Annotated in this window: 52 protein-coding genes, 1 tRNA gene and 2 pseudogenes (1 of these 55 only partly in view); 35 read left to right on the forward strand and 20 right to left on the reverse strand. The window is 65.2% G+C overall.

Features of this window, described 5'->3' with window-relative positions; genetic code table 11:
- Window positions 1-525: hypothetical protein (locus AC54T3_RS10910; protein WP_496624653.1), on the reverse strand; the 525-nt coding region annotated here is incomplete at its 3' end.
- Window positions 526-658: 133 nt separating this feature from the next.
- A tRNA-Lys gene (locus AC54T3_RS10915) sits at window positions 659-734 on the reverse strand.
- Between the two features lie 189 nt (window positions 735-923).
- Here AC54T3_RS10915 and AC54T3_RS10920 point away from each other — a divergent pair.
- The 6 genes from AC54T3_RS10920 (at window position 924) to AC54T3_RS10945 (ending at window position 6,937) form a co-directional block, all read left to right on the forward strand.
- Entirely contained in the window at window positions 924-1,313 is a 390-nt protein-coding gene (locus tag AC54T3_RS10920; protein ID WP_496624655.1) for a hydrogenase maturation nickel metallochaperone HypA/HybF, read from the forward strand.
- 132 nt (window positions 1,314-1,445) lie between these two features.
- A complete protein-coding gene (hypB, locus tag AC54T3_RS10925) occupies window positions 1,446-2,369 on the forward strand; it encodes a hydrogenase nickel incorporation protein HypB (protein WP_496624657.1) in 924 nt (307 codons plus the stop codon).
- A 148-nt stretch (window positions 2,370-2,517) separates the two neighbouring features.
- A complete protein-coding gene (locus tag AC54T3_RS10930; RefSeq protein WP_496624658.1) occupies window positions 2,518-3,021 on the forward strand; it encodes a hypothetical protein in 504 nt (167 codons plus the stop codon).
- A gap of 68 nt (window positions 3,022-3,089) precedes the next feature.
- Complete coding sequence (locus AC54T3_RS10935) at window positions 3,090-3,557, forward strand: DUF302 domain-containing protein (protein ID WP_496624660.1); 468 nt, start codon at window positions 3,090-3,092, stop codon at window positions 3,555-3,557.
- 614 nt (window positions 3,558-4,171) lie between these two features.
- Window positions 4,172-6,397, forward strand: a complete 2,226-nt coding sequence (locus AC54T3_RS10940; protein ID WP_496624662.1) for a pentapeptide repeat-containing protein — start codon at window positions 4,172-4,174, stop codon at window positions 6,395-6,397.
- Between the two features lie 186 nt (window positions 6,398-6,583).
- Window positions 6,584-6,937: a TusE/DsrC/DsvC family sulfur relay protein gene (locus AC54T3_RS10945; protein WP_496624664.1), complete on the forward strand. Its 354-nt coding sequence runs from the start codon at window positions 6,584-6,586 to the stop codon at window positions 6,935-6,937.
- Window positions 6,938-7,044: 107 nt separating this feature from the next.
- Here the strand turns inward: AC54T3_RS10945 and AC54T3_RS10950 are convergent, their stop codons facing one another.
- Window positions 7,045-7,698: an IS200/IS605 family accessory protein TnpB-related protein gene (locus AC54T3_RS10950; protein ID WP_496624666.1), complete on the reverse strand. Its 654-nt coding sequence runs from the start codon at window positions 7,696-7,698 to the stop codon at window positions 7,045-7,047.
- A gap of 515 nt (window positions 7,699-8,213) precedes the next feature.
- Window positions 8,214-8,645 (reverse strand): annotated as a pseudogene (locus AC54T3_RS10955) (IS607 family transposase); the annotation flags it as partial.
- A 126-nt stretch (window positions 8,646-8,771) separates the two neighbouring features.
- Between AC54T3_RS10955 and AC54T3_RS10960 the strand changes: the two are divergent.
- The 18 genes from AC54T3_RS10960 to AC54T3_RS11045 all read left to right on the forward strand — a co-directional run bounded on the left by AC54T3_RS10960 (window position 8,772) and on the right by AC54T3_RS11045 (window position 29,105).
- Complete coding sequence (locus tag AC54T3_RS10960; protein WP_496624668.1) at window positions 8,772-9,167, forward strand: DUF423 domain-containing protein; 396 nt, start codon at window positions 8,772-8,774, stop codon at window positions 9,165-9,167.
- 76 nt (window positions 9,168-9,243) lie between these two features.
- Entirely contained in the window at window positions 9,244-9,978 is a 735-nt protein-coding gene (locus AC54T3_RS10965; protein WP_496624670.1) for a 16S rRNA (uracil(1498)-N(3))-methyltransferase, read from the forward strand.
- Window positions 9,979-9,982: 4 nt separating this feature from the next.
- Entirely contained in the window at window positions 9,983-12,724 is a 2,742-nt protein-coding gene (polA, locus tag AC54T3_RS10970) for a DNA polymerase I (RefSeq protein WP_496624672.1), read from the forward strand.
- Window positions 12,725-12,826: 102 nt separating this feature from the next.
- The gene (locus tag AC54T3_RS10975) at window positions 12,827-13,909 is read left to right on the forward strand and encodes a TolC family protein (RefSeq protein ID WP_496624674.1); all 1,083 of its coding nucleotides are present in this window, start codon (window positions 12,827-12,829) and stop codon (window positions 13,907-13,909) included.
- Window positions 13,910-13,912: 3 nt separating this feature from the next.
- Window positions 13,913-14,788 (forward strand): efflux RND transporter periplasmic adaptor subunit, encoded by an 876-nt coding sequence (locus AC54T3_RS10980; RefSeq protein WP_496624676.1) that lies wholly within the window; start codon window positions 13,913-13,915, stop codon window positions 14,786-14,788.
- Between the two features lie 217 nt (window positions 14,789-15,005).
- A complete protein-coding gene (gene gshB / locus AC54T3_RS10985) occupies window positions 15,006-15,971 on the forward strand; it encodes a glutathione synthase (RefSeq protein ID WP_496624677.1) in 966 nt (321 codons plus the stop codon).
- Entirely contained in the window at window positions 15,961-17,028 is a 1,068-nt protein-coding gene (locus AC54T3_RS10990) for an FAD:protein FMN transferase (RefSeq protein ID WP_496624679.1), read from the forward strand. Before gshB ends, AC54T3_RS10990 begins: the two co-directional genes overlap by 11 nt.
- A gap of 151 nt (window positions 17,029-17,179) precedes the next feature.
- The gene (locus AC54T3_RS10995) at window positions 17,180-18,196 is read left to right on the forward strand and encodes an energy transducer TonB (RefSeq protein ID WP_496624680.1); all 1,017 of its coding nucleotides are present in this window, start codon (window positions 17,180-17,182) and stop codon (window positions 18,194-18,196) included.
- Window positions 18,197-18,279: 83 nt separating this feature from the next.
- Window positions 18,280-18,843 (forward strand): YqgE/AlgH family protein, encoded by a 564-nt coding sequence (locus AC54T3_RS11000; protein WP_496624682.1) that lies wholly within the window; start codon window positions 18,280-18,282, stop codon window positions 18,841-18,843.
- A gap of 37 nt (window positions 18,844-18,880) precedes the next feature.
- Window positions 18,881-19,327: a Holliday junction resolvase RuvX gene (gene ruvX, locus AC54T3_RS11005; protein WP_496624684.1), complete on the forward strand. Its 447-nt coding sequence runs from the start codon at window positions 18,881-18,883 to the stop codon at window positions 19,325-19,327.
- A 2-nt stretch (window positions 19,328-19,329) separates the two neighbouring features.
- Window positions 19,330-19,899 carry a bifunctional pyr operon transcriptional regulator/uracil phosphoribosyltransferase PyrR gene (pyrR, locus tag AC54T3_RS11010; protein ID WP_496624686.1) on the forward strand — a complete coding sequence of 190 codons (570 nt, stop codon included), beginning with the start codon at window positions 19,330-19,332 and terminating at the stop codon, window positions 19,897-19,899.
- Complete coding sequence (locus tag AC54T3_RS11015) at window positions 19,899-20,957, forward strand: aspartate carbamoyltransferase catalytic subunit (protein WP_496624688.1); 1,059 nt, start codon at window positions 19,899-19,901, stop codon at window positions 20,955-20,957. Before pyrR ends, AC54T3_RS11015 begins: the two co-directional genes overlap by 1 nt.
- The gene (locus AC54T3_RS11020) at window positions 20,950-22,248 is read left to right on the forward strand and encodes a dihydroorotase (protein ID WP_496624690.1); all 1,299 of its coding nucleotides are present in this window, start codon (window positions 20,950-20,952) and stop codon (window positions 22,246-22,248) included. The genes AC54T3_RS11015 and AC54T3_RS11020 overlap by 8 nt, the downstream gene beginning before the upstream one ends.
- A 79-nt stretch (window positions 22,249-22,327) precedes the next feature.
- Entirely contained in the window at window positions 22,328-22,918 is a 591-nt protein-coding gene (locus AC54T3_RS11025; protein WP_496624692.1) for an HdeD family acid-resistance protein, read from the forward strand.
- A gap of 149 nt (window positions 22,919-23,067) precedes the next feature.
- Window positions 23,068-24,579, forward strand: coding sequence for a glycerol kinase GlpK (glpK, locus tag AC54T3_RS11030; RefSeq protein WP_496624694.1), 1,512 nt, complete (start codon window positions 23,068-23,070; stop codon window positions 24,577-24,579).
- Window positions 24,580-24,673: 94 nt separating this feature from the next.
- Entirely contained in the window at window positions 24,674-26,455 is a 1,782-nt protein-coding gene (locus AC54T3_RS11035) for a glycerol-3-phosphate dehydrogenase/oxidase (protein WP_496624696.1), read from the forward strand.
- An 86-nt stretch (window positions 26,456-26,541) separates the two neighbouring features.
- On the forward strand, window positions 26,542-27,276 hold the full coding sequence (locus AC54T3_RS11040) for an MIP/aquaporin family protein (protein ID WP_496624698.1): 735 nt from the start codon (window positions 26,542-26,544) through the stop codon (window positions 27,274-27,276).
- The gene (locus AC54T3_RS11045) at window positions 27,273-29,105 is read left to right on the forward strand and encodes a carbohydrate ABC transporter substrate-binding protein (protein WP_496624700.1); all 1,833 of its coding nucleotides are present in this window, start codon (window positions 27,273-27,275) and stop codon (window positions 29,103-29,105) included. The genes AC54T3_RS11040 and AC54T3_RS11045 overlap by 4 nt, the downstream gene beginning before the upstream one ends.
- 16 nt (window positions 29,106-29,121) lie before the next feature.
- Here the strand turns inward: AC54T3_RS11045 and AC54T3_RS11050 are convergent.
- Window positions 29,122-29,250: pseudogene (locus AC54T3_RS11050) on the reverse strand (PD-(D/E)XK nuclease family transposase); the annotation flags it as partial.
- Window positions 29,251-29,364: 114 nt separating this feature from the next.
- Between AC54T3_RS11050 and AC54T3_RS11055 the strand changes: the two are divergent.
- A complete protein-coding gene (locus tag AC54T3_RS11055) occupies window positions 29,365-30,597 on the forward strand; it encodes an agmatine deiminase family protein (RefSeq protein WP_496624702.1) in 1,233 nt (410 codons plus the stop codon).
- A 107-nt stretch (window positions 30,598-30,704) separates the two neighbouring features.
- On the opposite strand, the gene AC54T3_RS11060 is transcribed toward AC54T3_RS11055, so the two are convergent.
- Genes AC54T3_RS11060 through AC54T3_RS11075 form a run of 4 tightly spaced genes read right to left on the reverse strand, consistent with a single transcriptional unit; the run spans window position 30,705 to window position 34,922 of the window.
- Window positions 30,705-32,156 (reverse strand): bifunctional 2-methylcitrate dehydratase/aconitate hydratase, encoded by a 1,452-nt coding sequence (locus AC54T3_RS11060; RefSeq protein WP_496624703.1) that lies wholly within the window; start codon window positions 32,154-32,156, stop codon window positions 30,705-30,707.
- Window positions 32,157-33,320 carry a bifunctional 2-methylcitrate synthase/citrate synthase gene (prpC, locus tag AC54T3_RS11065; protein WP_496624705.1) on the reverse strand — a complete coding sequence of 388 codons (1,164 nt, stop codon included), beginning with the start codon at window positions 33,318-33,320 and terminating at the stop codon, window positions 32,157-32,159.
- Window positions 33,321-33,325: 5 nt separating this feature from the next.
- Window positions 33,326-34,207 (reverse strand): methylisocitrate lyase, encoded by an 882-nt coding sequence (prpB, locus tag AC54T3_RS11070; protein WP_496624706.1) that lies wholly within the window; start codon window positions 34,205-34,207, stop codon window positions 33,326-33,328.
- 34 nt (window positions 34,208-34,241) lie between these two features.
- Window positions 34,242-34,922: a GntR family transcriptional regulator gene (locus AC54T3_RS11075; protein WP_496624708.1), complete on the reverse strand. Its 681-nt coding sequence runs from the start codon at window positions 34,920-34,922 to the stop codon at window positions 34,242-34,244.
- A gap of 186 nt (window positions 34,923-35,108) precedes the next feature.
- Here AC54T3_RS11075 and AC54T3_RS11080 point away from each other — a divergent pair, with 186 nt between their 5' ends.
- From AC54T3_RS11080 to AC54T3_RS11090, 3 genes are read left to right on the forward strand one after another with little or no spacing between them, the layout of a single operon-like run.
- Window positions 35,109-35,345 carry a ribbon-helix-helix domain-containing protein gene (locus AC54T3_RS11080; protein WP_496624710.1) on the forward strand — a complete coding sequence of 79 codons (237 nt, stop codon included), beginning with the start codon at window positions 35,109-35,111 and terminating at the stop codon, window positions 35,343-35,345.
- A complete protein-coding gene (locus AC54T3_RS11085) occupies window positions 35,342-35,749 on the forward strand; it encodes a type II toxin-antitoxin system VapC family toxin (protein ID WP_496624711.1) in 408 nt (135 codons plus the stop codon). The genes AC54T3_RS11080 and AC54T3_RS11085 overlap by 4 nt, the downstream gene beginning before the upstream one ends.
- Window positions 35,750-35,762: 13 nt before the next feature.
- The gene (locus tag AC54T3_RS11090; protein ID WP_496624713.1) at window positions 35,763-36,734 is read left to right on the forward strand and encodes an MBL fold metallo-hydrolase; all 972 of its coding nucleotides are present in this window, start codon (window positions 35,763-35,765) and stop codon (window positions 36,732-36,734) included.
- A 71-nt stretch (window positions 36,735-36,805) separates the two neighbouring features.
- Here the strand turns inward: AC54T3_RS11090 and AC54T3_RS11095 are convergent, their stop codons facing one another.
- From AC54T3_RS11095 to AC54T3_RS11105, 3 genes are read right to left on the reverse strand one after another with little or no spacing between them, the layout of a single operon-like run.
- Window positions 36,806-37,030 (reverse strand): DUF5615 family PIN-like protein, encoded by a 225-nt coding sequence (locus AC54T3_RS11095; protein ID WP_496624714.1) that lies wholly within the window; start codon window positions 37,028-37,030, stop codon window positions 36,806-36,808.
- The gene (locus AC54T3_RS11100; RefSeq protein WP_496624715.1) at window positions 37,014-37,337 is read right to left on the reverse strand and encodes a DUF433 domain-containing protein; all 324 of its coding nucleotides are present in this window, start codon (window positions 37,335-37,337) and stop codon (window positions 37,014-37,016) included. The genes AC54T3_RS11095 and AC54T3_RS11100 overlap by 17 nt, the downstream gene beginning before the upstream one ends.
- Window positions 37,338-37,382: 45 nt before the next feature.
- Entirely contained in the window at window positions 37,383-39,275 is a 1,893-nt protein-coding gene (locus tag AC54T3_RS11105) for a propionyl-CoA synthetase (protein WP_496624717.1), read from the reverse strand.
- Window positions 39,276-39,575: 300 nt separating this feature from the next.
- Between AC54T3_RS11105 and AC54T3_RS11110 the strand changes: the two genes are divergently transcribed.
- Window positions 39,576-39,959 carry a DUF805 domain-containing protein gene (locus AC54T3_RS11110; RefSeq protein WP_496624718.1) on the forward strand — a complete coding sequence of 128 codons (384 nt, stop codon included), beginning with the start codon at window positions 39,576-39,578 and terminating at the stop codon, window positions 39,957-39,959.
- 9 nt (window positions 39,960-39,968) lie between these two features.
- Here the strand turns inward: AC54T3_RS11110 and AC54T3_RS11115 are convergent, their stop codons facing one another.
- Window positions 39,969-40,679, reverse strand: a complete 711-nt coding sequence (locus AC54T3_RS11115) for a metal-dependent hydrolase (RefSeq protein WP_496624720.1) — start codon at window positions 40,677-40,679, stop codon at window positions 39,969-39,971.
- Window positions 40,679-41,938, reverse strand: coding sequence for a multifunctional CCA addition/repair protein (locus tag AC54T3_RS11120; RefSeq protein ID WP_496624722.1), 1,260 nt, complete (start codon window positions 41,936-41,938; stop codon window positions 40,679-40,681). Before AC54T3_RS11120 ends, AC54T3_RS11115 begins: the two co-directional genes overlap by 1 nt.
- Window positions 41,939-42,071: 133 nt before the next feature.
- On the opposite strand from AC54T3_RS11120, the gene AC54T3_RS11125 reads away from it, so the two are divergent.
- Both AC54T3_RS11125 and AC54T3_RS11130 read left to right on the forward strand, forming a co-directional pair.
- Entirely contained in the window at window positions 42,072-42,593 is a 522-nt protein-coding gene (locus AC54T3_RS11125) for a DUF2939 domain-containing protein (RefSeq protein ID WP_496624724.1), read from the forward strand.
- A 58-nt stretch (window positions 42,594-42,651) separates the two neighbouring features.
- Window positions 42,652-43,071 carry a phospholipase A2 family protein gene (locus tag AC54T3_RS11130; RefSeq protein ID WP_496624726.1) on the forward strand — a complete coding sequence of 140 codons (420 nt, stop codon included), beginning with the start codon at window positions 42,652-42,654 and terminating at the stop codon, window positions 43,069-43,071.
- 46 nt (window positions 43,072-43,117) lie between these two features.
- Here AC54T3_RS11130 and AC54T3_RS11135 read toward each other — a convergent pair whose 3' ends face one another.
- Genes AC54T3_RS11135 through AC54T3_RS11145 form a run of 3 tightly spaced genes read right to left on the reverse strand, consistent with a single transcriptional unit; the run spans window position 43,118 to window position 47,701 of the window.
- Window positions 43,118-44,422 carry an MFS transporter gene (locus AC54T3_RS11135; RefSeq protein WP_496624728.1) on the reverse strand — a complete coding sequence of 435 codons (1,305 nt, stop codon included), beginning with the start codon at window positions 44,420-44,422 and terminating at the stop codon, window positions 43,118-43,120.
- A gap of 7 nt (window positions 44,423-44,429) precedes the next feature.
- A complete protein-coding gene (locus tag AC54T3_RS11140) occupies window positions 44,430-45,044 on the reverse strand; it encodes a response regulator transcription factor (RefSeq protein WP_496624730.1) in 615 nt (204 codons plus the stop codon).
- On the reverse strand, window positions 45,041-47,701 hold the full coding sequence (locus AC54T3_RS11145) for a PAS domain-containing sensor histidine kinase (protein ID WP_496624731.1): 2,661 nt from the start codon (window positions 47,699-47,701) through the stop codon (window positions 45,041-45,043). The genes AC54T3_RS11140 and AC54T3_RS11145 overlap by 4 nt, the downstream gene beginning before the upstream one ends.
- A gap of 110 nt (window positions 47,702-47,811) precedes the next feature.
- Here AC54T3_RS11145 and AC54T3_RS11150 point away from each other — a divergent pair, with 110 nt between their 5' ends.
- The 3 genes from AC54T3_RS11150 to AC54T3_RS11160 all read left to right on the forward strand — a co-directional run bounded on the left by AC54T3_RS11150 (window position 47,812) and on the right by AC54T3_RS11160 (window position 52,117).
- Window positions 47,812-48,291: an RDD family protein gene (locus tag AC54T3_RS11150; protein ID WP_496624733.1), complete on the forward strand. Its 480-nt coding sequence runs from the start codon at window positions 47,812-47,814 to the stop codon at window positions 48,289-48,291.
- Window positions 48,291-48,935 (forward strand): MBL fold metallo-hydrolase, encoded by a 645-nt coding sequence (locus AC54T3_RS11155; RefSeq protein WP_496624734.1) that lies wholly within the window; start codon window positions 48,291-48,293, stop codon window positions 48,933-48,935. The genes AC54T3_RS11150 and AC54T3_RS11155 overlap by 1 nt, the downstream gene beginning before the upstream one ends.
- A 113-nt stretch (window positions 48,936-49,048) precedes the next feature.
- The gene (locus AC54T3_RS11160) at window positions 49,049-52,117 is read left to right on the forward strand and encodes a DUF349 domain-containing protein (RefSeq protein ID WP_496624736.1); all 3,069 of its coding nucleotides are present in this window, start codon (window positions 49,049-49,051) and stop codon (window positions 52,115-52,117) included.
- A gap of 20 nt (window positions 52,118-52,137) precedes the next feature.
- On the opposite strand, the gene AC54T3_RS11165 is transcribed toward AC54T3_RS11160, so the two are convergent.
- Genes AC54T3_RS11165 through AC54T3_RS11175 form a run of 3 tightly spaced genes read right to left on the reverse strand, consistent with a single transcriptional unit; the run spans window position 52,138 to window position 55,090 of the window.
- On the reverse strand, window positions 52,138-52,767 hold the full coding sequence (locus AC54T3_RS11165; protein WP_496624738.1) for a thioredoxin family protein: 630 nt from the start codon (window positions 52,765-52,767) through the stop codon (window positions 52,138-52,140).
- Between the two features lie 29 nt (window positions 52,768-52,796).
- Complete coding sequence (locus tag AC54T3_RS11170; protein WP_496624739.1) at window positions 52,797-53,921, reverse strand: protein-disulfide reductase DsbD family protein; 1,125 nt, start codon at window positions 53,919-53,921, stop codon at window positions 52,797-52,799.
- The gene (locus tag AC54T3_RS11175) at window positions 53,840-55,090 is read right to left on the reverse strand and encodes a protein-disulfide reductase DsbD domain-containing protein (protein WP_496624741.1); all 1,251 of its coding nucleotides are present in this window, start codon (window positions 55,088-55,090) and stop codon (window positions 53,840-53,842) included. The genes AC54T3_RS11170 and AC54T3_RS11175 overlap by 82 nt, the downstream gene beginning before the upstream one ends.
- Before the next feature lie 445 nt (window positions 55,091-55,535).
- On the opposite strand from AC54T3_RS11175, the gene AC54T3_RS11180 reads away from it, so the two are divergent.
- Window positions 55,536-56,223 carry the 5' portion of a DUF2189 domain-containing protein gene (locus AC54T3_RS11180; protein ID WP_496624743.1) on the forward strand. Its footprint extends 101 nt past the window's final position, so only the first 688 of its 789 coding nucleotides appear in the window; its start codon is at window positions 55,536-55,538; its stop codon lies beyond the right edge, outside the window.

The following is a 56,223-nucleotide window of genomic DNA, read 5'->3' on the forward strand; positions in this document are numbered from 1 at the left end:
CCTCCCCGGCTCAGGCTGCTGATCTGGTTCCGGCTCCGGCTCAGGCTCGGGCTCAGGCTCAAGCACCGGTTCTGGTTCAAGCACCAGCTCCAGCTCGGATTCGAGGTCTGATTCTTGGTCGGGTTCGGGCTCGGGCAACGGCTCGGGTTCAAGCAACGGTTCCAGCTCAGACTCGGGCTCAGACTCAGGCTCGAGCAACGGCTCGGGCACCAACTCCGCGACCATCTCTCGCCGCTCGGCGGCCTCGATGAGTTCAAAATTCGTGCGCAGCTGCTGCGTCATCAGTACCGCGAACAGCACGAACATCACCATCATCAGGTCCGACCAGGGCAGGGACCAATGACTTCCGTTGCGCCCATCGTCCTGGTCGACGGTGTCGGGTGTCTCGCGCAACCAGGTCTGCGGTCCGCCTGGAATCAACGCCTCGGCCTTGGCCTCGTCTGCGGCTTGGCCCGCCACCTGGGGGCCGTCGGCATCGGAGGGATTACTCGCGGCGGAATCGGTCTGTTTCAGCGTTTCGGCCATCTTGACGGATCGGAGACCCTGCCGCCAGCGTCTGCCTGGAATGAGGAATAGAATCGCGGCCAGGAAGGTGCGATGGCCGAGATGAAAAAAGCCCACGCGGCATGGAACCATGCACGCGCAGGCCTTCGAGCGCTGGTGGGCCGTGTAGGATTCGAACCTACGACCAAGGGATTAAGAGTCCCCTGCTCTACCAGCTGAGCTAACGGCCCGACGTCGTCTTGAGGATCGCGAAGCACTGACGCTGTTCCAGACGAAGCCCTGTATCATAGCGCAAGCCTTGATACGGCGTCTAGCCTAAACGCCGAACCGCCGGCCCACGCGTCCACGCTCGGCCCGGATCAAGCGCACCATCGGATCGCGTCCAGACAGCGTCAACTGCCGCCCGCCGGAGGCCCAGCATGCATGAACTCTCGGTCTGCCTGTCATTGCTCGATCAAGTCGAGCGCATCGCCAAGGAGCACGGCGCCGAGCGGGTCGAGCGCATCCTGCTGCGCATCGGGCCGCTTTCCGGCGTCGAGGCGCCCTTGCTTGCCAATGCCTACCCACTGGCGGCGGCCGGCACCCTGGCCGAACATGCCGAGCTTGAGATCGAGGCGGCGCCGGTGCGCGTGCATTGTGTCGACTGCGGACAGGAAAGCGAAGCGACCGCGAACCGGCTCTTGTGCGCAGGCTGTGGCAGTTATCACACCCGGCTCACCAGTGGCGACGAGATGCTGCTTGCAAGCCTTGAGATGAGCATCCCCGATCAGGCCGATGCCGATGCCGACGAGGCTGGCGCAAGCGGTTGAAAGCGTCCGCGCGACTCACCAGGTTCCCAAGCCTTGCATGCGTATGACGCAGCGCTGCTATAGTCGGGATCGACGCGTTGAGCGAAGGCCGACGCCCCCCGCCAAAGCGGCGCCCCCAAAGCGGAGACCCTCATGTGCGATACCTGCGGCTGTAACATCACTCCCGGCAACGAACATCTCGTGCGCGCTGACGGCAAGCATGCCAAGACCGCTGATGGCCGCGCCGCAGTCGCCGTGCTCACCAGCCTGCTCGATGAGAACGACCATCAAGCCCTGCACAATCGCGAGCATATCGACAGCCAGGGCGTGCTCGCGTTGAACCTGATGTCCTCGCCCGGCGCCGGCAAGACCAGCCTGCTCGAGGCCACCATCGAGGCCTTGCAGGGAGAGCTGCGCATTGCGGTGATCGAAGGCGACCTAGAGACCGAGAACGACGCCGAACGCATCCGCGCCAAGGGCGTGCCGGCGATCCAGATCGCCACCGGCAGCGCCTGCCATCTGGACGCGCACATGGTGCACGAAGCCTTGCACCAGCTCGATCTCAGCGAGGTCGACCTGCTGTTCATCGAGAATGTCGGCAATCTGGTCTGCCCGGCCAGCTTCGATCTCGGCCAACATCGCAATGTCACGCTCTTGTCGGTGCCGGAGGGCGATGACAAACCGGCCAAGTATCCGGTGATGTTTCGCGCCGCCGACCTCGTCCTGCTGAGCAAGGCCGATCTGCTTCCGATCCTGGATGATTTTGACCCGGAACGCGCCGAAGGCTATCTGCGCCACCTCGCCAGTCAGGTGCCGTTCGAGCGGGTCGCGATCCGTGGCGGTGAGGATCGGCTCGCGCCCTGGCTCGCTTGGCTGCGCCACGAGGTCGCGGCGCAAAACGAGCGCCGCGCCGAGGGCAAGACCGCGCGCCCCAGCGTCCAGCCGGACGGCGCCCGGTTACACCTCGGCGAGCAGGCCACGGAGGTCGGCGCCCACCATGGCGCCCATCATCACGCACACCACCATCACGAACACCATCATCATTCGCATGCGCATGGGTCGCGCCCATCGCTCTAGCCTTCCGCCACTGACGGATGCGGGCTTTGCGGAACCAGCGTTCGCCCATAGCTTTTAGAGACAACCGCCCTATAGAACAATGATCAGCTCAGTGACCCGGATGGAGGATCTCGCTTTGTCAATCGTGCCACACCCCGTTAGCAAGACCATGACCTTAACGGCCGTTCTCGTTATTGCCGCGCCAGCCGTCCAGGCGACCGGCTTTGGCGACATGTTCAACCCTGGCCGCTGGTTCGGCGGCAATGATAACGACCGCTATTACGACGAGGGTCCATGGGGGGCTTATGGTCCCGGTGCCTATGGCGTCCCTGGCTATGGCCCTTATGGTGGTTATGGCTATGCGCCTTATGGCGCGCCCGGCTATGGCGCCCCTGGCTATGGGGTTCAGGCACCAGCCTACGGCGCGCCTGGCTATGGCACCCCGTCGCCGCAGACAGCGCCGGCGCAGCCGACGCAAGGCGCGGGTTCCGGCTCCGGCTCTGGCGAGAACGCCAAGGACCGAGAGATCGAGGCCCTCAAACGACGCATCGAACAGCTCGAATCGCGTAACGCCCCCCAGCGCCGGCCGCAGCCGCCCCAGGGCCGCCGCAGTGGCGATAACGAGGGGAGCTGGCCGCCGGCGCCCGCCTTCCGCCCCATGGACCAATACTGACGCTCGATCCCATCCACTCCACCTGCGGCGGCCGGTCCGCCGCAGGGCCGATTGAGGAGCAAATGCCCATGATCCGATTTCAGAGGTTGATACTCAGCCTGCTGTTGTTCTCCACAGCCAGCCAGGCACTGGCCGACGAGTATGCGGTCTACACCAGCGAGAGCCGCTTTGCCGATGTGATGGATGGCCTCGAGCTGGCCATTCAGCAGCGTGGCATGTTCATCAATAACGTGATGCACATGAACGAGATGCTCGAGCGCACCGGCGCCGACCTCGATCTCGGCGGCTCCCTCTTCGGTCAGGCGGACTCGGTTGAGTTCTGCAGCGCCGTGCTCTCGCGCAAGATGATCAGCGAAGACCCGCGCCGGATCGTCAATTGCCCGTTCATCATCGCGGTCTACACGCTGCCCGACGAGGCCGGCACCACCTACGTCGCCCATCGCCAGATTCCGGACTCCGAGACCGAGGCAAGCCCGACCATGCAAGAGGTCGCGACGATGCTGCAAGAGATCGCCGAAGAAGCCGTCAGCTGGTAGTCCGGCCCTTTTAGGTACAGTCCACCGGGTGGGCGCTGGACGCAATTCTGGGACAAGATCAACCCGTTCGGCGCGTAGCCGTGTTAAGTGACATTATCCGACGGCAGAATTCTCTTAAAAGGTTTGTTTCAATCCACCTAAAAACACTGATAACACAATGGTTTTAAGCTTGGAATTGTTGAGCAAAAAACTTGATTGTTTAGAACGACGGACTACGCTCAATAAATCGGGTAAACCACCGGTTCTGGCGGGAAGACTGTGGGGCCGCGTTAGCCTCCCCTTGCCGCTTTGAGCGACTGACGAAATTTGAAGCTCCCGGCTTTACCAGGTGATGGTTACTAAGAACCTTCAAAAAATCGTCCTGAATTGTACCCGGATTAGGAGACGGCGCCATGTTCTGGTTAGTTGATTTTCAACGCACTTGCATCAAGGCGATTGTGCTTTTTGTCCTTTTTCTCATTGCGGGCTACGCCTTCAGCCAGGATCTCTCGAGGGACGCGCCGACACCCCGCTCAGGCTTCGAGGTGCCTGTGATGGAACGCGGGAAACCAGCCTTGAGCGCCCCCGGTCGGCTAGCGATACTAAGGCCGGAACCCATCGAACCACGATCAACGGTGGCAACTCCGACGGCGGTGGCGACCCCGGCCGAGATCACCGCCTTCGTGCGGCGCAAGGGCCTGTCGCCTAAGTTGTGCCCAGAGTTAATCACCCGCCTAATCATCAATGAGCGCCGCAGCGGTCACCCCGATCCGCTGAATACGCGACACGGCGATCATCTCTATGTCTATCTGGCACCGGGGATCACCGAGCTACCGCTCGTAGCCCGGCGCGCCACGGCACGTACCAGTGACGGATCAGTCCATGTCGTGCGTCTGACGCTGGCCGAGGCCGATACGCTGGCCCGCGACCGGCGGGTCCATACCGTCTGTTTGCGCCGTGAGGCCGTACCGCAGCAGGTCGCTGGCAATGTGACCAGCGAGGCCGTCGGCTACAGCCACGCCGCCCAGATCCATGCCGCCGGCATCGCCGGTGCCGGGCAAACGGTGGTTGTCGTCGACAACAGCTTCGATCCGTTCAGCCCTGAACTCATTGGCCACCTGGACTTAGCCGAGAGCCGGATCTTCGATGAGACGGGTTCTTTGTGCGGAGGAAATCTCCTGTGCGGTGAATCTCCCACTCAGTCGCATGGTACGGCGGTGGCGGAGATCGTCGCCGACATGGCACCCGACGCACGGATTATTGCCTATGTCGCCAAAGGCGTAGTCGGCTTCGAGAACGCGGTAACGGCCGCGATCATGCGCGGTGACGTGGACGTCCTCACCTCCTCGCTCGCCTTCGCCAACCTGCCGCCCTATATCGGCAGCCGCTGGCCGGAGGGCCAGGGCTACCATTTGGGCGGCGAGAGCGTCGCCGCGCGCGCCCTCAGCCGTGCCTCACGCAACCGGATCGCGGTCACCCAGGCGGCGGGTAACTCCGGCAGCATCGGTCATTTTGCCACCTATGAGCCGGCAGGGATCGCTCCCGGCGCCATTCATCCGATTCTCGCTCAGCATCAGAGCGTCATGGCCTTTCGGCCGGAACTCGGCGGCGCCGCTCAGGCTTGCCTGCCGATCAACCACAGTTACACGGCGATCGGTGTGACCTGGCAGGGGTTCAACCTCACCGATCAGGACTACGATATCTATCTCTTCAATCCCGCGATGAATTTCTTCACCGGTTACAAGAGCGACACAAGGGGCACAGCGCTCATCCCAGCGGAGCTAATTAGTGTACAGCCCGCCGATGTCGCCGGCGCTGTGGATACCGATAGCAACGGCGTGGTCGACACTTATCGCGGCTGCCTCGTGCTCGCCTCGTATAGCTCGAACGAGGATGCGGTCTTCCACGTCGTCTCGACGAAGGTCGACCAGGAGCGCTGGCCAGGCCATGTTGCTTTCGGCAGCCTGCTAACGCCAGCTGACGCCAAGCTTGTGGCGGCGGTTGGTGAGGTTCGGTTTCAGCCGCCCAACCTCGACATCCTCTCGCCATCGAGTTCACAGGGGCCAACCGACGACGGTCGGCCGGCACCGGCCCTATGCGGTTATGGCGGTGTAACCAGCAGCCAGTACCCGAGCTATGGCAACCAGTTCACTGGTACATCGGCAGCGACTCCCCATGTCGCTGGTGCCGCAGCACTGGTGCGCAGCTTCTACACTGAGATGCACGGCTTCCAGGCACTCGGCTGGCTCGCCGACTTCGCCGCTGGCAATCCGGCCTATAGCCAGCCGAACTACTGTGGTGCCGGCCGCCTGAGCCTGCTCAATCTGCAGGTGCCCCAACAGGTCCGGCAGAGCGCGGACTGCAGCGCCCCGCCCGCTCCCGGGGTCAACTGGTCGGGCTGCAACGTCTGGCAGTATCATCCCGATCGTATCAGCGACTTCGACTTCGATATGCGCAATGTCGATCTGAGCGGCGCCAACCTGCAAGGGGCCAATCTCTCCCTCGTCGACCTTACCTATGCCAATCTCGCGAACGCCGATCTGCGGGGGGCAAGCTTGCGGGCTGCCACGCTTAATGGTGCCAACCTTGAGAACGCGCAGCTCTCCTATGCCGACCTCGACTCCGTTCAGGCCGAGCAAGCGACGTTCGATAATGCCAGCCTGCGCTATGCGGCCATCATGTATGCCAACCTCGCTGATTCCAGCTTTCGCCATTCGGATCTCTATGGTGCGTGGCTGCATTATGTGGACCTATGGGCTGCTGACCTGACCGGCGCTAGCTTGGAGACAGCCGAGGTCTTCGATATGATCCTCACGGAGGGTGCCCAGCTTGGCTGCAGCGGACATGCGCTCTGCCAGTAAGGAAATCATCCTAGATCCCAGTTTTTAGCCCTGCAAAACTTTCTGGAAAGGTCTATATTTCCTTGACAGCAGCGAAGAATGCTGTTTCACAACTCACTAATAAACCAATAAGCCGATAGACCACCAACGGCAACCCGAACCGAAAAAACCGGGAGATCCACCCACCTCAGGTGGAGGAGTAGACCGATGACTGCGATGAATACTGTTGGCGAAATGGCTGGGCGCGACGTCCTCTTCAACAAACAAGGCTTTCTGGCTCGCTTCGACGATTGGGACAACGACCTCGCCTATGCGATGGCGCAGAAAGAAGGGCTCAGCCTGACGGAGTGCCATTGGACCGTCATTGAGTTCCTGCGCGAATACTATGCCTTCCACGAGATCCCGCCCTCGCCCAAGGTGATCATCCGTGCGATCGGCGAGAAGGTCTCCGAGCACACCCCTTGCACGCGCAAGAAGCTCGAAGGCCTGTTCCCCGACGGCGGCTGCAAACAGGCCTGCCGCATCGCCGGCTTGCCGAGCCATTACTGCCACTCCTGCTAACGCCGTTCCTCGAGCCATGGAAAAACGTTCCATGCACATGAGCCGAACAATGTTGCTCACGATTGGCGGGCTGGAATGGCACCAACCTCGGGCGAATGGATCGCGGGTCACGCCGTCGCCCGAGGGGTCGGGGGTGAGCGGGATCGGCCCGAAGACCGACCGCCCGTACGCTGCAGGCGTCGCTGCGCTCGGACGAGCTGGCTCCAAAACGACCAGACGTGCCGCGCTCGATTCCTTGCAGGTAGAGCGCGGGCGGTTCTGGCGCGGCGATTGGGCCGTTCCGAGAGGTTCAGAGCGCGCCGCGCGATGACCAGCGCGGCGGCGTGATGGGCACCGAGGCCGTAGCGCTCGGCAAACTTAGCCCGGCCAATCACCGAGGTGTAAGCCGGGTTGCGGGTGATGACCTCCAGGCCCGCCTCATGAGCGCGCGCCTTCAAGGTCGCGATGATCTGGGTGTAGGCCAGCGCTGAGAGCATCCGCGCATAACGGGGGGACTCGTCTTCGAGCGCAGCCTTCTTCTTGGCGAAGTCCAACTGCTCGATCGCCAGCGGTTTGTCCTTGCCGGTGGCAAAGGCCATCACCGCCTTGATCGCCTCGCCGATGGCGGCTTGGGCCTGGTGACGATTCAGGCCATCCGTGCAGAGCGCGACGGTGAGACTGGCGATCGGGTTGCCGAAGCGATCGGTCTCGCAGAGCGCGAGATGATCGGCGTTGAGGTCGATGCCGATGGCACCGAGCTGGCGGCGGCTGGTCTGCTGCACAGACCTGGCCTGGGTGGTGATAAACACCCGCCACCCTTTGGCATCGCGCTGGAAGCGGTAGCCGATGGCCTGCTTGGCGTCCAGCGCCGCGTGGATGGTCTCGGCACCAGAGGTGGGCCTGCTGTTTGGCCAGTCGGCGCTGCTTCTGGTGGCGCTTGGCGCTCAGGCGCCGGCGCTCATCGGGCTCCAGCGATTTGGCGAGGCGTTTGTCGAGCGTGGTGATGACCTGCTCGGCCTTCTTGATCCGCACCTTGGCCTCGTCGATCAACCCGGTCCGGCGCTCCTTGATGGAGGCGAGCTTGCCTGTAAGGTGAATCGCGATGGCGTTGAACTGCCGGGCGGTGAGACCGAAGCGGATCAGGTAGCTCGACTTGAGTGCGGCGGGCTCGCAACCCGCAGCGAGGTCGGCGAACAGTGCCCGCTCGGCCCGACCGTACAGCTCGGCATAGGCCCCGAGCACCGCATCCAGCGCGCCGTCGGGATCGGTAAGGCGCGCCTGATAGGTGCGCTGGGCCTTAGCCGGCTTTTTCGGTCGCTTCATCCGTTGCATCCTGATCTTGGCACTGCTCCACCAACCGCTTGGCGCGATTGGCCGCTGAGCGTCGTCCGTAGAGTCTGGCGCAGAAAGAGGTGAGCACGGCGATCATGTCCTGCACCAGGTCGTCGGTCAGCTCGCCGTCATCGACCACCAGCAGCCGCGCCCCGCGTGCGTGCAGGGCCGCTTCGACATACTCCGCGCCAACGCGCATCAGCCGGTCGCGGTGCTCGACCACGATCACCTCCACCTTCGGATCAGCAAGCAAGCCGAGCAGCTTTTTGCGAGGCCCGTTTAGGCCCGAGTCGATCTCGGTGACGCTCTGCACCACGCTCAGGCCGGCCCCGTTGGCAAAGGCCAAACACCGAGCAATCTGCCCGTCGAGGTGGGGCTTCTGATCGTGTTCGTCAATCTCATACACGGTGTTCCGCAGCAGGTCGCAAAGCGATCGCGGGCTGATTGCAGTATGCTGCCCCTCATTTAGAAGCTCGCATGCGACGCCCGCAAGGGCGCGATCCGATGAGGGGAGTAACGCCTGATGACCCGCTTGCTTGCAACCGCCGGCGCCCTGTTTGGGCTCGGCGCCGTGACCCTAGGCGCCTTCGGCGCACACGCCCTGGAAGGACAGATCAGCCCAGAGCGCGCCGAGGTCTGGACCACCGCCGCGCATTACCTGGGCTGGCATGGCACCACCCTCCTCGCCCTGGCCGCGCTGAACTGGTCGACGCGCCTGCCGGCAGCGGCTCGACGCCTGCTCGATATCGCGGCCTGGCTGCTGGTGATCGGCACGCTCGTCTTCAGCGGCAGCCTGTTCATCCTCGTGCTCTCCGGGATTAGCCTCTTCGGCGCGATCACCCCGATCGGCGGCCTGCTGTTAGTCGCTGGCTGGGGCGTCGTTGCCACCGGCGCCCTCAAGCTGACAGCGCCCAACTGAAACGCCGTCTGAACTCCGAATCGCGACCGCTGCTAAGCTCCTTGCTTGCATAGCGCCGACCTGAACTCAACCAAGCATGCGTGAGAATCGCCTCTACACGGAACAGCCACTGAGCGTCGGCGAGTGCATCGAACTCGAGCCGCGTCCGGCGAAACATGCCGCCCAAGTCCTGCGACTCGGCGCCGGCGAGCCGCTCACGGTCTTCAACGGCGATGGGCGGGATTACCGCGCCGAGATCGAGACCAGCACGCGCAACCAGGTCGCAGTGCGTCTCCTCGATGTCAGTGAGCCCGAGCCCAGGCCCGCCTTGGCGATCACCCTCGCGCTCGGCATCTCACGCGGCGAACGCATGGATCTCGCCATCCAAAAGGCGGTTGAACTCGGCATCAGCGGCATCCAGCCCCTGTTCTCGACGCGCACCCTGGTGCGGCTGAGCGGCGAGCGCCTGGCTAAACGCGCCCAGCACTGGCAGGGGGTGGTGATCGCCGCCTGCGAGCAGAGCGGGCGACGGCGGCTGCCGTCCATTGCCACCGCCGCAATGCTCGAGGATTGGCTCGGCCAAGACCATTCGGAAGGCATCCTGCTCCATCACGCCGCTGAAACAACCCTCACCGAATTACCGTCACCGCAGCAGCACACTACCCTGCTCATCGGCCCGGAAGGCGGTCTCACGCCCGAGGAGCGCGACCAGGCCCAGGCGCGGGGATTCACGCCCGTCCGGCTAGGACCCAGAGTGCTCCGAACCGAAACCGCTCCCCTCGCCGCGATCGCGGCCATCCAGACCCTGTGGGGCGACTTTAGACCGCTTTAGACTGATGAACTCCCAGTACGCCGTCGTTCTGATCGATGCCTCCGGCTATCTCTTTCGTGCCTATCACGCGCTGCCGAAGCTGACCAATTCCCAAGGCGAGGCCACCGGCGCCCTGATCGGCGTGCTGAACATGCTGCGCAAGCTCATCGACGAGACCGCGCCGGACTACATCGGGGTCGTCTTCGACGCACCCGGGCCGACCTTCCGCGACGCGCTCTATAGTGATTACAAGGCCCATCGCCCGCCAATGCCGGACGAGCTGCGCGAACAGCTCGACCCGCTCAAGAGCATCATTCGCGCGATGGGCCTACCGCTGCTCGAGATCCCCGAGGTCGAGGCCGACGATGTGATCGGCACCCTCGCCACCCGCGCCGCCGAGCAGGATCTAGCGACCCTGATCTCGACCGGCGATAAGGACATGGCGCAGCTCGTCGATGAGCGCATCACCCTGATCAACACCATGAGCGGCACCGTCCTCGATCCCGAGGGCGTGAAGACCAAGTTCGGCGTGCCGCCGGAGCGGATCATCGACTACCTGAGCCTGATGGGCGACAGCAGTGACAATATCCCCGGCGTGCCCAAATGCGGCCCGAAGACCGCCGTCAAGTGGATCGAGCAATACGGCGACCTGGATGGCGTGATCAGCCACGCCGAGTCGATCAAGGGCAAGGTCGGTGAGCATCTGCGCGCGGCACTCGACCAGCTTCCGCTCGCCCGCCAGCTCACTACCATCAAGCGCGATGTAGCGCTCGAACTGGCGCCGACCGATCTGCGCCCCAGCGAGCCGGACCGCGAGACCTTACGCACCTGGTACGAGCGCATCGAATCGAAACGACTGCTGGCGACTCTTGATGGCAGCGCGGATGGCGCGGACGGAAACGCGGGAGACCCATCGACGGTGGATGAGCACGCGGTCGGCAAGCCCCAACGGCCTGCGGCCGACTATCACACCATTCTCACCCAGACCGAATTCGACGACTGGCTCGAGCGCCTGCGCCAGGCCGAGCTATTCGCCTTCGATACCGAGACCAACGCGCTCGACTACATGCGCGCCGAGATCGTCGGCGTCTCGGTCGCGGTCAGTCCTCACCAGGCCGCCTACATCCCGCTCGCGCACGATGACCCAGGCGCGACCGATCAGCTCGATCGCGAGCAGGTGCTCAGCGCCCTGAAACCGCTGCTTGAAGACCCCGAGCGCCCCAAGCTCGGCCAAAACCTGAAGTTCGACATGAGCGTCTGCGCCCGCGCCGGGATCGATCTGCAGGGCATCGCCCACGACAGCATGCTGCAGAGCTACGTGCTCGACAGCACCGCGACCCGGCACGACATGGATTCGCTGGCGAAGAAATACCTCGACGAAGACAGCATCAAATTCGAGACCATCGCCGGCAAGGGCGCCAAACAACTGACCTTCAACCAGATCCCGCTCGAGACCGCAGCCCCCTATGCGGCCGAGGATGCCGATATCACCTTGCGGCTGCATCAGGCCCTCTGGCCGCGCATCCAGGCCCTGCCGGGCCTGACGCGGGTCTACCGCGAGATCGAGATGCCCCTGGTGCCTGTACTCTCGCGCATTGAGCGCACCGGCGTGCGCGTCGATGTCGATGAACTCAATGCCCAAAGCCGCGACCTCGCCGAACGCGCGGCGGAACTCGAAGAACGCGCCTATGCCGAAGCTGGCAGCCGCTTCAACATGGGCTCGCCGAAGCAGATCGGCGCCATCTTCTTCGAGCAATTGAAGCTACCGGTGGTGGCGAAGACGCCTAAGGGCGCCCCGTCCACCTCCGAGGCCGTGCTCGAGAAACTGGCCGAAGACGGCTACGAGCTGCCGCGCCTGATCCTCGAGCACCGCGGCGTGACCAAGCTGCGCTCGACCTATACCGACAAGCTGCCAGCGATGGTCCATCCCGAGACCGGCCGCGTGCACACCAGCTATCACCAAGCGGTTGCAGCCACCGGTCGGCTCTCCTCCAGCGATCCGAACCTGCAGAACATCCCGATCCGCAGCGAGGCCGGGCGGCGCATCCGCCGCGCCTTCGTGCCGGAGCCGGGCTGTTGTCTGCTCGCCGCCGACTACTCGCAGATCGAGCTGCGCATCATGGCGCATCTCTCTGGCGACGAGCGTCTGCTCGCGGCCTTTGCCGCCGGTCAGGACATCCATCGCGCGACCGCCGCCGAGATCCTCGGCCTGCAGCCCGAGGAGGTCACCAACGAGCAGCGCCGCTCGGCGAAGGCGATCAACTTCGGCCTCATCTATGGCATGTCCGCGTTCGGGCTCGCGCGCCAGCTCGGCATCGAGCGCCAGGAGGCGCAGGACTATGTCGATGCCTACTTTGCCCGCTATCCCGGCGTGCGCGCCTTCATGGACAAGACCCGCGAGCAGGCGCGCCAGGATCGCTACGTCGAGACCCTGTTCGGCCGCCGGCTCTACCTCACCAACATCGGTCACAGCAACCATCAACTGCGTAGCGCCGCCGAGCGCACCGCGATCAACGCGCCGATGCAGGGCACCGCAGCCGATATCATCAAACGCGCGATGATCCAGGTCGACGCCTGGATTCGCCGCGAGCAGCCGCCGGTGCGGATGATCATGCAGGTGCACGACGAGCTGGTATTCGAGGTCGCCGAGGAAGCCACGCAAGCGGCCTCGGAGCAGATCTGCGCCCTGATGCAAGACGCCGCCGAGCTGGCGGTACCGCTGCTGGTCGAGGCCGGTGTCGGCGACAACTGGGACGAGGCGCACTGAACAGTGAGCACGCCCACGCGTTCACCGCCTGAGATGTCGAGCGCAAGGGTGATGGTGCGCCTCACTGTGCGGCAACATTCAGAACGAGGAGATCACACGGCCATGAGGCGATCGTCGAACCCTTATCATCCTCCTCGGCGGCCAGGCGACCTCGGTGACGGCCTTCCCGGTCCCATCACCCACGCCTTGGCAACCGTCCTGTTGCTGATGCTGTGGAGTCCAGCGACGACCAACGCCGACGAGGCGCCAGCCAAGGTGCCCGATCCGCTCAGCCTGGAGCAGGCGCTCGGCTTCGCCGAGACGCATCCGCGCGTGACGGCAGCCGCTCGCAACACTGCAGCCGATCACAATGCCTCAGCCGACGCGCCCGGAACGCGCTCATCACCCGCCACGCGACTCGACCTGCCGCGCGCGCAGCCGCTCTACCTCGGCTGCCATTCACTCGCCTTCAGCGGCGCCCGTGGCAACGACGCCGAACGCGATGTCGCCTGGTCGGGCTTGCTCGGCCGCGTCGCTGTCCAGCGGCTCGAGATCATGCAGCGCTTCTTCGATGTCCTGCTGGCCGACCTCAGCTTCGCGCGCGACAACGAGGCCATGGCTGTGGCCTTCATCCAGTTCGACCGTGCCGAGACGCGCCAAGAACTCGGGCAATTCTCGCCACTGCGCACCGCCGAGCTGCAGGCCGATTATCAGCTGATCCGCCGCCAGCGCGCCGCCAGCGAGGCAGCGCAGCGCGTCACCCGCGCTCTGCTGGCGACCGCCCTCGGCCATCCGACCTCACTGCCTCGGCAGCTCATCACTCCGGCGCTGGAGCCCGCTCAGGCTGAGCTGCCGGAACTCGGGGCGATCGTCGCCGCCGCGCTCGAGAACAATCCCGGCCTCCAGGCGCTGATGCAAGGGCGCGGCGAGGCCGAGCAGGCCCTCGTGCGCATGGCCGTGCGCGAACGCGCCTTGGAGCTGCTCACGCGGCTCGAACTGCTCGACATCATTGCCGAACAGACCCGCAGCGAGTCCGATTGGCGTGATCTCAAGCTCGATGAGAGCCGCACCCTCTACGAACTCGAGGCCCAAGCCGATCTCGGCTTCTCGATGAGCCAGCAGACCAAGGCCCGACGCGATGAACAAGAGGCCGCGTTCTGCCGCGCCTTGACCCGCGCCGAATTGCAGGCACTGCAAGGACTCTGAATCATGAGCGATCCGATGACCTGCATGTCCCACTCATCAAGGATGACCACCGGCGCTGGCAAGAGCGGCTGGAAAGCCCATGGCAGATGCGCGCCCTCGGCTCATCCGGTTCTAGGCCTCGCCCTCGGCGCTCTCCTGCTGTGTGTGCTCACCAGCCATGCGGCAGCGGCACTCCAACTCAGCGGCCGCCTCGAATGGGTGCGCAAGGTCGAGCTGCGCGCGGTGGAGAACGGGGTTGTCGATGATGTCTTGGTCACGCCCGGCCAGCATGTCGACGAAGGCGAGCTGCTCTTGCGCATGGACCAACGCGAAGCCCAAGCGGGCAGTCTCGAGGCCAAGGCCGGCGTCGCCCGCGCTGTCATCGCCCTCGAGGACGCCGAGCGCGAGCTGGCACGCGCGCAAGAGCTGTTCGATCGCGGCCTGATCGCCAGCGAGGAACTCAAGGACGCCGAGTTGCTCAAGGCCGCCGCCGAGGCCGAGCTGGAGTCGGCAAAGGCCAAGCAGGCCGCAGCCGATGTGCTGCTGGAACGCACCGAACTCCGCGCCCCTTTCAACGGCATCATCGTCGCGAAGAATGCCTATCGCGGTGCCGTGATCTACAAGACGCTGCAACAACAACCCCTGATCGCGGTGGCACCCACCAGCCAGATGCTCGCGCGTGTGCTGGTCACCGCCGACATCCTGCGCCGCTACCGTCCCGGGCAGCCGGCCAAGATCAATGTGCGTGGCCGAATACGCAATGGACTCATCTATAGCCTCGGCGTCGAGGCGGTGCGCATCGACCCGGATGGGGCGGTCTATGAGTTGGATGTGATCTTCGATAGCCAGCCGGAGGAGATCCTCAGACCGTCCGAATTCGTTCAGGTGACACTTCCGTAACGAACCTCGCGGAACCAATGCGCATTGCTATACTCATAAATGCTAGGCGCGACAACGCGCTAGGCCGCTTCGGCCTCCCCCTCCCTAGCGGCCTTTGGCTCCCGGTTCCCCCAAAACCGGGAACAATCACCCCGGCGGGTCCCCCGCTCGCCGGGGTTTCTTTTTTGCCCCAGCCCGCGTTAACAGCTCCTTGGGCTCTGGGGGTACACTTGCCCGCATGAACTACACGCTCGGCGTCGTCATGGACCCCATCGGGTCCATCAAGATCCATAAAGATAGCACCTTCGCGATGCTGCTTGCGGCGCAGCAGCGGGGCTGGTCACTCCATTATATGGAGCTGGCCGATCTGTTCCTCGCCAACGGCAAGGTCCAGGCGCGGATGCAGCGCCTCGAGGTCACCGATGACCCGACGGGCTGGTTTCGCCTCGAGCCCATCGAACCGCAGCCGCTCGCCCAGCTCGACGCGGTGCTGATGCGCAAGGATCCGCCGTTCGACATGGAATACATCTACGCCACCTACCTGCTCGAGCTGGCGCAGGCCGCCGGTTGCCTGGTGGTGAACGCCCCGCAGGCCCTGCGCGATGCCAACGAAAAGGCCTTCACGGCGCATTTCCCTCACTGCTGCCCGCCGCTGGTGATCAGCCGCCATGCCGAGGTGCTACGCGCCTTCCTCGCCGAGCAGCAGGAGATCGTGCTCAAGCCGCTCGACGGCATGGGCGGACAGTCGATCTTTCGCGTCCGCGTCGGCGATCCCAATACCTCGGTGATCATCGAGGCGTTGATTGGCGCGAGTCGCGGCGCCGGCCAGCGCTTCTGCATGGCCCAGCGCTTCCTGCCCGAGATCGCCGACGGTGACAAACGCGTGCTGATCGTCGACGGTGAGCCGGTACCCTTCGTCCTCGCGCGCATCCCGGCCGCCGGTGAATCGCGCGGCAATCTGGCCGCTGGCGCCCGCGCCGAGGTGCGGCCGATCAGCGAGCGCGAGCGCTGGATCGCGGCCCAAGTCGCCCCGGAGCTGCAAGCCCGTGGCGTCCTCTTCGCCGGGCTTGATGTCATCGGCGACTGGCTCACCGAGATCAACATCACCAGCCCAACCTGTATCCGCGAGATCGATCGCGAGCGCGACACCGCCATCGCCCAGGATCTCATGGCCGCTATCGAGGCTCGCCTTGATGCGCCCTGACGCGCGAGCCGCCATCCAGTTTCTCGTCGCGCTCCTCGTCGCGCTCATCGCCGGCTGCGGCAGCGGCGACGTGCCGGTCTACACCACCCAGTTTCCGGCCTTCGGCACCCGGGTCGATCTCAGTATCGTCGGCATCCAGCGCGAACGCGCCGCAGACGCCGCCGCCAAGGTCAAGCGCGACTTCGCCTTTTTCGACCAGACGCTGCATGGCCATGGTGCCGAGTACATGCGGCACCTCAACGCGCAGCTGCTGAGCGGCGAGTCCTTTGCGGCACCGCCGTCACTGATCCCGCTCCTGGCTCGTAGCCAGACCCTGTTCAGCGAGAGCGACGGGCTCTTCAATCCGGCCATGGGTCGATTCTTCCAACTCTGGGGGCTCGACCGAGCCAACCCGGCCTCGAATCCGCCACCGGACCAGGCCGCCATCGACGCCCTGCTTGACGTGCAACCGACGATGGTTGATCTGGAACTCGACGGCATCGAACTGCGAAGCGATAACCCCGCCGTGCAGCTCGACTTCGACACGGTCGCGACCGCCTATGCGATGGACCTCGCCGTGAATGCGCTGCGCGCGCAGGCGGTGCGCAGCGCCATGATCAACGTCGGTGGCGATGTGCGCGCCATCGGCAGCCGCTCCGGGCGGGCCTGGCGCATCCCGGTGCCGCGCGCGAGCGGAAGCGGCGTGATCGGTATCCTCGACGTCAGTGGCGATGCCAGCCTCTTCACCGCGAGTGCGCAGCAGCGCAACTTCCGCTATCGCGGCGAGGTCTATCATGCGGTGCTCGATCCGCGAACGGGTCGTCCCGCCTGCGGTGTCCTCTCCGCCAGCGTGCTTCACGAAGGCGACGGACTGACGGCGGCGGCGGCGGCGCATGCGCTGATGATCGCCGGGCCTGATGACTGGCCGCGCATCGCGGGTCGAATGGGTATTCGCTATGTACTGCTGATCGACGAGGGTGGCAGGCTCCACATGACCCCAGCGATGGCCGAACTGCTCGAATTGCTCGACACCAACGCCGAGCAGGTCATCCGCTCGCCGCTGGAGTCCAGCTCCTGATCACGCTCGCCTGATCTCTTTCCACCCTGCTTCCGATCTCACTCTGCGGAAATAGGCTATGACAGCCGTGGCTGGGCACTCCAACGGACCGTTCAGCTCGCCTCCCGGCGGGCATGATGGGCGTGACGGACATGGAACCGTTGATTGGGTGATGCCGATCGCAGTGGCGATTGCACTCATCGCCCATGCGCTCTTGATCGCTAGTCTCGAGTTCGCCGCACCTCAGCGCGCACCGCGCCCGACGGAAGTCCTGACGTTGCGAGTCATCACCCAGCCGAGACTCGAGTCATCGACACCGGCCGTCATCGCCGCGCAGGCCGAGGCCGTTGTTGCCAGCGCCAGCGCTACCGCCAACCCCCCCGCCAGCGCTACCGCCAATCCTACCGCTAGCCCCACCGCTACGGAGAGCCGCAAGCCGACTGCGGCCAATACCTTAAGTCGCCCCCCCGCACCACCGCTCGAGCGATCCTCTCAAGCCCCGCCGCCACAAACGTCAACCGAGACGACCGAGACAGCGGAGACGGCCGCGCCGCCGCTGCCGGCGGTTCCAGCAGCGGCGGCGCCAGCGTTACTCGCAATGGCCGCAGACGTCGACGTGGAGAGCAGGCCCGAGACAACACTGGAGCCCGAGCCCGAGCCCGAGCGCATACAACCCAGCGACGCGGCATCCCTGCTCGAGGCCGAAGCGATCGATGATGGTCCCGAACGGCGGTCGATCTCGGCGGCCGATATCTTCGCGAGTCGCACGGCCGAGATGGCCAGCCTGGCCACCAGGACCGAGGGGCAGCGCACGACTCACAACAGCCATTCGCGGCGCAAGGCCATCAGCACCGCGACGCGTGACTACCTCTACGCCAACTACCTGGAAGCCTGGCAACGCAAGGCGGAGCGCATCGGCAACCTCAACTATCCGCGTGAGGCTCGGGAACTCGGCCTCTATGGCAACCTGACCCTGCACGTCGCGGTCCGTTCCGATGGTACCCTCGAGGGCATTCGCGTGGTTCGCTCCTCGGGGCACGATGTTCTGGATCAAGCTGCGGTGCGCATCGTCCAACTCGCCGCGCCTTTCGCGCCGTTTCCACCAGGCATCAAACGCGACTTCGACGTGCTCGACATCACTGTTCCCTGGCAATTCCAACGCAATCACAGGCTCGGTTTGGGTCGTTGAACCAGCACCACGACCATGCAACAGGACGCACAGGCGAGCGGTAACGGCTTGCCAGACGCGCGAGCCGGCTGGATACTATCGCTATGACTATATCAACGTCGTTGACCAACCATTTCCTGATCGCGATGCCGGGTCTGCAAGACCCCAACTTCTCGCGCACGGTGACCTATGTCTGCGAGCATTCCGAGGAGGGGGCGATGGGCATCGTCATCAATCGCCCCATGGAAATCCAGCTCGGCGAGGTCTTGGCTCAACTCGATATCGACCCCGAGGCCAGCAACGTCAGCAACGCCCCGGTCTATCTCGGCGGTCCGGTACAGACCGATCGCGGCTTCGTGATCCACGACGGTCACTTCAACTTCGACTCCACGCTCCGGGTGGCCGAGGATATCCAGGTGACCACCTCGCGCGACGTGCTCGAGGCCATCGCCAAGGGCCAGGGCCCAGCGAATCGGCTGGTTGCGCTCGGCTATGCTGGCTGGTCCAGTGGCCAGCTCGAACAAGAGATGATCAACAACGCCTGGCTCAGCGGCCCGGCCAATAATCGGGTCATCTTCAGCACGCCCTCGGCCCAGCGCTGGCAATCGGCCGCGCAACTGCTCGGCGTCGATCTGAATCTACTCAGCGGCGACGCTGGGCACGCCTGACCGATCCGGCGCCCGAGACGGCAGCCTCGACAAGACCTTGGCGACCCTACTCGGCTTCGACTTCGGCCCGCGCAAGATCGGCGTGGCGATCGGCCAAACGGTGACCGGCACGGCCACGGCGCTGGAAACCGTCCGCGCCCAGGGACAGCGTCCCGATTGGAAGCGGCTCGAGGCGATCATCCGCGAGTGGCAACCGCAAGCCGCCGTGGTCGGACTTCCCTTCAATATGGACGACAGCGAGGAGGAGTGGAGCGAACGCGTCCACCGCTTCGCGCGCCAACTACAGGGCCGCTTCGGCCTCAGCGTCTATCTGGTCGATGAGCGCTTGACCAGCCACGCAGCGCGACACGACCTCGAGCTTGATCGGTCTGCACGGGACGATCGGATCGATGCCCATGCGGCGAAGTTGATCCTCGAAACCTGGCTCACCGACGCTCAGCGTCGCGCTCCATCAGCATCCAGCCCATCTCGAGGAGCCCCCTGATCATGACGACGATGCACACCTGGCAGTCCGCCGACGAGGTCGAGGCCGCCATTGGCCAGATGGCCGATCAGCTCGGCGCGCTCTTGGCCGAGCGCGCCATCGACCGACCGTTGATGGTCGGCATCCACAGCGGCGGGGTCTGGATCGCGGAGCGCCTGCACAAACGCCTTGGGCTACAAGAGCCCATGGGCCAGCTCGATATCTCGTTCTATCGCGATGACTTCACCCGCATCGGCACCCATCCGCAGGTGCGCCCGTCGGACCTCCCCGTTCCGGTCGATGATCGCCATATCGTGTTGGTCGACGATGTGCTCCAGACCGGGCGCACCATCCGCGCCGCACTCAATGTCTTGTTCGATTATGGACGCCCGGCCTCGGTGGTGCTGGCCATCCTGGCTTGCCGCGACGGGCGCGAATTGCCTATCGAGCCGGATGTCGTCGGCCTCGACGCCAAACTCGAGCACGGTGAGCAGATCAAGCTGACCGGCCCCGATCCGCTGACACTGAGGCGCGGCCGGGTCGAGCCCAAGGCTCAGCAGACGGCGAGCGGTGATCCGAACGGAGCCCAGTGATGGATCCACGTCAGCTTCAGCTCGATGACGAGGGCCGGCTCAAGCACTTTTTGACCACCGACGGGCTCGACCGCGCACTACTGACCGAGATCCTTGATCGTGCCGAGGGCTTTCTCGGTATCGCGCGGCAAGCGGTGAAAAAAGTTCCCCTGTGCCGGGGCAAAGTCATCGCCAACGTCTTCTTCGAGAACAGCACCCGCACCCGCACCACCTTTGAACTCGCGGCCAAGCGGCTCTCGGCCGATGTGCTCAATGTCAACATCAGCACCTCGGCCACCGCTAAGGGCGAGACGCTGCTCGACACCCTGCGCAACCTCGAGGCGATGAATGTCGATATGTTCGTCGTGCGCCACGCCGACAGCGGCGCCGCGCAGTTCATCGCCGAGCATGCCGCGCCCTTCGTCAGCGTCATCAACGCCGGCGACGGCAGCTATGCGCATCCGACCCAGGGCATGCTCGATATGTTCACCATTCGCCGTCACAAGGGCGCCTTCGAGCCGCTGATCGCGGTGATCGTCGGCGATGTGCTGCACTCACGGGTCGCGCGCTCGCAGATCGGCGCGCTGCGCACCTTGGGTGCGACCGAGGTGCGCGTGGTCGCGCCGCGCACCCTGATCCCGGCCGTGGCCGAGGAGGCGCTTGGGGTGCGGGTGTTTGCCAATCTCGACGACGGCATCCGCGATGCCGATGTGATCATCATGCTCCGGCTGCAACATGAGCGCATGAACGGCGCCTTCCTGCCCAGCGAGCACGAATACTTCCAGCTCTTCGGCCTCACCGAGCAGCGCATCGACCAGGCCAAGCCGGATGCGATCGTCATGCACCCGGGGCCGATCAACCGCGGCGTCGAGATCGACTCCGCGATCGCCGACGGGCCGCGCTCGGTGATCCTCGAGCAGGTCAGCAATGGGTTGGCGGTGCGCATGGCGGTGATGTCGATGTGCATCGGCACCCAGAATCTGGCGCTCGCCAATGCCAGCCGACCGGCGGAGCCAGAGCCAGAGCCAGCCTCGGGACGCGAGCCCCGCATCGACCAAGACGGAGTACCCCATGGCTGAGCGTCGTCTGAGCATCCACCAAGGTCGGGTGATCGATCCCGCCACCGGTCTCGACCAGATCACCGACCTGCATCTGAGCGGCGGGCGCATCGTCGGCATCGGCGCCATGCCTGACGGGTTTGAGCCGCAACGCCTCATCGATGCCACCGGGCTCGTCGTCTGCCCGGGCCTCGTCGACCTCTGTGCCCGCCTGCGCGAGCCTGGGCTTGAGCACAAGGGCACCATCGAGAGCGAAACGCGCGCGGCAGCGGCCGGCGGCATCACCACCCTGTGCTGCCCACCAGACACCGCGCCGGTGATCGATACCCCGGCCGTTGCCCAACTGATCCGACGCCGCGCCAAGACCCGTGGCCAAGCCCGTGTCTTACCGCTCGGCGCCCTCACCAAGGGGCTCGCGGGACAACAGGTCAGCGAGATGGCGGCGCTGCAGGACGCGGGCTGCCCGGCCGTGAGCAACGCCGATCGCCCGATCCGCAATACCCGCGTCCAACGCCGCGCGCTGGAATATGCCGCCACCTTCGACCTCACCAGCTTCTTGCACCCGGCCGATCACGACCTCAGCGATGGCGGTCTGGTCCACGAGGGCCGCGTCAGCACCCAGCTCGGCCTGCCCGGGATTCCAGAAGCGGCAGAAACGGTCGCGGTCGCGCGCGATCTGGCGCTGGCCGAACAGACTGGCGCGCGCGTGCACTTTCGCGGTCTCTCCACCGCGCGCGCGACCGAGATGCTCGCCGAGGCCCGCCATCGCGGCGTCGCCGCTAGCGCCGATGTCAGCGCCCATCAGCTGTTCCTGACCGAAGACGACATCTACGGCTTCAACGCCAACGCCCATGTGATACCGCCGCTGCGCACGAAAAAGGATCGCGACGCCCTGCGCGCGGCGGTCGCCAGCGGCGCGATCTCGGCGATCTGCTCCGACCATCGCCCGCACGAGCCCGACGCCAAGCTCGCCCCCTTCCCGCAGACGCGTCCCGGGATCTCGGCGCTCGAGACTCTGCTGCCGCTGGTGCTGGAGCTGGTAGCGGATGGCGTGATGGACCTCGGCACCGCCCTAGCACGGGTCACCAGCAACCCCGCCCGGATCGTGTCGCGCTCATCCTTGGGCTGCCTGAGCATCGGTGCGCGCGCCGATCTCTGCATCTTCGACCTGAATGAGCGCTGGCGCCCCACACCTGAGCACTGGCTGAGTCAAGGTCAGAACACCCCCTTCTTTGGGCGCGAGCTGCGCGGTCGCGTGCGCTACACCCTCGCTAACGGGCGCCTGGTCTACGAGCGGGCTTGTTGCTGGTGAACAGCCAGAGGCAAGCCAAGACGAACAAGGATGGCTTACCATCAGTCTCGCTTCCCTCTCAACCACCTGGAGTACCACCATGCGCGAGTCGACGAACGACCCATCCCTGGCCCCCATTCCGCCTTTCGGCGACCTCGAGAAGAACTGGGGCTGGCTGCTGGCCTTCGGGCTGCTATCGATCATCCTCGGCACCATCGGTCTTGGCATGACCTTCATGCTGACCGAGCTGGCGGTCGTGTTCTTCGCGGCACTGCTGATCGTCGGCGGCGTCTTTCAATTACTCGACGCCCTCAAATGCAACGGCTGGAAGAGCACCGCCTGGCATGTGCTGATCGCGCTGCTGTATGTCGCCGTCGGCGTCTACATGGCCTTGGAGCCTTTGCATACCGCCGTTGCCCTGACGCTCGTGTTGGGGGCCACGCTGATCGCGATCGGCATCCTACGCGCGATCATGGCGTTTCAGGTCAAGCCGGCGAAGGGCTGGTGGTGGCCGCTGGTCTCGGGGGTCATCTCGCTGATCCTCGGCGGCCTGATCCTGGCCGAATGGCCGCAATCCGGCCTCTTCATCATCGGGCTGTTCATCGCCATCGAGCTGATCTTCAACGGCTGGTCGTATCTCTTCATCGCGCTCGCCGCGCGCGCGGCCCGTCAGGACCGGCTCAAGGCCTGATAGCCAAGCGCTTAGCCGGCATCGGCCTCAGTGCCGGCGCCCTCTTGAGCGACACCGATAAAAACGCCTCGGAGACAGCACCGGCATCGGCGCAACCGCGATCGCTGCCATCGTCCTCAGCGGGGCCATACCACTGACGGAGCGAGTACATGAAAGACGGCGTCATCCTCTCGATCGACCAAGGCACCACGGGCTCGACGGTGCTGCTCTTCGACCATGCCGGCCAGATCCGTAGCCGCGCCTACTCCGAGTTCACCCAGCATTACCCAAAGCCAGGCTGGGTCGAGCACGATGCCGAGGAGATCATGCTGGTCACCATGAAGGTGATCGCCCAGGCACTCAAAGCCGGCGGCATCGCGCCGAACGATATCCAGGGCATCGGCATCACCAATCAGCGCGAGACCGCCGTGCTCTGGGAGCGCGCCAGCGGCAAGCCGGTCGGGCGCGCCATCGTCTGGCAGGATCGGCGCACCGCCGATTATTGCGCCGAACTCAAGGCACAGGGCCACACCGAGCTGGTCCAGCAGAAGACCGGTTTGGTGATCGACCCCTACTTCTCCGGCACCAAGGTCAAGTGGATGCTGGATAACACCCCTGGGCTGCGCGAGCGCGCCAAGCAAGGCGAGATCTGCTTCGGCACTATCGACTCTTGGCTGGTCTACAACCTCACCGGCGGCAAAACCCACATCACCGACTATTCCAACGCCTCGCGCACCCTGCTCTACAACATCCGCGAGCTGCGCTGGGATGACGAATTGCTGGCGCTGCTAGATATCCCGGCCGCGATCTTGCCCGAGGTGCGGCCCTCATCCGAGGTCTACGGCGAGACCGACCCGCAGATGTTTTTCGGCACACGCGGGATACCGGTGGCCGGGATCGCTGGCGATCAGCAGGCGGCACTGTTCGGCCAGGCCTGCTACAAGCGCGGCATGGCCAAGAACACCTATGGCACCGGCTCGTTCGTGCTGATGAACACCGGCACCGAGGCGGTCACCAGCAACGAGCAGTTGCTCACCACCATCGCCTGGGGCATCGGCGACGAGCCGGTCGAGTACGCGCTCGAGGGCGCGATCTTCGTCACCGGCTCGGCAGTGCAGTGGTTGCGCGATGGGCTGAAGATGATCGACCACGCGAGCGAGACCCGCGAGCTAGCACGCGCGGTGCCAGAGAACGAGGACGTCTACTTCGTGCCAGCGCTGGTTGGGCTCGGCGCCCCGCATTGGGACCCTTACGCACGCGGATTACTGATTGGCCTCACCCGCGGCACCAGCCGCGGCCATGTGGCGCGCGCGGTGCTCGAGAGCATGGCCTATCAGACCCGCGACGTGATCGAGGCGATGGAGCGTGATTCTGGCATCACCCTCAAGGAGCTGCGCTGCGACGGCGGCGCCTCAGTCAACAGCGTGCTGATGCAGTTCCAGTCCGACATCCTCGGCGTCAAGGTTGAGGTGCCGAGTATCATCGAGACCACCGCGCTCGGCGCCGCCTATCTGGCCGGTCTCGCGGTCGGCTTCTGGGAGAGTCGCGACGAGATCGCCAAGAAGTGGGCCCTGGATGTCCGCTATCGCCCGCGCATCGACCAGGCCAAGCGCGAGAAGCTGTTCAAGCGCTGGCATCGCGCGGTGGAGTTGGCGAAGGGCTGGGCGCGGGAGGAAGAGTGAAGAGTGGTGATTGGTGCCCGGTACCCGTTGCCTAATGCCTAATCCCTGGCGTCTGCTGCCTGCTGCGTGACGACTGACGAGAGAAGAGTTAAGTATGCATTTACGTGATAGCAACATCGCTAAATTGCCGGATCGGGTATTCGATGCGCTGATCATCGGCAGCGGCATCAACGGCGCCGTCTCGGCGGCGGCGCTCTCGGGCAAGGGCGCGAGCGTGGCGCTGATCGATCAGCGCGACTTCGCGGGCTTTACCAGTCAGCAGTCGTCGAACCTGGCCTGGGGCGGTATCAAGTATCTGGAGAGCGGCGACTATGGGCTGGTGCGCAAGCTGTGCCTGAGCCGTAATCATCTAATCGACAGCTATCCGAGCCGGGTGCAGGAGATCCGCTTCTTCACCACCATCGATAAGGGCTTTCGGTTTTCGCCCTGGTTCCTCTGGATCGGCACCTGGGTCTATTGGCTGTTCGGCAATGGCTATACCCGCATCCCGCGCCTGATGAGCAAGGGCCAGATCCGGCGCGAGGAGCCGGTGGTCAATACCAGCAAGGCCGCCGGTGGCTTCGAGTATTCCGATGCCTATCTGCATGATAACGACTCACGCTTCGTGTTCCAGTTCGTGCGCGCGGCCATGGACCGGGGCACCATTGCCGCGAACTATGTCGAGTCGCTGGGCTCGCGGCGCGAGGGCCAGGGTCAGGACGCGGTCTGGATCACCGAGGCACGCGATACCCAGAGCGGTGAGCGCTTTCAGATCCGCTCCAAGATCCTGATCAACGCTGCCGGCCCCTTCGCCGACGAACTCAATCAGCGCAACGACGAGCAGACCCAGCACCAGCATCTGTTCTCCAAGGGCATCCATCTGATCGTGCCCCAGATCACGCCGCAGCCGCACATCCTGACCTTCTTTGCCGACGATGGCCGGCTGTTCTTCGTCATCCCGATGGGGGTGCGTACCTGTATCGGCACCACCGATACGCCGGTTGAGAGCCCGTTCACCGAGGTGACCGACGAGGATCGGGACTTCGTGCTCGAGAACATCAACAAGCGCCTCGAGCTGGCCCAGCCACTGACCCGCGATGACATCATCGCCGAGCGCTGCGGGGTACGCCCGCTGGTGGTGCAGCGCGCACCCAACGCGGCTGTCGGGGATTCAGAGGGCAGCAGCAATGGCTCTGCCGGCAGCGGCCATGGTGGGGAGGGCAGCGGTAGTGGTGCGGCTGGTGATGGCAAAGCTGGCGATGGCGACGCCGCAGAGGGCGCGCGCGACTGGATGCAGCTCTCGCGCAAGCATGCGATCGATGTCGACCCGGCGCACGCGCATCTGTCGATCTTCGGCGGCAAGCTGACCGACTGTGTGAATGTTGGCAACGAGGTGGCGGAGATCGCCACCAAGCTCGGCATCAAGCTGCCGCATCCGCGCTATCGCTGGTATGGCGAGCCGCATCGTTCGGTCTATGAGGAGTACATGCACCAGGCGCGGCTGATGGATCTGGACAGCTACACCTCGCCGGATTCGATCGAGCCGCTCTCGAGCCGGCTTTGGCGGCGCTACGATCAGCAGGCGTTTGAGCTGCTGGCGCAGATCCGCGAGGATCCGCGCCAGGCCGAGGTGTTGATCAAGGGCACAGACTACACGCGCTGCGAGATCCAGCTGGCCAAGCGCCAAGAGATGATCGTCAAGCTCGAGGACTTCCTGCGCCGGCGCTCGAAGATCGCGCTGGTGGTCTCGCGCCAGACCATTCAGCAAGCAGACGGCCTGATGGAGGCCTGCGAGATCCTGTTCGGCGATGAAGCACAGGCGCGTTATGACGAGTATTTCTGCGAGGATTGCGAGGTCACACCAGCACAATCGCAGCAGACGCCTGATGTTGCTTAGCCTGATGCCGCTGAGCCAGCGAGACGAAATGCACGGCGATTCCGACCAGAGATAACCAAAAGATCGACACCATTGAGGAGACGCCCATGACGCCGTTTCTCGCCGAATTCCTGGGTACCGCGTTGCTGATCCTGCTCGGCAATGGCGTGGTCGCAAACGTCGTGCTGAGCGGAACCAAGGGCCACGGCTCCGGCTGGATCGTCATCAGCTGGGGTTGGGGCATGGCGGTGTTCGTCGCCGTGTTCACCATGGCCTCGTTCAGTGGCGCGCACATCAATCCTTCGGTTTCGGTCGGGTTGGCCATCGCCCATAAGTTCGATTGGGCGCTGGTACCGCTCTATCTCGCCGCGCAATTCCTTGGCGCGATGCTGGGCGCGACCCTGGTCTGGCTGATCTATCGGCCACACTTTGCGCTCACCGAGGATCAGGATCTGAAGCTCGCCTGCTTCTGCACCGCACCGGCGGTGCGCGATCCGATCTCGAACCTGATCTCGGAGATCGTTGGCACCTTCGTGCTGGTGTTCGCGGTGCTGTTCCTGGCCGTCTCGGTGTTCGGACTCGGCGCCTTGGATGCCTTACCAGTTGGGCTCTTGGTGCTGGCGATCGGCCTCAGCCTCGGCGGCACCACTGGCTATGCAATCAACCCGGCCCGCGATCTGGGCCCGCGCCTCATTCATGCGCTACTGCCGATGCCGGGTGGCAAGCGCGACAGCGACTGGGGCTATGCCTGGATTCCGATCATCGGCCCACTGATCGGCGCCGCGCTCGCGGCCGGGCTCTATCTGCTGCTGCAAGACCCGACGAGTGTGCAGTTCCGATGAAGGGCCCCGATCGCCAACGCCGGCAACTACTCTCTGCTGCGGCATTCGGCATCGCCGCCTGGCCATCGCTGCGTGCCCTGGCTGCGTCAGAGACAGCGGATGCAGAGGCAGCCTCATCCGCTGCGCTCGCCTCGGACCAGGCCCAAGCGCGCACCCGTGTTGCCCATCTCGGCGAGATCGAGCCACAACGCCTCGCCGCCGCGCGGCGCTGGGTGCGCGGCGAATTCCAGCCTTCAACGCTGAGCGAGCAGGCGCAGATGGCCGAGATGGCCTTCTTCATCCAGGCCGCGAAGCCGTTCAGCGGCCAGCGCATCCACATCGCCTCCGAGACCATCCCGACCCACGTCTACGAGCAGCGCTTCCTGGCGCGCGCCTTCTTCGAGATCACTGGCATCCGCGTCCAGCACGATCTGTTGCACGAGGGCGAGCTGGTCGAGCGCCTGCGCCAGCAGACCCGCACCGGCCGCAATCTCTACGATGCCTATATCAACGATTCCGACTTCATCGGCACCCACAGCCGCAACGATGCGGTGGTGCCGATCTCGGACTGGATCAGCGGCGAGGGCGCGGCGCTCACGCTGCCGACGCTGGACCTGCCCGACTTCATCGGCCTCGCCTTCACCACTGGCCCGAACGTCAAGGTCTACCAGCTGCCCGACCAACAGTTCGCGAACCTCTACTGGTTCCGGCTCGACTGGTTCGAGCGCGACGACCTGAAACGGGCCTTCGAGCAGCGCTACGGCTACCCGCTCGGCGTACCGCTGAACTGGTCTGCCTACGAGGACATCGCCGACTTCTTCACCCACCAGGTCAAGGAGCTCGACGGCCAGCGCGTCTGGGGCCACATGGACTATGCCAAGGTCGAGCCCTCGCTCGGCTGGCGCTTCACCGATGCCTGGCTGTCGATGGCCGGCGTCGGCGACCAGGGGCTGCCGAACGGCCAGCCGGTCGATGATTGGGGCATCCGCGCCGAGGGCTGCCATCCGATCGGCTCCTCGGTCAGCCGGGGCGGCGCCACCAACAGCCCGGCAGCGGTCTATGCGCTGCGCACCTATCTCGACTGGCTCGAGCGTTTCGCACCGCCCGAGGCGCGCGAGATGACCTTCACCGATGCTGGCCCGGTGCCCGCGCGCGGCGACATTGCGCAGCAGGTGTTCTGGTACACGGCCTTCACGCCCAACATGGTGCGTGCCGGCTCGCAGGTGATGCACGCCGACGGCACGCCGAAATGGCGCGTCGCGCCCTCGCCGCACGGTGCCTACTGGGAGCCCGGCATGAAGCTCGGCTATCAGGACTGCGGCGCCTGGACCCTACCGGCCAGCACCCCGCTCGCTCGCCGCCGCGCAGCCTGGCTCTATGCCCAGTTCTGCGTCTGCAAGACGGTCTCGCTGAAGAAGACGCTGGTCGGGCTGACCCCGTTTCGCGACAGCGACCTGCAATCACAGGCGATGACCGAGGCCGCACCCAGCCTGGGCGGACTGGTCGAGTTCTATCGCAGCCCGGCGCGCAATGCCTGGACCCCGACCGGCCTCAACGTGCCCGACTACGCCCTGCTCGCGCAGCTCTGGTGGACGCGGATCGGTCAGGCCGTGACCGGCCGCGCCAGCCCCCAAGAGGTGATGGACGGTCTCGCCCAGGCCCAAGACGAAACCTTGGAGCGCCTCGCCCGCGCCGAGCTGCGTTGCGCTCCGAAGATTGGCCCAGCCGAGGACCCTGCGGTCTGGCTGGCGCGGCCGGGCGCGCCCAAGCCAGCAATGGCGAACGAGAAGCCGCCGGGGCGCACCATCGCTTACCAGGATCTCATCGCCAGCTGGCGAGAACGAGGTTAAGCCCAACTCCAAACGTTTTGGCCCCCAGCATGGCGTTGAGGAAGTGGATCAGCAGGCTGCGATTGGCTTCGGCGCCGAGCAAGGTCTTGAAGACGCAGTCGATCTTGGGGTCGATGGGGTGGCGCGCATGGCGGGAGTCTAGCATAGGCACGACGAATCGCCTTCGGCGCTCTTCGCGCGCTCGCGCGACGTCGCGGCTTCAGAATTCGGCGTAGCATTGATGATCTCGACTTGCGACCGAACTCGATACCTCTCGACGATGCGACGCTTACCTGCCGAATGGGAACCCCAGGCCGAAATCATGCTGACCTGGCCGCACGCGGATACCGATTGGGCCGCGCGGCTCGGCGCGGTTGAGGCTGTCTACCGACGCTTAGCGCAGCTGATTACCCGCGATCAGGCATTACTGATCGTCTGCCGAGACGAGGCGCATCGGCGTACGATTCAAGCGCAGCTGAGTGAACTACCCAACAAGAACAGCCTTGCCGTCGGGATCGGGACTGGACCTGCCGCAGAAGTCAGAGTCGAAGCCAGCACCAATGGTCAGACCGAGCGCATCCGGTTCGCCGTTGCCGCAAGCAACGACACCTGGGCGCGCGATCATGGGCCGATCAGCGTCATCGACCGCGTCACCAACGCGCGCATCCTGATCGACTTCCGCTTCAACGGCTGGGGCGGTAAATATCCGGCCGAACTCGATGATCGGATCACCGCGACCGTTTATACCGCAGGCGGCTTTGCACCGCCGGACGAGGCTTGGTTGGATAGCGTGGCGGCGACAACCCATGAGCCCGTTGCCAGTGACGTTACCGGAGACGCCAGCGTTCACAACACCGGCGAACGCCTGGAGCCAAGCCCGCTCGTCCTCGAAGGCGGCGCCATCGAGAGCGACGGCGCAGGCAGCCTGCTTGCCGTGCGCCGCACGCTCGTCGATCCAAGGCGCAATCCAGACTGGAGCCAAGCCGCGATCGAGGCCGAGCTACGTGACCGGCTCGGCGTCGAGCGCATCCTCTGGCTCGAGCACGGCCAGCTCAGCGGCGATGATACCGATGGCCATATCGACACCTTAGCGCGCTTCTGCGATCCGCAAACCCTCTGCTATGCCGCGAGCACTAACCCAGAGGACTCGGATCATCCGGCGCTCGAACAGCTCGCCGCTGAAGTGCACGCGCTACGCCAGCGCAACGGCGCGCCCTATCGGCTGATCGCGCTGCCGCAACCGGCGCCGATCCATGACGAGCACGGCCAGCGTCTACCGGCCGGCTACGCCAACTTCCTCATCACCAATCGGGCCGTGCTGGTTCCGGTCTACGATGACCCGGCGGACGCCATCGCCTGCGAACGCCTCGCGAGCTGTTTCCCCGGCCGGCGCATCGAGCCAGTCGATTGCCGGCCACTGATCCGCCAGGGCGGCAGCCTGCATTGCATCACCATGCAGTTAGCCGCAAGCCCGTCGCCAAACCTAGAAACGACAATGGCCGCCTCGCCATAAGCACCACACCGGCTTGAGCGCATGAGAACGCTGAGCAAGTCTCATGCTCACCTTCTGGTGCGGGGTGCTAGCGACGACCGCCAGTGCAGATCCCGCGAGGCGCCCGCTCAGAGGCTCAACAGCGTCATCATCCTTTCCACCGAGCAGGCCTCGAACGCCGCCTGATCGGCGCAGAGCGCGAGGATCGCATCGCTGTTCTTCTGACTGATGCGCCCGCGCAGATAGCGCTCGAACTTGGTCTTGAGCAGCGGAATGCCTTCGTCGCGCCGGCGCCGATGGCCGACCGGATAGTCGACGCTGACCTTCTCGGTGCTGGAGTCGTCGGTGAAGAACACCTGTACCGCGTTGCCGATCGCGCGCTTGTCCGCCTCCAGGTATTCGCGCGTGAAGCGCGGGTTCTCGACCACCTCCATCTTCGCGCGCAACTGATCGATCAGCGGATTGGCGGCGGCTGCGTCCTCGTAGTCATCGGCACTGAGGCTGCCCTGGATCAGCGGCACCGCGACCATGTACTGCAGGCAGTGATCGCGATCGGCCGGGTTGTTCAGCGGTCCGGTCTTGTTGATGATGCGATCACCGGATTCGGTGGTCTCGATCAGGATGCGCTCGATCTCGCCGAGCCGGTCCTTGACCTGTGGATGCAGCGCCAGCGCCGCCTCGACGGCGGTCTGGGCATGGAACTCGGCCGGGTAGCTGATCTTGAACAGCACGTTCTCCATCACATAGGTGCCAAACGGCTGCGCGAGCTGGATCGGCTTGCCGCCAAAGCTGACATCCTGGAAGCCCCAGCCCTTGGCGGTCAGCACCGAGGGATAACCGATCTCACCCTTGAGCGCCGTGTAGGCCAAGAACAGCCCGCGTGCCGAGGCATCACCGGCGGCCCAGGACTTGCGGGGGCCGGTGTTCGGCGCATGCCGGTAGGTGCGCAACGCCGAGCCATCGAGCCAGGCATGGGAGACGGCGCTCAGCACCTCGTCGCGGTTGCAGCCGAGCATCGCTGCGGCAACGGCGGTCGAGGCGATCCGTACCAGCAGCACATGATCCAGCCCGACGCGGTTGAAGCTGTTCTCGAGCGCGAGCACGCCCTGGATCTCGTGCGCCTTGATCATCGCCTGCAGCACATCACCCAGGGTCAGCGGCGCCGCACCATGGGCCAGGGCTTGACGCGACTGGAAATCCGCCAGCGCCAGGATCGCGCCGAGGTTGTCCGAGGGATGGCCCCACTCGGCCGCGAGCCAGGTGTCGTTGTAGTCGAGCCAGCGCACCATGGCGCCGATATTCCAGGCTGCGCGCAGCGGGTCGAGCTGATAGGAGGTGCCGGGCACACGCGCGCCGCCCGGTAGCTCGACGCCAGACACCACCGGCCCGAGCAATTTGCTGCAGGCTGGATAGTTCAGCGCATAGAGCGCACAGCCGATGCTGTCCATCCAATCATAGCGGGCAGTCTCCATCGCCTCTCGGCTCTGACGGACATCGACGTCCAGGGCATAATCGGCGATCTGTTGGATCACTTCATCGTAATCAGGACGCGAGGCGTCCAACGTAGCGGCTTTGCTCATTCAGGAACGCTCCTCAATCGGCACCCAAGCGCGGTTCTCGGGGCCTGTGTAGTTGGCTGACGGGCGGATGATCTTGTTGTCCTCTCGCTGCTCGATCACATGCGCGCCCCAGCCGGTGACGCGCGAGATCACAAATAGCGGCGTGAACATCGCGGTCGGCACGCCCATCTGGTGATAAGAGACGGCCGAGAACCAGTCGAGGTTCGGGAACATCTTCTTCAGCTCCCACATCACCGACTCCAGCCGCTCGGCGACCGCGAATAGGCGTGTGTCCCCGGCCTCCTCCGAGAGCGCCTGGGCGACGCGCTTGATCACCTGATTGCGCGGATCGGCGACGGTGTAGACCGGATGGCCGAAGCCGATGACGATCTCCTTGCGGCCGACGCGCGCGCGGATGTCGGCCTCGGCCTCATCGGCGGTCCAATAGCGGCTCTGGGTGCGGAATGCTTCTTCGTTGGCGCCGCCGTGCTTGGGACCCCGCAGCGCGCCGATGGCGGCGGTAATAGCCGAATACAGGTCCGAGTTGGTCCCGGCGACCACGCGCGCGGCGAAGGTGGAGGCGTTGAACTCGTGCTCGGCGTAGAGCACCAGCGAGGTGTGCATCGCCCGCACCCAGGATGCCTTTGGCGTCTCGCCATGCAGCAGATGCAGGAAATGGCCGCCGATGCTGTCGTCGTCGGTCTCGACCTCGATGCGCCGGCCGTTGACCGCGAAGTGATACCAGTACAGCAATGCCGAGCCGAAGCTCGCCATCATCCGGTCGATGATCTCGCGCGCCTCGGCGGCCGGGTGTGAGTCGCGCTCCGGCAGGCAACTGCCCATCACCGAGCAGGCGGTACGCATCACGTCCATCGGATGCGCAGAGGCCGGAATCGCTTCCAGCGCCTGTTTCACCGCCGATGGCAGGCCACGCATCGAGCGCAGTTTGGTCTTGTACGCGGCCAGCTCGGCCGCGTTCGGCGGCGCGCCGTGGATCAACAGATAGGCGATCTCCTCGAACTCGGCCTGCTCGGCGAAATCGAGAATGTCGTAGCCGCGATAATGCAGATCGTTGCCGGTGCGCCCGACGGTGCAAATCGCCGTGTTGCCGGCGGCGGTGCCGGACAGGGCGACCGATTTCTTTGGCTTTGGCAAGCCGCTGTTGGATGCGCTGGTGTCACTCATGGGCCCTACTCCGCTGCGAAGAGTTGATCGAGCTTCTGCTCGTAGGCGTGGTAGCCGAGGTAGTCGTAGAGGTCGGCACGGCTCTGCATCTGGTCGAGCACTGGCGCCTGGGTGCCTTCGCTGCGCAGGGTCTGGTAGACCTTGAGCGCGGCGGCATTGGCGGCCCGGAAGGCGCTGAGCGGATAGAGCGCGATGCTGACACCGACGCTTGCGAGTTCTTCAACGGTGAACAGCGGCGTTGAACCGAACTCGGTGATGTTGGCCAGTACCGGGACGCCGACCGCGTCGATGAAGGCACGATACTGCTCAAGCTCGGTCACCGCCTCCGGGAAGATCGCATCGGCGCCGGCCTCGACGCAGGCTTGGGCGCGCTCGATCGCTGCCTCCAGCCCCTCGACCGCGAGTGAGTCGGTGCGCGCCATGATCACGAAGTCGTCATCCAGCCGCGCATCGACTGCGGCCTTGATCCGATCGACCATCTCCGCCTGCGGCACGATGGCCTTGTTCGGTCGGTGTCCGCAGCGCTTCTGCTGCACCTGGTCTTCCAGATGCACCGCCGCCGCGCCGGCCTTGTTCATGCTGCGCACCGCGCGGGCGATATTGAAAGCGCCGCCCCAGCCGGTATCGATATCGACCAGCACCGGCAGCTCGGTGACATCGGTGATGCGGCGCAGGTCGATCAGCACATCATCCATGGTGGTGATGCCGAGGTCCGGAATCCCACAGGAGCCGGCCGCGACGCCACCGCCTGAGATATAGAGCGAGCGAAAGCCGGTCGCCTCGGCCAGGCGGGCGTGGTAGGCGTTGATCGCGCCCGCGCATTGCAACGGCCGCTCTTCGGCCATCGCGGCGCGGAAGCGGGCGCCGGGGTTGGTTGTGACGGTCATGGTTGATCTCCTTGGTGGTGGTCTTGGTATCAGATCAGGCCAGCGCCTGCTCAAGATTACGGCGCGATGAGCGCACATGCTGGCGCATGACCAGCTCGGCCATCTCCGGATCGCGCGCGCGGATTGCATTCAGCAGGTAACAGTGCTCATCGAAGGCTTGTCGCGAGCGCTGGCTGCGCATCCCAAATTGCACCCGGTACATCCGCAGCAGGTGATAGAGGTCTTCGCACAAGAGCGCGATCAACTGCCGGTTCTTGCTGCCCTGGACGATCCGGAAATGGAAGTCGAGATCGCCTTGCTTTTGGAAATAGACCTGGCCTTGCTCCTGCTCGATCTGCTGTCCGTGCTGCTCGAGCAGGGCGCCGAGCGCGTCGATCTCGGCGACGGTCATCGCCTGCGCGGCCAGGCGTGCTGCCATACCCTCGAGCGCCTCGCGCAGCTGAAAGATCTCGATCAACTGCTCCGCACTGAGTTCGACCACGCGTGCACCCAGGTTCGGCTTGCGTTCGACCAATTTGCAGGCCTCGAGCCGGGCGATAGCCGCGCGCAACGAGCCCCGGCTGACGCCATGACGCCGCGCCAGCTCGGGCTCGCTGATCTTGCTGCCCTGCGGGATCTCACCTTCAACGATCGCCTGTTGCAAGGCCTCGAACAGGCGATCCGTCAGGGTGCCGCCAGCGCTCGGCTCTAGCGCGATCAGGCTGGGCTCATTCATCGCCGGCGCAAGCAAAGTGTCGACACCTTTTGGGTTATTCCGGCCTATCTTGCGATGACTCTAGCAGATGAAGCCAGATGTGTCGACAGAATCAGTCTGGCACGAGCAAAAGCACCTTCTGATGTTTACATCACAAATACAGCAATGTAGCCTGATACGTCTTGAGGCAAAAGAGAATGAGCTGTCATGCACCGCACACAGATTTCATTAGAACCCGAGCAGTACCAGCGACTGGGTGACGAGGCAAGACGTCGCGGCATGAGTCTTGCAGCACTGCTCCGCAGCCTCGTCGACGAGCACCTCGGCCGCAGTCAGCCGCCGGTGGAAGACCCACTCGACGCGCTGATCGGCATTGGCGAAGGCACTGGAGAGGCTGTTGGCCGCGATCATAATCACCACCTTTACGAGGCCTCAAACCGGTGAAGCGCGCCTTCGTCGATACCGGCGCCTGGTATGCCCTGCTGGACAAGAAAGACCCAGACCACCCAGCGATCGTAGAGGCGTTTCGTGATTACTGCGGCAGACTGATCACGAGCAACTACGTCTTCGACGAAACCGTCACCCTGGCCCGATATCGGCTCGGCTGGACCGTTGCCCATCAGCTCGGCCGCACATTGCGCGAGCAGCGGGTCGCACGCCTTGAGCGAGTGACCGCGAAAGACGAGGCCGCCGCTTGGTCCATCTTCGAGCAACAGCACGACAAGCGCTACAGCTTTACCGACTGCACCAGCTTCGTGCTCGTACAGCGCCTGGCGTTGCCGCTCTGCCTGGCCATCGATTCGGACTTTCGCGCCTTCGGGCTGCACTGTCTGCCAAACCCGCACTGATCGGATAGCCACCATGCCCATCGCCCACTACCAGCGCGTCGCCGACGGCGTCTTTTGCATCGAGACCGGCCTCTACCGGGACGGCCTCGCCGCCTGCTATCTGCAGCGCGAGCGCGACCGCCTCGCCGTCATCGACACCGGCACTGCCCACACCATACCTGGCCTGCTCGGCGTCATCGAAGACCTCGGACTGACGCCGGCGCATGTGGACTATGTGATCCCAACCCATGTCCACCTAGACCATGCCGGCGGCGCCGGCGCGCTCATGGCTGCTTGCCCGAACGCGATCCTGGTGACCCATCCCAAGGGCGCACCGCACCTCATCGATCCGACCAAGCTCACCGCCGGCGCCACGGCCGTCTACGGCGAGGACGCCTTTGCCCGAGACTTCGGCGTACTCCAGCCCGTGCCGGAAGCGCGCGTGATCGCCGCCGATGACGGCCAGACCTTCGACCTCGCGGGCCGGCAGCTCAGCTTTATCCACACGCCCGGCCATGCCAACCACCACGGCTGCATCTTCGACGCTGGCTCCGGCGGACTCTTCACCGGCGACACCTTCGGCATCTCCTACCGGGAATTCGACACCGCCGCCGGCCCCTGGCTGTTCGCCCCGACCACGCCGGTGGCCTTCGACCCGGACGCCTGGCAGCAGAGCCTGGATCGGATGCTGGCCCTCGAGCCCGTGGCCGCCTTCCTGACGCATTACGGTCGCATCGGCGCGCCAGCCCAGCACCCAGCGCAGCAGGCCGACCAGCTCAGGCGCAGCATCCGCGACCTCGCCGCCATCGCGCTGGAGCATGCCGATGCGCCCCAGCCCGTGCGCAAGGATCGCATCAAGGACGCGATCAGCCGGCATCTGATAGCCGATGCCGGCGCCCACGGCTGCACACTGGACGAGCCGCGCATGCGCGAGCTGTTGGCCGTTGACCTGGAATTGAACGCCCAAGGATTGGAGGTCTGGCTCCAGCGCAGGAAGAAGGACTGAAGCTGAGCTAAGCCGCGAGGGACAACCAAGGCCTGGCGCCAATGCTGCCGTTCGAGCACGTCACCGCCTATTTATGCGGATCGGCTCGCCATCCAACACGGAACGCGCTTTGAGAACACCTGCGATGCGCGCTGCACCGCTCGACCCGACTCGGTCGCGAAGCGCAGGACATCTGCGTCCGGGATTGCAACACCAGCCTTACCGGCATCAAGCGTCGTCGGCACATCGTGACCACGCTCGACGAGAAGCCGTACCACAGGTAACGGGAAGTTTTCGTTGCTATACAACCGCGCCACTGTCCTGATCCTCCTCGTTCTCGGCGATGGCTCGGTCGACCTCCTCCGGGTTCATCCGGGCATAGGCCCACGCGTTGATCAAGTCTTCGGCGCGCAGCGTCGGGTAACTGGCTAGCAGTTCGGCTTCGCTCAGCCCCAAGCGCTGCCCCTGAACTAGGGTCCAGACCGGGATGCGGGTGCGCACGACACAGGCGGCACCACCGCAGACGCCGGGGCGCTTTTCGATACCGGGCGCCGAGCCGCCGATGTCTCGAGTCACCCATTGCAGCACCTGTGCTCGCTCGGCCGCAGTCAGCTGTGGGAGCATGCTTTCGATGGTCCGAAGTGGTGTATCCATGGTTAGCACCCTCACTCACCGCGCATACCCCATCTCCCGCAACGACTGCGCGATCTCATCCAGGATCGCCGGATCATCGATGGTCGCCGGCATCGCCCAGGTCTCGTTATCGGCGATCTTGACCATGGTGCTGCGCAGGATCTTGCCGGAGCGGGTCTTCGGCAGCCGGGAGACGATGGCGACGAGCTTGAAGGCCGCGACCGGGCCGATCTGATCGCGCACGCGCTGGATCAGCTCGGCATTCAGCTCGGCGACGCCGCGCTCGACACCGGCCTTGAGCACCACCAGCCCCAGCGGCAGCTGACCCTTGAGCGCATCGTGCACGCCGATGACCGCGCACTCGGCCACATCCGGATGGCTCGCCAGCACCTCTTCGATCTGCCCGGTCGAGAGCCGGTGTCCGGCGACGTTGATCACGTCATCGGTGCGGCTCATGATCCAAACGTAGCCGTCGGCGTCCTTGAAGCCGGCGTCGCCGGTGATGTAGTAGCCCGGGTGAGCGCTGAGATAGGCCTCGCGGAAACGCTCGTCGTTGTTCCAGAGGGTCGGCAGGCAGCCGGGCGGCAACGGCAGCTTGAGGCAGATGTCACCCATCTCGCCGGGCGGCCGCGCTTGGCCCTGATCATCAAGGATGCACACGTCATAGCCGACCATGGCGCGGGTCGGCGAGCCGGCCTTGATCGGCAACTGCTCGATGCCGAGCGGATTGGCGGCGATGGCCCAGCCGGTCTCGGTCTGCCACCAGTGATCAATCACCGGCTTCTCGAGTAGGACCTCGGCCCAATGCAGGGTGTCCGGATCGCAGCGCTCGCCGGCCAGGAACAGGCTCTGCATCCCGCTGAGATCGTAGCGCGCCAAGTACTCGCCCTTGGGGTCTTCCTTCTTGATGGCGCGGATCGCGGTCGGCGCGGTGAACATGACCTTGACGCCATGTTCGCTGACCACGCGCCAGAAGGCGCCCGGATCGGGCGTGCCGACGGGCTTGCCCTCGTAGATCAGCGTGGTGCAGCCGGCCAACAGCGGCCCGTAGATGATGTAGCTGTGACCAACCACCCAGCCGACATCGGACGCGGCCCAGAACACATCGCCGGCGTGCGCATTATAGATATTCGCCATCGACCAGTGCAGCGCCACCGCATGGCCGCCGTTATCACGCACCACGCCCTTGGGCCGCCCAGTGGTGCCGGAGGTGTAGAGGATGTAGAGCGGATCGGTGGCCGCGACCGGCACGCAGTCGGTGGGTTCGGCCGCCGCCACCGCCTCGTCCCAGTCGAGATCACGCCCCGGCTGCAGCTCGGCGACGAGCTGCGGGCGCTGCTTGATGATGCAGGCTGTGGGCTTGTGCGTGGCTTGCTCGATGGCCGCGTCGATCAGCGGCTTGTAGGCGACTTTCCGGTTCGGCTCGATGCCGCAGGAGGCCGAGAGCACGAGCTTCGGCTGGCAATCATCGATGCGGGTCGCCAGCTCGCGCGCCGCGAAGCCGCCAAAGACCACCGAATGGATCGCCCCAAGGCGCGCGCAGGCGAGCATCGCCATCGCCGCCTCCGGGATCATCGGCATGTAGATGATCACCCGATCGCCGCGCTCGACTCCCTGTGCGGCAATGGCGCCGGCCAGCGCTGCGACCTGATCGCGCAGCGCCTGGTAGCTGTAGCGCTGCACCTGCTCGGTGACCGGGCTGTCGTAGATCAGCGCCAAGCGCTCGCCATGGCCGGCGTCGACATGCCGATCGAGCGCGTTGTAGCAAGTGTTCAGCTGGCCACCCACGAACCAGCGCGGGGTTGGCTGCGCTGTGCGGTCGAGCACCTGCTCCCAGGATTGGTCCCAATGCAGACCCTCGGCGGCCTCGGCCCAGAAGGATTCAGGCTGTTCGATCGATCGCTGATAGATTTCGTCATAGGTTGGCATCGTCAGACTCCCCAGGTGGTCATAATCGTGTGCTGGCGGCGCCTCCGGGCACGCCACTGTCTGCGGCGACTCGGACTCACTGCGCCGCGACCTGATGGAGTCTAAGGGATTCAGGGATAACGAGCACCCGGGCATGCAACCTGACATCAGAATCCGACGCACGCCCGTTCCAGTTAAGGCTTGCATCGGACCGGCCCGAACAGGATCATCGGCCATCGCGGGTTCACGAATGATACGCGGCACGCCTGCGCAGCCGCCGATGCTCGATGGGGCCTGTGCACCACTCAACGGGGGACAACGATGAATTGGTATCTTGAGGTCTTGCGAAAGTACGCGGTGTTCACTGGCCGCAGCCGCCGCAAGGAGTACTGGTATTACTTCCTGATCAATTTTCTGATCATCACTGCCCTGCTGCTCATCGACAACATGCTCGGCACGCTCGATCCGGAAGCCGGCATGGGGCTGATCAGCGGCCTCTACGCGCTCGCGGTGCTGCTCCCGGGGATCGCGGTGGCCGTGCGTCGCCTGCACGACACCGGCCGCACCGGCTGGTGGGTGCTGATCGCGCTGATCCCCATCGTCGGCCCCATCATCCTGATCTTCTTCCTGATCCAAGAGAGCGTGGTGGGCGACAATCAGTACGGCCCCAACCCCAAGGGCGGGATCAAGGGCGACTTCGCCTAGCGAGTCGACTCACCAACGCGGCCAGTGCGCGATCAACGGATCGGTGGGGATGCCCAACTGGCCAATACCGGCGAGCACCGGCGTCGGGTCGGGGGTCAGCCCGAGCAGCCACACCGTCGCGCCGATCAACAACAGCGACCAGGGCCAGGCGCGCAGGCTGAGCGGCTTGAGCGCGGTGCCGAACGAGCGCTTCACGCGCCGGCCAAGCAGATCGACACTGGCGATCTCGTCCAAGGTGAGATGGGTCAGGTAACCGAGCAGCACAAAGCCCCCGGCCAGCCAGGCCAGTAAGGGCTCAACATCCAGCCAGAGGTCCGCCGCCACGGTCATCGCCAGCGCCAGCGCGATGGCCATCAACAGAGTGTGCCAGACGCCACGGTGCACGGTCAGGCGCGCAAATGTCCAGCGCAGCGGAAAGGCGACGAACAGCGTCACGACGACCCAGATCGCGACCTGCCCGAGCACACCGACCTCGGCCGGCACATGGTCGTCCAACTCAAACGCCACCATGAAGCCAAGGATGATGCCGACGCTGTTGAACAGCGCACGCACCGGCTTCGAGTCATCGGCATCGATATCCGGCAACAGGCTCGCCATGGTGCCGATGACGAACAGAACCTGGGTCTCGGTGCTGTTGATCAGGCCTTGGCCATAGGCGGCGAAGGCCGCCACTCCGGAAATCAGCACGCCGCCGGTCAAATGTCCCTGGAAATTCGCCATCAGGTCGCCTTTCGTGTCTGGTGAATCGCGCGGATGCGCGCTTCGCGCAACCGCTGTGGGATCAGGGCCTTGGACTCGGTCGCCTGGGCAATCGCGGCGGCATCGATGGCACGCGCCGCGCTCGCTAGGCGGCGCAAGCGCGCGGCCTGCGGATAATCGCGCTCCTCGTAGCCGGTGCGGCCGCGAAAATCGGCCTCGCACGCCGTCAGCATCTGCTCGAAGCGATCGGGGCGACGGAACAGATCAACCCCATCGAACAAATCCTGGATGGTCGCTGAGCGCAGCTCGTTGACCTTATGCACCTGGCCATGGAAACGGGCGGTGATCCGCGCCAGCTCGCAATAGCGCTTCGGCACCCGCAGCCGCGCGCAGACCTCGGCCAGCAGCCTGACGCCGCGCGCTTCGTGGCCGTGATGACTGGGCAGGATCTCGGGCGGGGTATTGCCCTTGCCGAGATCATGACAGAGCGCCGCGAAGCGCACCTCGGCCTCTGGCGAGAGCCGCGCTGCGGTGTCGAGCACCAGCATCACATGCACCCCAGTGTCGACCTCGGGATGCCACTTGGCCGGCTGCGGCACGCCCCAGAGCCGATCCAGCTCGGGCAGCAGCCGTTGCAGCGCGCCGCAGGCGCGTAAGGTCTCGAAGAACACCGACAACCGAGCGCCGGCGCGCTGTTCATTGAGCACCTTGGCGAGTTCGGCCCAGACCCGCTCTGGCACCAAGGCATCGACCTCGCCGGCCGCGACCATACGCCGCATCAGGCCCAGGGTCTCCTCGGCGATCTCAAAGCCGAGCCCCCGCAGCCGAGCGGCGAAGCGCGCGCTGCGCAGGATGCGCACCGGGTCTTCGCCGAAGGCCGGCGAGACGTGGCGCAAGCGCCGCTGCTCGAGATCGGCCAGGCCGCCATAGGGATCGATGATGCGCCCATCCGCAGTCTCGGCGAGCGCGTTGATGGTCAGGTCCCGACGTTCGAGATCCTGCTCCAGGGTCACGCTCGGCTCGGCGTGGAAGACGAAACCGTGATAGCCCGGTGCGGTCTTGCGCTCGGTGCGCGCTAGGGCGTACTCGTCCTTGGTGTGTGGATGCAGAAAGACCGGAAACTCCTTGCCCACGGGCAGAAAGCCGCGCCGCAGCATCTCGTTGGCATCGGCACCGACGACCACATAATCGCGCTCCTCGACCGCGAGCCCGAGCAGCCGATCGCGCACCGCGCCGCCGACGAGATAGGTTTCAAGCCCAGAGGTCGTGGAATCACTCATAAAAACGGCGGCAAGAGCGTGTCGATACTCGATGACAGCCTCGAATTATGCCAGCCCCTAAAGGTTCAGCACGGCCGAGGCGACCCTCGTAGAATAGCGGTTTTACTCGCGACCATCCGATCACAACACGCCCATGGCCCGCATTCTCGGCCTCTTGCTCTTACTCGCCGTCGTCGCCTACGGCCTCTGGCCCTATTACAGCCTGTTTCGCATCCACAGCGCGCTGCAGGAGCCAAGTGCCGAGGCATTGGAACCTGTGGTCGATCTGGCCGCCATCCAAGCCCATTATAAGACCCGCATCAGCAACAGCGTCAGCGACTTGCTACCCCCCAGCCAGAGCCAACGCCAGAGCCAGACCGAGGCCGATCAGGTGATCGGCTGGCTGGCCGATAACCTGAAGCGGCTCGGCGATGCGGCCCTGGAACAGGCGATCACGCTCGACTGGGTTCGCGTTAGCCTGCTCAATGCCAGTCGGCGCGCCGATGCCGAGAGCAGTCCGTCCAAGGACAGCAGCTTCATCGGCGCGATCGATTTCGCCTTCTTCGAGTCTTGGGACCGCTTTGTGGTCCGTTTTGGCGAACTCGGCGGCAACCCGACCTTCGTGATCCTGAGCTTCGAGGACGGCGAATGGCGCATTACTGATATCACGGGCTGAAGCGTCCGATTTCCTTGTTCGCATCTGCAACTCTTGCTCGCATCTGGAGGTTGAAAGCATGTTCCCGCGTCTGCTGTCTCTCTCGCTGTCTGTCTCGCGCTCGGCCATGCTGGCCGGCGCCATCCTCGTGCTCGCCGCTGGCAACGCAGCAGCCTTCAAGTGCATGCCTATCTACGGCAACTGGTGCGGCATCAACTATCCGAGCTTCGGCTGGCCGCCACCGGTTGATGCCTTCGATGCCGCCTGCATGCGCCACGACCTCTGCACCGCGCAGCCGGGGCCGGACACCGGCTGCGACATCGCCTTCGTCGGAGAGCTGCATGGCATCGCCGCGCAGGTCGGCTATCTACCGCGACCGCTGCAATGGGCCGAGTACGTCATCCGCCTCAAGGCCGGCGGCCCTTGGGGCGGGATGCCGCTGCCAACGCCCGGCGATGCCATGGGGGTGATGTCGAGTCTGGCCGCGCCCTGCTGGTGACAGCCTCGCCTGAGCGCTTGCCGACCAGACGGCAACGCGTCGACGGTCAATCGCTGAGCACAGGATCCGCGATCGCCGCGACATCAGCCCGCCCAGCACTCACATCAACGCGCCACAGCAGCGCGGCGCCGATCAGGAACAGCAGCAGGATCGGCAGCAGCGCCAGGCGGGGATCACCGCTCAAGGCGGCGGCGGTGCCCACCAAGAAGGGGCCGAGCACGGCGGCGAATTTACCGACCATGTTGTAGAAGCCGAACAGCTCTGCCGTCTGCCCGGCCGGGATCAGGCTCGCGAACAGCGCCCGACTCAGGGCCTGGATGCCGCCCTGGACCAGACCGATCGCGGCGGCCAGGACATAGAAATGTTCGACACGCGTCATCTGCGAGGCGGCGGCGATCACCAGGATATAGACCCCGATCGCGACCAGGATCGCCGGCTTGGGGCCGAGCTGCGTGCCGAGGCGCCCAAAGGCCAGCGCCGCCGGGAAGCCGACGAACTGGGTGATCAACAGCGCGACCATCAGGCTCGAACTCGCGAAGCCCAGATCTAGCCCGTACTTGACCGCCATGAACATCAGGGTATCGACACCGTCGATGTAGAACCAATAGGCGAGCAAGAACAAGAAGGTGTTCGGCAGCGAGCGGATCGCGCGAAAGGTCAGCGCCAGTTCGCGAAAGGCCCCCCGCACCGCACGCGGCAAAGTCTTTCGGCCCAGCCCCTTGCTCTCCGGGACGAACAGCAGCAACGGCAGCGTGAACAGCGCCCACCAGAGCGCGACCCCGAGGAACGCGAGCTGCACCGCAGCGCTCTCATCAGCGAGGCCGACGCGCTGCGGGAACAACACCATCAGCACGAAGCACGCGAACAGCAGCCCGCCGCCCAGATAGCCTAGTGCGTAGGCGAGGGAGGAGGCACGCTCGTAATCGCGCGGCGCGGCCACATCGGTGATCAGCGCATCATTGAAGATATTGCTGCCGAAGAAGCCGAGCAGCCCAGCCAGATAGAGCAGTAGCGCTGTCTGCCACTGGCCCGCGCCAACCCAATACAAGGCGCCGGTCGCGAGCAGCCCAAGCAGCGTGAAGCCGAGCAGGAAGCGTTTCTTGGCGCCGAGCTGATCGGCCAGCGCGCCCAGGATCGGCGCGCTCAGCACCAGGATCAGACTGGCCGCGCTGCTGGTATAACCGAGCCATTGGGTACTCTTGGCATCCGGCAGCGCGTTGGCCCAGAACTGGCTGAAGAACACCGGGAAGAAGCCGGCAATGACCACCGTCGCAAAGGCTGAGTTGGCCCAGTCGTAGAACGCCCAGGCCAGAACCTGGCGCTGACTGGACTCGGTGCTGAGCAGCCGCATGCGCGCTTCAACCCTGGCCGCTGACGATCATGGCCATGCGCACCAGCTCGGCGAGAGAGTCAGCCCGCGTCTTGTCCATCACCCGCGCGCGGTGGACCTCGACGGTCTTCGCGCTGACGCTGAGCGCGGCGGCGATCTCCTTGTTCGATTTTCCGTCCGTCACCATCGTCATCACCTCGTGCTCGCGCGGCGTCAGCTCAGCGAGGCGGGCGGCGATCTCGGCCTTGCGTGTCTGCAGCGCGCGATGCTGCTCGTCGTATTCGAGGGCCTTGCGGAGGCTGTTGAGCAATTGTTCATCGTCGAACGGTTTCTCGATGAAATCGACCGCGCCGGCCTTCATCGCTTTCACCGCCATCGCCACATCGCCGTGACCGGTGATGATGATCACCGGGAGACGGATCTCGCGCCGCCCCAGGTATTCCTGAAGCTCGAGCCCGCTCATCCCCGGCATGCGCACATCCAGCAGCAGACAGCCGGCACGCCCGGGATAGTAGGCATCAAGAAAGGCATGCGCCGAATCGAAGGTCTCGACCCGCATGCCGACCGACTCGATCAACCATTGCAGCGAGCCACGCATGGCCTGGTCGTCATCGACGACGAACACGGTCAGTTCCTGGTTCATCCGTGCGTGCCCTCAGCGCGTGGTTGTTCGATCAGCGTCAGCGGGCGCGTATCGGGCAGGCCCAGCGTGCTGGCGCGCGCGCGCTCGTCGAGTTCCTCGGCCGCCACCGGCAACTCGACCTGAAACACCGTGCCCAGACCGGGCTCGGACTCGGCGCGAATGGTGCCGTCGTGATCCTCAAGGATGGTCAGACTGATTGGTAGCCCCATACCCATTCCGGTCTCTTTGGTGGTGAAGAAGGGATCGAACAGCAAGCTCATGCGCTCCGGCGGGATGCCGGGACCATTGTCCCGGACACGCACCAAGGCGCGATCATCCACACGTCGGGTGCTGATCAGCAGCGCACGCTCGCCCGGCAAGCGCTCCTCGAGCGCATCCAACGCATTGCGCACCAGATTCAGCAGCACCTGCTCGATCTGCACCAGATCGACATCCACCGGGATCGCCTCCTCGGCGAGCTGCTGCTCGATCTGCATCTCTAGCTTGGCGGTCTCGAACTCGACGAAGCTGCAGACCTCGCGCACCAGCAGGTTGAGATCGACCGCCGAGCGGATCGGCTGCTGCTTGCCGACCAGCGCCCGCAGCCGCTTGATGATCTCGCCAGCGCGTTGCGCCTGCCCCGAGATGTGCGCCATCGCGTCCACCAGTGCCGCGCTGTCACCCTGGCCGCTCTTCAGCCGGCGGCTCGCGCCATTGGCGTAATTGACGATCGCCGCCAGCGGCTGGTTGAGTTCATGCGCCATCCCGGTCGCCACCTCGCCCATGGTACTCAAGCGGCAGACATGGACCAACTCGGCCTGATGTTGACGTGACTCCTGCTCGGCGCGACGCACCGCAGTGATATCGCGCGCATAGATGTTCACATACCCGAGATCCTGAATCGGCACGAACAGCAGCGCGTAGATGGTACTGCCCAGATCGTCCTCATGCTCCAGGGTCTCGCCGTCTTCGAGCACCGCACGCACCTGCTCGCACCAGCGCGTCGGCAGCGGCCCGCCAGGCTCCGTTTCCCAGGCCTGGATCAACGGCTGGCTGGCGGCATTGGCATAGACGATGCGGGCGGCACCGTTGACGCGCAAGATCGGGCTCGGACTCTCGCTGGCGAAGCGGGCCAAGCCCTTGATCTCGCGCTCGGCCTCCTTGCGCTTGGTGATGTCGTGGATATAGAGCGTATACACCGGCTCCTCCTCGAGCGCGATCGGCACGATCGAGACCTCGATCGGGAACAACTGCACGTTGTCGCGCACCGCGCGCAGCTCGGTGCGGGCATGGGGACGCTCGCCAAGGGGACCGCGTCGGCTCGACTCGCGCAGCAGGCCGATGAAATGGGCGCGGTCGCTGGGGGCGACGAAGGTGCGCACGAAGTCGAGGCCGATGATGGCATGGCGATCAAAGCCCAGCATGCGTTCGGCGGTGGGGTTGTAGTCGATGACTGCGCCCGCTCGGTTCAGGGTCACGATCGCGTCCAGTGAGGCCTCCATGATCGCGGCCTTGAGCGCCTCGGTCTCGCGCATCTCGTGTTCGTGCTTGCGCCGCATCTCCTCGCGCGCGCGCAGCACCAGCGAGGTGAAATGCTGCATCCATTCCTCGAGCAGCACCAGTTGGTTGCCGCCGCCCTTGAAGCCCGGCTGCTCGATGCCGAGCGCCCGCTGCGAGAAACGGGTCATGCGCTTCAGCACCTTGTTCAGCCGCGCCGAAACCAGATAGATCACCAGCGAGAACACGGCGATGAAGACCAGCGCGGCAATCAAGCGCTGGTTGCGCTCGAAATCGATCACCTTGTCCGACATTTTGGTCACGATGCGCTGGGGGATGAAGGTCGCGAACAGCATGTTCCAGTTCGAGCCCTCGTAGGCCGGCAACGACTGCGAGGTGACCAGGTACTCATCGCTCCACTCGCTGAGCAAGGTGCCGGGGATCAACTGCTGGGGTTCGTTACTGGCGAGGATGCGCTGCTCGTCGGCATCGATCAGCGCCACCGCCGAACGATCCGCCGAAAAGCTCCCCTCGGAGGCGGCGAGAAACGCCGCGTCCACCGGCACTAGGACCACCAGGCTGCCCATGGTATAGCCGCTGGCATCCTCAACCCGATCGCTGACCACCAGATAGGGTTGATCGTCGAAGCGCGCGAGGACGCTCCGCACCTCGTCGAGGTCACCGAGCCACTGACCGAGACTGCCGGTCAGCTCCTCCGGCAACCGCTCGTCACCGGCCTGATAGACCTCGCGCACCAGACCGCGCGAGTCCACCAAGAGCACATGACTCGGGGCCAGCAACGCATTGCGGCCGAACACATCCGGCAGCCAAAAGGGCCGGAACCCGGCATAGACCACCGGATCGACGACCTCGCCGGGAAACCAGAACAACGGCTCCAGGTATTGCGCCAGGCGCCGATGATTGGCCAGCAGGCGCGTCGTCGCCGCATAGTTGGTCATGTACTGATCGAAACGGATCAGGCTCTCGCGCGCGCGCAGATCGAGCCGCATCGAGAGTTCGCGTCCAAAGATGCGCTCGATGGCCTTGCTCTGCACCTGATCGAGCACGATCCAGACCGCGAGCCCCGCGATCACGCCGATCAAGATCCCGATCACCGGCATGGGCAGCCGGCGCAGCAGATGAAACAGCGTTGCTTTGATGCTGATACGGGGCAGTGTCACTGAGCAACCCGATGGTAGAGCAGCAGCCAACGCTAGCCAGCGCTGGCTGCATCTGGGTAAGGTGGAGCTTAGTGAGCAACGACCGACTTGATCAACCCTCGAGCCACCCCATGACCGACCTGTCCCAGTCTCGCAGCCCCGGCCTGCCGCGCCGCCTGGCGGCGATCCTCTATGATCTCCTGCTGCTCGGCTCCGTGCTGATCGTGGCCGCCTTCGTCTACAGCATCCCGGTGCAGAGCCTGACCGGCGCCGATCTCGCCGAGGGGAGCGCGCGGCTGTTGTTCCAGCTCTATCTGCTGCTGGTGATCCTCGGCTATTACCTCTACTTCTGGACCCATGGCCGCCAAACGCTGTCGATGCGGGTCTGGCGACTGCTCATCCTGCGCGAGGACGGCGCGCCGCTCAGCGCACGGGATGCCGTGCGCCGCCTCGGCTTCGCCCTGCTGACCCTAGCGCCGGCCGGGCTCGGCCTCTGGTGGATGCTGTTCGACCGCGAGCAGCAGACCTGGTACGACCGTCTGGCCGGCACCCGCACCCTGCTGCTGCGCAAGGACGCCGGCCGGCGCCGCTCAACCAATGAGGCCGACTGATGCGCTTCGAGATCATCCCTGTCACTCCCTTCGAGCAGAACTGCACCCTGCTCATCTGCCCCACCACCTTGGAGGCCGCGATCGTTGACCCCGGTGGCGAGCCGGAGCGGATCAGCGCGGTGCTGGAGCGCAGCGGCGCGACGCCACGCATGATCCTGCTCACGCTTGGGCATCTTGATCATGGCGGCGCTGCGCCGGCGCGCGCCGCGGCGCTCGGGGTTCCGATCATCGGCCCCGTGCGCGCCGACGCCTTCTGGCTCGAGGCCCTGCCGCAGCAGGCGCAGATGTTCGGCTTCCCGCAGCAGGCCGCGTTCAGTCCCGATCAATGGCTCGAGCACGGCGACCAGGTGCCGCTCGGCGAGCGCCGACTCGAGGTGCGGCACTGTCCGGGTCACACGCCCGGCCATCTGGTGTTCGTCGACCGCGCGGCCGGTCTGGCCCAGGTCGGCGATGTGCTCTTCCGGGGTGCGATCGGCCGCACCGACTTTCCGCGCGGCGATCATGGCCAGCTCCTGCGCTCGATCCGCGAGCAGTTGTTCCCGCTCGGCGATGCGGTGCGCTTCATCCCCGGCCACGGCCCGATGGGCACCTTGGGCGAGGAGCGCCGCACCAACCCCTTCGTCGGTGAACCGCGAGCGCGCTGATCTGATCCGTTGATCCGTTGATCCGTTGAATCATTGATCCCGCTAGCCAGAAACCCTAGCGGTGAGAGGTATATAATGGGCGGTCACCGAGCCGTCACCTGCCCTTCCTTGCCATGCTGCTGAAACGTCTGTTCGGCCGACGCGCCGAGATCGAGGCCCCCGACGACCCCCAACCCTCGCTTGAGCACGCGCTCGAGAGCCCCGAGGTCAACGTCCGTCGCCAGGCCTGCCGGCAACTGACCGACTTGCGCTTGCTGCGCGTCCTCGCCGCGCGCGACGAGGACGCAGGTGTGCGCGAGCTGGCCGAGGCGCGCTACCGGCGACTGTTGTGCGGCCTCGACGCTCAGGCGCCGAGCCTAGAGGTGCGCCTCGCCGAACTCGAGCGCGCGTTCGACCGCTCGCTCGATCCAGCGATGCTCGATCCTTCGCTTGATCAATCGCCCGATCACTCGCTCGACCCAGGGTTGCTCGCACAAGTCGCCCTCCAAGCCAGCGACGCCCCCCTGCGCCTCGCCGCGATCGGCCAGGTTGTCGATGCCGAGGTTCTGACCAGCTGCGCGATCAATGACCTGGTCGCCGCGAATCGACTCGCGGCGGCTGAGCGCGTTCAGCACAAGGCCGCGCTCGAACAGATCGTCAAAGCCTCCGGCAAGCGCGACAAACGGGTCTACCGGCTCGCGCGCGAGCGCCTCAAGCAGATGCTCGAGCAAGAAGAGCGTCCCCGGCGCGCGCATGAGCTGGGTGAGACCCTGTGCGAACGCCTGGAACGGCTCGGGCGCTTCGACAACTGGCTGCAAGATCGCTCCGTACTCGAGCATCTGGAGCAGCAGTGGCAGACGATCGAGGCCGATGTCGATCAGGCCCTGAGCCAGCGTTTCCAGACCCTGCGCCAGCGCTTCCTTGATGGCTACGAGACCTATCGGCAAGCTCATGCGGCGCGGATCGCCGAGCAGGAAGCCCAAGCCGCCGCCACCCGCGAACGCGAGACGCTCATCGAGCAGCTACGCGATCTCGCCAAGCGTGCTCCCGAGCTGGATCTGGAAACGCTCACACAGGAGCAGGAGCAGCTTCAGCAGGCTTGGCAAAGCACCGGCCCGCCGGAGCCAACGACCCAAGCCGAACTCGAGCAAGCCTATCGTCAGGCGCGGCAAGCGATCGAGGCGCAACGGCAGCAATTCAGGCAACACGAGCGGATCGATCAGGCTGCGGAGCAACTCCTCGCCGACCTGCGCCGCCAGAACGAGCGCGGCGGCCACCCGGATCGGCGCACACTCGAGGCACTGCGCCAACGCCGCCGGACACTGCCAGACAGTGAGCCAGGCACCGGCGATGAAACCATGGCGGCCAACGCGACCCCATCGCCGCAGGCAACACGGCTGCGGGAGATCGACCAGCTCCTCGAGCGCTTCGAGCAACGCCTGCAACGGCATCGCAAACAACTGACGCGTAAGCTCGAGGCACTGCCGGAACGACTCACCGAGCTGGAAGCGCATCTCGACGCCGGCGAGCTGAAAAAGTCCGATCCGCTCTACCAAAGCATCAGCGCGACCCTCGAGCAGGCCCGCTCCGTCGCGATCGGGCGCGAGACCATCAGTGCCATCGACGAGCGTCTCAAGCGCATCGCCCCGCAACTGCGCGAGCTGCGCCATTGGCGGCGCTGGAGCACCGATGAGCATCGCGCTCAGCTCTGCGCCGAGGCCGAGGCCCTCGCCGCCGATACCGAGCATGCCGATGAGCCCAGTATCAACCGCTTACAGGAACTCAAGGCCCACTGGCAACAGCTCGACCACCAGGGCGCGCCGGCCGACGATGCGCTCTGGGAGCGTTTTCGTCAGGCCGGCGAGCAGATCCGAACGCGCTGCCGACCCTTTCTCGAGGCACAGGCGGCGCTGCGCGGCGAGAATCGCAAACAGCGCGAGGCCTTGGCCAAGCGTCTCGAAGACTTCCTCGACAAGGTTGACTGGGAGCGCGTCGATTGGAAGAAGCTACACCGTGCCGAACGCGAGATGCGCCAGGCCTGGAGCGCCCTGATCGAGGCGCCGGGGATCGAGGCATCGGGGGTCAACGCAACGAGCGGTGACAACAAGGGCGCGCGTGATCGCGCGATCGAGGGCCGCTTCCGCCGCGCGCTGCGGCGGCTCGACCGCATCCTGGCCGAGGAACGCGCGCGCAACCAAGCGCAGAAGCACCAGTTGCTGGAACAGATGCGGGCGCTGGCCGATGAACCCGATCTACGCAAGGCGATCGATACGGCCAAGCAGCTACAACACCAATGGCAGACCACGGTTCCGGCACGCCACCGCGACGAGAACGCGCTGTGGCATCAGTTCCGCGCCGCGAGCGATACGGTCTTCGCGCGCCGCGCCGCCGAATACGAGGCACGTGGCGCCGGCTTGCGCGAGAACCAGGCGACCCGCGAGGCCATCTGCCGGGATCTCCTGGCCTTGGCGGAGTCCGATGCCCTGCACACGGCCGCTGAGTTGGAGCACCAGAGCAGCGAACTCAAGCGACGTTGGAGCGATACCGAGGCATTACCGGTACCGCGCCAGGCCCAGGCGGCACTGAACCGCACCTGGCGCGAAGCCCTGGCCGCCGTGCGCGTGCGCCTTGCGAGCTTGCATGACGCCGAGCGTTGGGCCGGGATCGAGCGTCTGGCGCAACGCGCGGTCTATTGCGACAACGCGGCCCGCCATCTGCTCGCGAACGGTACTGTCGATGGGGTCAGCGACTGCGAACGCCTGCAACAGGACTGGCAGGCATTACCCGTGATCGAGGACCAACCGCTAGCGAAAGCGCTCGATACGGCCTTCGGTCAGGTGCTCGCTAGCTGCCGCGACCCGAAGCAGCGCCCGGCGCTCGCCTCCTTGCTCGAAGAGCACCTGCGACAACGCGAATCGCTCTGTCTCACGCTCGAGATCATCGCCCAAGTCGAGTCACCTGATCGCTTGCAGGCGCAGCGCATGCAGCGCCAGGTCGAGCGCTTGCGCGATCGGATGACCGAGGGCGAGCCCGGCGCCAGCGATGACGTCGGCGCCCTGCTGCGCGATTGGTATCTGACCACCCCGGCGGCGACGTCGGCAGCGTTGAATGCGCGCTTCGAGCGCATCAACGCGGTCCTGCGCGAGGGCGCGACCCAGCCCGAGCTGAGCACGGACCTGGCCGACATCGGCGTCAGCGCCTGACGCCGACAACGCGCCTTGGCTCAGTATTTCACCGAGCAGCCATAGGGCCGAGTCACTGGCTGGCTCACCGGCTTCCCGGCCTCGAGTTCAGCCATCGCCAGGCGCACATAGTTGGTCGAGTCCGGGATGTCGGCTGGATCGGTGGTTGCCCGATCGTCGATGCCGCCCATATAAAGCAGCGTACCAGCCTCGTCGATGAGGTACATGTGCGGCGTGGTACGGGCGCCGTAGGCGCGCCCGATCTCCCCATCGACATCCAGGATGACGGCGGTTGGCGCGGCCTCCCGGTCAGCGGTCAGCGCATCGGCCTCATCGGCGCTCACATGCCCCTGCTTGCCCGGCGCCGAGGAGATCACCGAGAGCCAGACGTAGCCGTCCTCGGTGGCCTCGCGCTGCAAGGCCTGCATGTTGCCGGCGTCGTAGTGTTTCCTGACGTAGGGACAGTCATGATTGGTCCATTCGAGGATCACTGGCTGACCGGTCAGGTCCTCCAGTGCCCAGGTCTTGCCAGCGGTGTCGACGCCGGTGAAGGCCGGTGCCGGCGCGCCGACCTCGGGGGAAGCCAGCGCCGCGCCGTTCAGGCCGCAGAGAGCCAAGGCGGTGATCGCGGCGGTAATCGGGGCGGTCAGTCGAGTCTGTCGTCGAAACATCAGAGGTCTCCTTCGGTGGGTGAACGCGCTCAGAGGTTGGTCATTGTCGGTTGGAGTGCATCGAGCACGATGGATTCCGTCAGCACCTGCGGCAGCACCTGCGGTTCGGCGCCCGGCGGATAATACACATAGAGCGGCACGCCGCTGCGGCCAAAGCCGGCCAGATAATCGCTGATCCGGGCATCGCGGTTGGTCCAGTCGCCCTTCAGATAGAGCAGATCACGCGCGGCGAACGTCTCCACCACCGCCGAGCGCGAGAGTGCGACGCGCTCGTTGACCAGGCAGGTGATGCACCAGGCTGCGGTCATGTTGACGAACACCGGGCGTTCGGCCTCGCGGGCCGCAGCCAAGCGCTCACTCGAGAATGGCATCGACGGCGGTCCCGACTGGCGCCCTTGCCGAGCCACGGACTGATCGCCCTGCCCTCGCTCGCCACTGACCGGCTTGCCGCCGAAGGCGCCCGCCGCGTCGCTGTTGGGCGCCCCGGAATCGCTCGGCGCCTCAGGCTCAATCGGCGTACCAGGCGAGCCAGGCGCACCGGGCGCGAGGTCGATCGCCAGCCAGAGCGCCATCGCCAGCGAGACACCCGCAGAGACTTGCGCCACCCGGCGCCAGCGTCCCTGCCCGACGCGCGCCACCTCCCACAGCCATAACCCGAGCGCGAGCAGCACCAGCCCCGCTAGTCCGGCGCCAACGCCGATCGGCCCAGTCTGCACGCTCAGCACCCAAAGCAACCAGGCGGCGGTCGCGAACATCGGAAAGGCCAGCAACTGCTTGAGGTACTCCATCCACGGCCCCGGTCGCGGCAGCCGCCGTGCCAGCATCGGGCTCAGCGCCAATAACAGGAAGGGCAGCGCCATGCCCAGCCCCAGGGTGAGCACCACCGCCAGCGCCGCCGGCCAGGGCTGTGCCAGCGCGAAGCCAAGCGCAGCGCCCATGAAAGGGGCGGTACAGGGTGCCGCGACCAAGGCCGCCAGGGCACCCGTGGCAAAAGCTCCGAGATGACCCCGACTCGACCCAGCGGCACCCATGCCCATCAGGCTGGCGCCGAGCGTGATGGCGCCGGCCAGGCTCAGGCCGAGCGCCAGGAACAGACCAGGAACAGATAGGCCATGAGCACGACGAAGGTTGGCGACTGCAGTTGGAAGCCCCAACCGACCGCCGCGCCGCCGGCACGCAGGGCCAGCAGCAAGATCGCCACCAGCGCGAAGAAGGCCAGCACCCCAGCGCTATAGGCCAGCCCGTGCAGGGCGCGCTCGGCGAATCGTTGCTGACCCTGCCGCGCCAAGGCCAGCGCCTTGATCGCCAACACCGGAAAGACGCAGGGCATCAGGTTCAGCACCAGCCCGCCGAGTAACGCGAACAGGAGCGCCAGCGGTAGCCCGAGCGTGGCGCGCTCGGCGCTGCCCGGATCACCGAGGACATCCTCGGGTGCGCTAATCGCTGAGCCGGTGGGATCTTCAGCCTGTTCGGCCGTTGGTACCGAGGCATCCACCGGAAGCGCATCGGTCCCACCCGCATGCTCGACCACCAGAAGCCCGACCGGCACCGCCGAGGCCGGGGCTTCGCCGGGCACCAAGGTCATCGACAGCCAGCCGTCCTCGATCTGCCAAGATTGTGGTGCCGCATGCTCGAGCAGCCCCCATTCATCGGCGAAGAAGGCAATCGAGGTCGGCTCCGCCGGTAGCGCGGCGGCCGGCACGCGCAGGCGCATCCGTTCCTCGCCACGCTCGAGGGTCGCGGCGATGCGACCGCCGCTCGGCAATCGTGCCCGGGCATCCGCGAACAGCCGCGCGCGTGCCGCCTCATCGTCATCGGCGCCCGTCGCACCCGCTTCCTCATCCCCCACGCTCAGGCCAACGCTGTTCGCATTCGAGCGGGATGGCGTCTCGGCGACCGTCCGCAGCCGCAGCTCAAACGCCCCCTCCTCCGGGATGCAATGCTCCTCGCACACCAGCCAGGTTGCGTCTGCCCGCACCTCGATCGGCTCCCCGGCCGGCCAGTCGGCCGAGACCGAGAGCGGGATCAGATGCAGCGCCCGTCCCGAGTAACCGTAGTTGGCGAGCGGTCCGACCCGGATTAACGAGGGGTAGGTCCACTGGATCGGGCCAGCCGTGACCCCTTCGGGCAGATTCCAGGTCAGCCGAGGCGGTTCGCCGGAATCACCGGGATTCTTCCAATAGGTATGCCAGTGCGGTCGGATATCGAAGACCAGCGCCAGATCGACGCTAGCGCCCGGCTCGACGACACCGCGCTCGGCGACCAACTGGGCGCGCAGATGCTCGGTCTCGACTGGCTCGGAGACACCAGCGCCTGCCAGCACGGCCCGGTTACGCGCATCGTCACGCGCATCGGGTCTCTGGCCCCCGTCGCCAGAGACCCTTGATGCGGGCGCGAGCGACAGGAGCGCAAGGAAGCAAGCGGCGATGAGGAGCCACCATGAATTCCCGCCCCATCGGGGAAAAGACACAAAAACCATCACAATTCCTTGCGTTTTGTCAGTGACTAGACCAAATTATGGGTGGCGAAGGCAAACGCCAACTCGCACTGCCACTGCCGTATGACAGCCTAGAGTCCCGGCGAGCAGAGGAGCAGAGGAGAGAACAAAGGCGTCTCCACGCCTTCCGCGTCACGACAATAGCGCCGGCCATCACTGATGGGCCTGCCCGAGGGCTTGATACCCGACCATCGCCGCCTCGTCCTTAAGGCCGAGATCGGGTCGGCCCGCCCTTGTTACCAAAAACCAAAACACACCGGAGGATTTCGCGATGGAGCAGACCACCGTCGCCGCCGATGTCCAGACCGAGGACATCGCCGTCAATCAGATCAGTCTGTCCCAACCTTGGGAATGGCTCGAAAAGGGCTGGCGCGACATGATGAATGCGCGTCGTTACAGCTTCACCTACGGGGCCGTCATCGTCTTGATCAGCGGGCTGATGACGCTCGGCCTGATGGGCGAGGGCCTGTTCTACATCGTGCCCTTTCTAGCCGCCGGCTTTTACCTGCTCGCGCCGATCATCGGCCTTGGGCTCTATCAGATGAGCGCCCACCTCGAAGCCAACGAGCCGGTCAAGTTTTGCAGCGCGCTCGAAGCCTGGCGCAGCAACCAGGCCCAGCTTGGCGTGATCACCGCCGGCCTGTTGATCATCATGCAGCTCTGGATGATGTCCAATTTTGTGCTCTTCGCGCTGCTCTTCAATGGCATGCATCCGCCGCTGGAAAACTTCTTCGGCGCCGTCTTCCTCTCGGGGCAGCACAATGCGTTCGCGTTCGCGAGCCTGGCGGTCGGCTTCACGCTGGCCTGGGTGGCTTACGCGATCAGCGCCATCTCGGTGCCGATGCTAATCGACCGCAAGGTCGATGGCTTCACCGCGATCCGCACCAGCGTCAGGGCGGTGACCCAAAACTGGGTGCCCATGACGTTCTGGGCCGTGCTCATCGTGTTCTTCATCGGGA

Source organism: Halochromatium sp. NSM3 (genome assembly GCF_059621085.1).

What these genes read in the sequence shown, in the direction of transcription:
- AC54T3_RS10920 (WP_496624655.1), top strand. Translation starts at nt 924, where the DNA reads ATGCATGAACTCTCGGTCTGCCTGTCATTGCTCGATCAAGTCGAGCGC.
- hypB (WP_496624657.1), top strand. Translation starts at nt 1,446, where the DNA reads ATGTGCGATACCTGCGGCTGTAACATCACTCCCGGCAACGAACATCTC.
- AC54T3_RS10930 (WP_496624658.1), top strand. Translation starts at nt 2,518, where the DNA reads ATGACCTTAACGGCCGTTCTCGTTATTGCCGCGCCAGCCGTCCAGGCG.
- AC54T3_RS10935 (WP_496624660.1), top strand. Translation starts at nt 3,090, where the DNA reads ATGATCCGATTTCAGAGGTTGATACTCAGCCTGCTGTTGTTCTCCACA.
- AC54T3_RS10945 (WP_496624664.1), top strand. Translation starts at nt 6,584, where the DNA reads ATGACTGCGATGAATACTGTTGGCGAAATGGCTGGGCGCGACGTCCTC.
- AC54T3_RS10960 (WP_496624668.1), top strand. Translation starts at nt 8,772, where the DNA reads ATGACCCGCTTGCTTGCAACCGCCGGCGCCCTGTTTGGGCTCGGCGCC.
- AC54T3_RS10965 (WP_496624670.1), top strand. Translation starts at nt 9,244, where the DNA reads ATGCGTGAGAATCGCCTCTACACGGAACAGCCACTGAGCGTCGGCGAG.
- polA (WP_496624672.1), top strand. Translation starts at nt 9,983, where the DNA reads ATGAACTCCCAGTACGCCGTCGTTCTGATCGATGCCTCCGGCTATCTC.
- AC54T3_RS10975 (WP_496624674.1), top strand. Translation starts at nt 12,827, where the DNA reads ATGAGGCGATCGTCGAACCCTTATCATCCTCCTCGGCGGCCAGGCGAC.
- AC54T3_RS10980 (WP_496624676.1), top strand. Translation starts at nt 13,913, where the DNA reads ATGAGCGATCCGATGACCTGCATGTCCCACTCATCAAGGATGACCACC.
- gshB (WP_496624677.1), top strand. Translation starts at nt 15,006, where the DNA reads ATGAACTACACGCTCGGCGTCGTCATGGACCCCATCGGGTCCATCAAG.
- AC54T3_RS10990 (WP_496624679.1), top strand. Translation starts at nt 15,961, where the DNA reads ATGCGCCCTGACGCGCGAGCCGCCATCCAGTTTCTCGTCGCGCTCCTC.
- AC54T3_RS10995 (WP_496624680.1), top strand. Translation starts at nt 17,180, where the DNA reads ATGCCGATCGCAGTGGCGATTGCACTCATCGCCCATGCGCTCTTGATC.
- AC54T3_RS11000 (WP_496624682.1), top strand. Translation starts at nt 18,280, where the DNA reads ATGACTATATCAACGTCGTTGACCAACCATTTCCTGATCGCGATGCCG.
- pyrR (WP_496624686.1), top strand. Translation starts at nt 19,330, where the DNA reads ATGACGACGATGCACACCTGGCAGTCCGCCGACGAGGTCGAGGCCGCC.
- AC54T3_RS11015 (WP_496624688.1), top strand. Translation starts at nt 19,899, where the DNA reads ATGGATCCACGTCAGCTTCAGCTCGATGACGAGGGCCGGCTCAAGCAC.
- AC54T3_RS11020 (WP_496624690.1), top strand. Translation starts at nt 20,950, where the DNA reads ATGGCTGAGCGTCGTCTGAGCATCCACCAAGGTCGGGTGATCGATCCC.
- AC54T3_RS11025 (WP_496624692.1), top strand. Translation starts at nt 22,328, where the DNA reads ATGCGCGAGTCGACGAACGACCCATCCCTGGCCCCCATTCCGCCTTTC.
- glpK (WP_496624694.1), top strand. Translation starts at nt 23,068, where the DNA reads ATGAAAGACGGCGTCATCCTCTCGATCGACCAAGGCACCACGGGCTCG.
- AC54T3_RS11035 (WP_496624696.1), top strand. Translation starts at nt 24,674, where the DNA reads ATGCATTTACGTGATAGCAACATCGCTAAATTGCCGGATCGGGTATTC.
- AC54T3_RS11040 (WP_496624698.1), top strand. Translation starts at nt 26,542, where the DNA reads ATGACGCCGTTTCTCGCCGAATTCCTGGGTACCGCGTTGCTGATCCTG.
- AC54T3_RS11045 (WP_496624700.1), top strand. Translation starts at nt 27,273, where the DNA reads ATGAAGGGCCCCGATCGCCAACGCCGGCAACTACTCTCTGCTGCGGCA.
- AC54T3_RS11055 (WP_496624702.1), top strand. Translation starts at nt 29,365, where the DNA reads ATGCGACGCTTACCTGCCGAATGGGAACCCCAGGCCGAAATCATGCTG.
- AC54T3_RS11060 (WP_496624703.1), bottom strand. Translation starts at nt 32,156, where the DNA reads ATGAGCAAAGCCGCTACGTTGGACGCCTCGCGTCCTGATTACGATGAA.
- prpC (WP_496624705.1), bottom strand. Translation starts at nt 33,320, where the DNA reads ATGAGTGACACCAGCGCATCCAACAGCGGCTTGCCAAAGCCAAAGAAA.
- prpB (WP_496624706.1), bottom strand. Translation starts at nt 34,207, where the DNA reads ATGACCGTCACAACCAACCCCGGCGCCCGCTTCCGCGCCGCGATGGCC.
- AC54T3_RS11075 (WP_496624708.1), bottom strand. Translation starts at nt 34,922, where the DNA reads ATGAATGAGCCCAGCCTGATCGCGCTAGAGCCGAGCGCTGGCGGCACC.
- AC54T3_RS11080 (WP_496624710.1), top strand. Translation starts at nt 35,109, where the DNA reads ATGCACCGCACACAGATTTCATTAGAACCCGAGCAGTACCAGCGACTG.
- AC54T3_RS11090 (WP_496624713.1), top strand. Translation starts at nt 35,763, where the DNA reads ATGCCCATCGCCCACTACCAGCGCGTCGCCGACGGCGTCTTTTGCATC.
- AC54T3_RS11100 (WP_496624715.1), bottom strand. Translation starts at nt 37,337, where the DNA reads ATGCTCCCACAGCTGACTGCGGCCGAGCGAGCACAGGTGCTGCAATGG.
- AC54T3_RS11105 (WP_496624717.1), bottom strand. Translation starts at nt 39,275, where the DNA reads ATGCCAACCTATGACGAAATCTATCAGCGATCGATCGAACAGCCTGAA.
- AC54T3_RS11110 (WP_496624718.1), top strand. Translation starts at nt 39,576, where the DNA reads ATGAATTGGTATCTTGAGGTCTTGCGAAAGTACGCGGTGTTCACTGGC.
- AC54T3_RS11115 (WP_496624720.1), bottom strand. Translation starts at nt 40,679, where the DNA reads ATGGCGAATTTCCAGGGACATTTGACCGGCGGCGTGCTGATTTCCGGA.
- AC54T3_RS11120 (WP_496624722.1), bottom strand. Translation starts at nt 41,938, where the DNA reads ATGAGTGATTCCACGACCTCTGGGCTTGAAACCTATCTCGTCGGCGGC.
- AC54T3_RS11125 (WP_496624724.1), top strand. Translation starts at nt 42,072, where the DNA reads ATGGCCCGCATTCTCGGCCTCTTGCTCTTACTCGCCGTCGTCGCCTAC.
- AC54T3_RS11130 (WP_496624726.1), top strand. Translation starts at nt 42,652, where the DNA reads ATGTTCCCGCGTCTGCTGTCTCTCTCGCTGTCTGTCTCGCGCTCGGCC.
- AC54T3_RS11135 (WP_496624728.1), bottom strand. Translation starts at nt 44,422, where the DNA reads ATGCGGCTGCTCAGCACCGAGTCCAGTCAGCGCCAGGTTCTGGCCTGG.
- AC54T3_RS11140 (WP_496624730.1), bottom strand. Translation starts at nt 45,044, where the DNA reads ATGAACCAGGAACTGACCGTGTTCGTCGTCGATGACGACCAGGCCATG.
- AC54T3_RS11150 (WP_496624733.1), top strand. Translation starts at nt 47,812, where the DNA reads ATGACCGACCTGTCCCAGTCTCGCAGCCCCGGCCTGCCGCGCCGCCTG.
- AC54T3_RS11155 (WP_496624734.1), top strand. Translation starts at nt 48,291, where the DNA reads ATGCGCTTCGAGATCATCCCTGTCACTCCCTTCGAGCAGAACTGCACC.
- AC54T3_RS11160 (WP_496624736.1), top strand. Translation starts at nt 49,049, where the DNA reads ATGCTGCTGAAACGTCTGTTCGGCCGACGCGCCGAGATCGAGGCCCCC.
- AC54T3_RS11165 (WP_496624738.1), bottom strand. Translation starts at nt 52,767, where the DNA reads ATGTTTCGACGACAGACTCGACTGACCGCCCCGATTACCGCCGCGATC.